The sequence below is a fragment of the Streptomyces sp. NPDC006476 genome (assembly GCF_040612015.1).
GTDB lineage: Bacteria > Actinomycetota > Actinomycetes > Streptomycetales > Streptomycetaceae > Streptomyces > Streptomyces griseorubiginosus_B.
Window position 1 is genome coordinate 1 of record NZ_JBEXPK010000040.1, and the last position, 57671, is coordinate 57671.

Genomic DNA, 57671 nt, shown 5'->3' on the forward strand with positions numbered 1-57671 from the left:
CCGTCTTCCAGTTCCTGCTCAACTCCTCCGGCGCGATCGCCCTGTTCGTGTGGCTGGTGATCTGCTTCTCGCAGCTGCGGATGCGCAGGATCATCCAGCGGGAGTCGCCGGAGAAGCTCGTTGTGCGGATGTGGCTCTACCCCTACCTGACCTGGGCCACGATCGCCCTGATCACCTTCGTGCTGGGCTACATGCTGACCGACACGGCGGATGGCGGCGGACGCGACCAGGTGGTCCTGTCCACGCTGGTGGCGCTCGGCGTGGTGGCCTTCGCACTGGTCCGCCAGCGGGCGAGCCGCAAGCGGGACAAGCTGGTCACGTCGCCCTAGCAACCCTCTGCGCGATGGCCCCGGGTACGGCGGCACCGTACCCGGGGCCGACGCTGCTGTCAGGCGCTCGGCAGTCCGTAGACGCGGTCGTAGTGGTGAGCCACCAGATGGCCGGCTCGGTCGCAGGAGATCTGCCAGCCGTTGATGCCGGTGTCCCGGCCGTCCGTGAAGTTCCACCGCAGGCGGCCGGTGGCGGCGTCGATGGCGAAGAAACCTTTCTTGTTCTCCAGGGCGGCGGCGTAGACGGCCGGCTGTCCGACGGCGATGGAATGGTCGCCGTCGAGTGGGGGAGTCGCGCAGAACCAGCGCCGTGAGCCGTTCGCCGCGTTGAACGCGTAGACGCCGTGGGGGTCGTTGCCGATGACGTAGACGGTGTTGCCGCCCGTTCCGAGGGAGGTGAACAAGCCCCGCTCGGGTTTCGCGCGCCAGCGGAGCCTGCCGGTACCGAGCTCCAGGGCGATGAGCTCGGAGCCGATGGCGAAGACGGTCTGGCCGAGTACGGCGATACCTGGCCGCAGGTCGTAGCCGACCGGGTGCCGCCACCGCAGCGAGCCGGCGTCGCGGGTGCTGCGGACGGAGACGTTGCGCAGGCCGTCGGCGTAGACGAAGTAGTCGGAGGTGACGACCGGTTGAAGGGGGATGCCGACGTCTTCCGGGCTGATCGGTATGACTTCCGCCTGGCGGGCCTGGAGGTCGACGGCGAAGACCGCGTCGGTGGAGGTCGCGACGCCCTGTTCCGTCGACTGGCGCTCCAGCCGAGCGCCGAGTACGGAGAGGGTGGAGCCTTCGTAGGTGCCCAGCAGTTGGTCGAACTGGAAGTCCGTGCCGAAGTCGAGGGTGAACCGCTCGGTCCCGTTGGTCGGATCGACGCCGATCACGGTGGCGCCCGTGCCGAGCGCGACGGCGGCGCCGTCGGTCAGCAGGACGGGAGTGGGCGAGAGGCTGATGCCCTGGTAGATCCACTTGGGGTGGGAGCCGTCGTGGAGGTCGAGGCAGATCACGGCGCCCGGGCGGGCCTTGAGCAGGGCGGTGCCGTCGTTGAAGACCGCCGGGGTCTGCAGCAACGGGGCGCTGGCGTAGACCCAGTTCGGCTCGGGCGCGGAGACGATGGAAGACGCGGAGCGGGTGCGGGGCTTCCTCCGCACGGCGACGAGTGCGGTGGCCCCTCCGGCCACCGCCAGGCCGGCGGCGGCAGCGAGCATCGAGCGCCGGGAGAGACCGGAGTGCGTGCGGGAGCGACGGTGCGCACGCGAGGGCGGGGCCTCCGGGGCCGGCTTCTCGGACGGGTCGGACTGCTCCGGTGTCGTCAGGCCGACGAAGTTCGCCTCTGCCCGGGGCGTCACGGCGACTTGGGACTCTGCGCTGTCCTGCGGTTCACCACTCCCGCAATCGGTCTCACCAGCTCGGCGGACGCCGTTCGCTCCGGTCCTGCTCCGGGCGAGGTCGGTGGTGATCGGCGCGGCGGCCGGTGTCGGCACGAGATCCATGGCGGCGGCCTGATAGCGAGCCACGGTCGCCGCCACCGCAGCGGGCAGCCAGGCCTCGGTCAGCAGTTGTTCGACGCCGCCCGGAGCGCACGCCGCGGAGAGTCGGTCGGGTGTGATGCGCAGGGCGGGATCCTTGGCCAGGCAGAGCCCGATGATCTTCTCGAGCGGTTCCGGCACGCCGGTCAGGTCGGGCCAGCCGTGGACCACCTGGTAAAGGAGAGTCGCTGCAGCGGCGCCGCTGAACGGTGGGCGCCCGCACGCGGCGAAGGCCAGTACCGAGCCGAGACAGAAGACGTCGCCCTCCGCTCCCATCGGATCTCCGGTCGCCTGTTCCGGGCACATGTACTCCAGGGAGCCGAACACGCCTCCGGTGGCCGTGAGTTGGTAGCCGTCGCGGGCGCGGACGATGCCGAAGTCGATGACGCGTGGTCCGTCGGCGGCGAGCAGCACGTTGGAGGGTTTGAGATCACGGTGCACCAGGCCCTGGGCGTGCACCGCGCTGAGCGCCTCGGCCATGCCGGCGCCGAGGGCGAGAACCGTCTCCACCGGTAGCGGCCCGTGTTCGGCGATCGCCTCGGCCAAGGTGGGGCCGGGGATGTAGGTGGTGGCGAGCCACGGCGTTTCCGCGTCCGGAGCGGCGTCCACCACGGATGCGGTGTAGGTGCCGCCGACAGCCGCCGCGGCCGCCACCTCGCGCCGGAAACGGATGCGGAAGTTCTTGTCCTCCGCCATCTCGGGGCGGATGACCTTGACCGCGACGGCGTGGCCGGCCGGCGACGTGGCCAGGTAGACGCGGCCCATTCCGCCCGCTCCGAGCCGGGCCACGAGGCGGTAGGGGCCCAGCTGTTCGGGATCTTCTGGGCGCAGTGGCTTCATACCCGCGGCTGCCTGTTCTTGGTGGTGGCAGACGGGAGTCCCGCCCGCTGGTGGGGGAGAGGCCCGGAAGGGTCTGGCAACACAGTAGACGCTGGAGTGACGGCTGAGGTTTATCTCGACAGCCGCTCTCCGCTACCCGGAAGTAGCTGACCAGCCCCTTCTCCCCTTCATACAGGCCTGTTTGACGAGACGTCATGTCGCTGGTGACACGTGCCTGTACTGCGGGAACAGTGCGCGATACGCAACAGCGATGCTGTGTGATGCCTGTATACGACAAAGACCTCCGATGTGTTGAAGCTCACCTGTTCCGTCCGGGGCGTGGCTTTTCAGTGCACCGTCAGAGTGGTGTCGTCAAGGGCGAAGTCGGTTGCCGCGGCCTTGGAGGTGACCGTGTAGGCGAGGGTCACGGTTCTTCCGGCGTAGGCCGACAGGTCGTGGGTGTGCTGTTGATAGGTCTGGGTGGCGTCTTTGTTGGAGTACGTGGCCAGGGTGGCGAGGACGGTCCCGGTCTGGTTCAGGACGCGGACCTGCAGGGTGTCTTTGGCGGCGTCGGTCGGGGCGAGCTCGGTGACGGGCCGAAGCCAGTAGCTGAGCGTGACGGTCGGGCAGTCGCGGGGGACAGCGATGGTCTGACGCAGGGTGCGGGCGTTCTGGGAGGCGGCCAGGTGGTCGTACAGGCTGACGTAGTGACCCGAGTGGGCGGGGAGGTCGCTGGTGGTGTCGGTGAGGAACCAGGGTGACTGCCCGGTCCAGGGCGGGTAGTCGGGCAGTTCGAAGCCGGGATTGCCGACTATCTGGCCCGGGTAGCACCCTTCGGCGGTGGTGATCCGCCAGGTGAAGGAGGCGGCGCCGAACGCTCCGGCGGAGTCCTGCGCCGTGACGGTGACGCCCCAGGTGCCCCAGGTGGTGGGTGTGCCGGAGATCAGGCCGGTCGTGGGGTTGAGTGACACTCCGGGGGGCAGTCCCGAGGCGGTGTAGGTGAGGGTGCGCCCAGAGACGGAGTCGCTGCCCTGTGCCTGGAGGGACACGGGACTGCCGGTGCGGGTGTTCTGGTCGGGGGGCACGGTCACGGTGACGATGGTGCCGTCGGTGGTCACCGCGCCGGAGAGGGCGGACACACCGGCCGGCGTGCCGAGCCCGGTGGGGCCGTCGTATCCCGTCGCCGCAGTGCAGAAGTACTCGGTGTCGTCGTCGCAGAAGCCGTTCTCGCCGGAGGTCACGTCGTTGAACGCGGCGGGGTGGGCGTAGGGGTAGGAGGCGGGCAGGGAGCCGGGGCGCGGGGGGCCGGCCAGCGCGTAGGCGGCGGCGACCAGGGGGGAGGAGGCGCTTGTGCCTCCGGCCACGAACCAGTTGCCGGATGGGTCGTCCTGGTAGCTGTCGTAGATGGCGACGCCGTTGTCGGGGTCGGCGACAGCGGAGACGTCGTTGAGCATCCGGCGTGGACAGCCGGGGTCGGACTGCCAGGAGGGCTTGGGCTCCTGGCTGGAGCAGCCCGAGCCGGTGCCGCTGGTGTAGTTGAGGAAGTCGCCCCAGACGGTTTCGGACCAGCCGCGGCTGCTGGAGTCCTTGAGAAGTGTGGTGCCGCCGACCGCAGTCACGAAGGGCGAGGCGGCGGGGTATTCGGTGCCGTAGTCGTCGTCGCCGGCGGCGGCGGTCACCACGACGCCGGGGTGGTGGAAGTAGGCGGTGTCGTCGGCGAGTTCGCTCTGGTCCTCGTCGCCGCCGTAGCTGTTGGACACGTAGCCCGCACCCTTGTCGACGGCGGTGTTCACGGCCGCACCGAGGTCCTCGATGCTGTTGCTGTCCGACTCCACCAGCAGGATGCGGCACTTGGGGCAGGCGGCAGAGACCATGTCCAGGTCGAGGGAGATCTCCATGGCCCACTCGTCCTCGGCCTCGGGGAAAGCGTTTCCGCCTCGTTGGTCGACCTTGGTGAAGCAGCCGGACGCCTCGGTGCACGGCGGCAGCCCGTACTGGGCGCGGTAGGCGGAGAGGTCCTCGGCGGCGTTGGGGTCGTCGTAGGCGTCGACCACGGCCACCGTTCGGCCCGCGCCGGCCGTGGCCGAGGGCAGCTTGTAGGCGTTCTGCAGATCGGCGGGGCCGTAACCGAAGGGCGTGTCCTCGGCGGCCGCCGCCCGCGCTGTCGTGGCCCCGCCCGCCGCCCTCGTCCGGACGAACGCGAGACACGAGACGTGGCCGAGGTCAGGGTTCGGGCAAACCCGCATCGACCCGGAGGCCGGTAATCGGGTTGGTGATCCGGTATCCGATTCGGCCTGGTGCGGCGACAGCGCCGCCGTGACCAGCACCAGTACAAGGAACACGACACTGCGCAATCCGCGTGCCATGAGCCCCCCTCGGCCTGTCAGCATGGCATGGGCATTGCAACACAATGTCGTCGTCGACGAAACCCCGCCTCACACCCCCGGCACCACGAGGTCGCGGAGCGCGGCTCGTGGATGCCCGGCCGGGGACTCGCTGGGGCGGGTGCGCACCGCGGGTGCCGATCTCTGCCACACCCACCGTGGCAGTCCTGTCAGTCGGATGCGGTCCCGAGCAGCTGGGATCGGACCTCGTTCTTGAGGACCTTGCCCACTTTGGAGCGGGGAAGGTCGGGCCACACCTCGACCTGTTTGGGAGCCTTGACGCTCCCGATCCGGGCCCTGACGAAGTCGCGTATGCCGGCACTGGTCACGCTCGCCGCGTTCGCTTCGGTGTGGAGCTGGACGACGGCGGTCACACGCTCGCCCCACTTGTCGTCCGGCAGTCCGATGACCGCGCAGTCCTGGACGGCGGGGTGTTCCATCACCGCCTGTTCCACCTCGGCGGAGTAGATGTTGAAACCACCACTGATGATCATGTCCTTGGCGCGGTCGACGATGAACAGGTAGTTGTCGGCGTCGAGGTAGCCGATGTCCCCGGTGTGGTGCCAGCCGTGTCGGGACGCTTCCTGGGTGGCGGAGGGGTTCTTGTAGTAGCCCGCCATCACGAGTGAGCCACGCACGACGATCTCACCGCGTTCGCCGGGCGGCAGCAGTGTCCCCGCGGCGTCCATGATGGCGACGGTCACCAGCGGTGAGGGCCGGCCGGCTGAGGCGAAACGCTCCACGGCGAGGGAGCCGTCGGAGCGGAGGTGGTCCTCCGGGGCCATGGTCGAGATCATCATGGGTGCCTCGGATTGGCCGAAGAGCTGTGCCATGACCGGGCCGATCCGTTCGATGGCCTCCTCCAGCCGGGCCGCCGACATCGGGGCGGCGCCGTACCAGAGGCAGCGCAGTGAGGTCAGGTCGGTGGCGGGCAGGTTCGCATGGGCGAGGAGCATGTAGATGAGCGTCGGCGGCAGGAATGTGTGCGTGACACGGTGCCGTTCGAGGAGTACGAGGAACTCGGCGAGGTCCGGCGTGGGCATGATGACGATCTCGCCGCCCAGCGTCATGACGGGGAAGCACAGGACCCCGGCGGCATGGGTCAGTGGGGCCAGCGCCAGGTAGACCGGCCGGGGGTCGAAGGGGTAACTCATCAGCGTCAGCGCCGACATGGTCTCGATGTTCCGGTCGGTCAGCATCACACCCTTGGGTCGACCCGTGGTGCCGCCCGTGCCGACGAGCATGACGGTGTCGCCGGCCGGTGCCGCCTCCCACGGACCGCCGGGCAGGCCGTCCAGCCAGGCAAGGAGGGAGGTCGCGAAGGCCGGGGAGCCGTCGAGGCAGACCAGCGTGGTCAGCTTCGGCAGGTCGGGCAGGATCTTCGCGACCAGAGGGGCGTACGCCTCCTGGAAGATCAGGCAGACGCAGTCGAAGAGATCCAGCAACTCCCGGTTCTCGGCGGCCTCGTTGCGCGGGTTGACGGGGCACCACACCGCGCCCGCCCTGGAGATGCCGAACACACAGGAGAAGGCGGTGGGGTCGTTGGCAGACAGCACCGCCACCTTGTCCCCGGGCCGTACGCCCGACCGGTCCAGTGCCCGGGCCACCTGCCAGGACAGTTCCTGCACCTCGCCATAGGTGAGGGTGTGGCCCCCCGTGGTGAGACAGGGGGCGTCGGGTCCCAGGGAGGTGCCCTTGTCCAGATAGTCGGTCAGACGCACGGCGTCATCCCCGTTTCTCCGAGTCCATTGCGGGGTCCGGGAATCAGCTGTGGACGGTGAGGACCGGGTCGAGCACGAGCCCGAACGCCTTGAGCACACCAAGCAGTTCACGGTGGCCGAACGCCTGGCAGGCCGAGGCCAGGCCGACCCGCCGCGGCGGCTGCTGCAGCAACGAATGGGCGGCGTACGCTTGCAGGAGCCCGGTCTGCTTGTAGTTGCTGTTGCCGTGGATCACACAGTGGGCACGTCCCAGCGGGCCCGAGGCGTGGACGGAGTCCACGGAGGTGTTGATGCGCGGGTTCTCCCGGGGCGGCATGCCCGCCTGCACCGAGGCGGCCACCTCGGCGAGGGCGGCGTCCTGCTGGTCAGCGGGCAGGGTCTTGATCTGCGACTCGACCATCTTGACCGTCTCCACCACGCCCTGCATGACGGCGCGGTCCGTGACTCCGCCGAGGACCTTGCAGGTCGAGACCCTGGGGTCGTTCTTGAACCACACGGGGTGGAGGGTGCCGCCCCATGGCAGGGCGAGAGCCGTCTCATGCTGCCCGGGGACGGCGACCTCGAGGGCGGTGAGCGGGTCCCACTGGCGGTACTGGTTCTCCTCCAGGTAGTACCAGTCGGCCTTGAGGATGGTGAAGATCGTCTGGGTCGAGGCGTAGGTGGGGAAGCCCTTCCAGAGCACCAGGATGTCGAGGGTGTCCAGGCCGGGGGTCTCCAGGCAGATGTTGGCGGCGATCTCGCCGGTGGTGTACATCTGCGCGACGCCGGGGGACAGGAGCAGTCCCTTCTCGGCGTAGTCGTCGGCCCATCGTGTCTGGGCGTCGATGACCCAGTCCTGTTCGCCCGTGGTGTCGAGATAGTGGCAGCCGGCGGCGAGGGCGGCCTCGACGACCTCCGGCCCGTACTTGATGAACGGGCCGACCATGTTGCTCACCACCTTGGCGCCGCGGAAGAGCTCCGTCAGCGGTCCGACCGCGTGCTCGACCTCGACGACCTCGTGCTCGACGGTGTCGATGCCGGGGACCTTGTCGAGGACTTCCTGGATACGGGCCTTGTCGCGTCCGGCGGCGATGAAGGGGATGTTGTACTCGCGGAGGTATTCGCAGACCAGACGGCCGGTGTAGCCGGAGGCGCCGTAGACGACGACGGGCTTGCTGTTGCTCATGAGGGATCGGCCTTTCGTACGTGGAGGTGCTGGGGGAAGCCCGTCACATGCCCATGCCGCCGTCGACCGGCAGACCGGCTCCGGTGATGAAGCGGGCGCCGTCGGAGGCGAGGAAGACCACGGCGTCGGCCATGTCGGCCACCTCGCCGAGCCGGCCCAGCGGGGTCTGACCGATCACTTCGCCGACCGCCGCCTCGGCGCTGGGGAAGAGCCCGAGAGTCTCCATGTCCGCGGCGAGCCGGGCGCCCATCTCGGTCGGTACCAGGCCGGGATAGACGCAGTTCACGCGCACGCCGTAACCGAGCTTGCCCGACTCCAGCGCGGCGACCCGGGTCAGCCGGTCCACGGCCGACTTCGTCGCGGAGTAGCCCGAGATGCCGGGAAAGGCGATGGTCGCCGCGACCGAAGCGATGTTGACCACCGCGCCGCCGGCGCCGGCCGGACCGCCGGGGCGCATCGCCCGGAAGGCGTGCTTGATGCCGAGGGCCGTCCCGAGGACGTTCACCTCCAGCATGCGGCGGACGTCGGCCGGATCCAGGTCGACGACCAGGGCGGAGATCTCGATCCCGGCGTTGTTGACGACGATGTCCAGGCCGCCGAGTTCGCCGACCGTCTGTGAGACCGCCGATTCCCAGCTCGCGTCCTCGGTCACGTCGAGGTGGACGAAACCGGCGGTGGCGCCGGACGCCCGGAGGGAGTCGGCTGTCGCCTTGCCGGTCTCCTCCTGGATGTCGCCGATGACCACGGCGGCGCCGGCCCGGGCCAGTGCCTCCGCCATCCCCGCACCCAGTCCTCGGGCTCCGCCGGTCACCAGCGCCCTGCGCCCGGTCAGGTCGTACACGCTCATGGAACATCTCCTCATCGAGATGGCTGTGTGCCGGCTGCGTGCCGTGCACCGTCAGCGTCGAACACGTCTTGACACTCGTCAAGACTTTCTTGGACGACTGTCAAGATTTTTCTGGACGAGTGTCCAGGGGAGCACTGGGTGCGGGCCGTCCGCCGCGGTAGCCTGGGGCCGAGTCCGCAGGGTGCGGGCCATCGGAAGGGCGGACGGAAGGCTCACCGTGACCCAGACCCTGGGCAAGAACCAGGACCGGATCTCCCGGCGCCAGGTCGACAAGTTCGCCCAACGGCGGGCGCAGCTGGCGGCATCCGCGCTGCAGACCCTGTCCGAACTCGGCTATGCCCGCACGAGCATGCGCGAGATCGCGCAGAACTCCGAGTTCTCCCATGGCGTCCTGCACTACTACTTCCGCGACAAGGTGGAACTGATCACCTTCTGCGTGCGGCAGTACAAGGCCGAGTGCGTCACCCGCTATGACCAGATCGTCGTCACCGCGGGCACGGCCGAGGAGCTCAAAGAGGGCTTCGCCGAGGCGATGGCCGGCACCCTGCGCGAGGACGCGCCGATGCACCGGCTCTGGTACGACCTGCGCAACCAGAGCCTGTTCGAGGAGTCGTTCCGGGAGGACGTACTCGCCATAGACCAGAGCCTGGAGCGCATGATCTGGCGCATCGTCGGCCTCTATGCGGAGTTGGCCGGTGGGGCGCCGGCGGTGCCGTCTCCCACGGCGTACGCCGTGTTCGACGGCGTGTTCCAACAGGCGCTGCTGGGACATCTGGGCGGCCGCGAGAGCGCCGCGGACGACCTGAGGACGAGCGTCACGCTGCTTCTGGAGCAGCTGGTGCCGTCGGCCTGAGCGCGTCGGGTCGGCCGACTTCGGCAACACGCGTCGTGCGCCGCCTGCCTCGGTGTCGTGCTGGAGGGCCGACGTGACGGAGCCCGGTGGAGGGGCGACCGACTGCGCGCAGGATGGGAGCCGGGGTCGGACGGTCCGGTCTGACCTCGGGCACCCGTCCTCGCCGTAGCGGCACGCGGGGGGCGCGGCCGAAAACCGGCGTCGTCCCTTCCGATTTGCCAGATCTCCATGACCATTTCCAGCCGTTTGCTTGACCGGCGCATGACAGTATCGGGTCTGCGGTGTCAGCCTTCTGCAGGACGTTCACCGTTCCTTGACAGATTCACCACGCGGTGAACCCGCAGCACCACTCCCACCCCCCACCTCCTTCCACCCGCATGCCGTGCAGCCTCCAGACCGGCGTCCTCTGCCGCTCCGTGCCGCCCGCGGCCCACCACGGGCCGTCATATCGAAGGAGAACCCGTTGTCCCCGCAAGATCGCAGCTTTGCCCGGCGCAGACGCGCCGCCCTCGCTCTCACCTCCCTGGGGTCCCTGCTCGCCCTGGCCCTGCCCGGCCTCGCCACCGCCGCCCCGGCCGATCCGGGCCCCGCGAAGATCACCGCCAAGCCCCGCGCCGGTGCCCAGCCGGCATCCCTGACGCCTGCCCGCCGCGCCGCTCTGCTGAAGACCGCCCAGTCCGCGGCAGTCGACACGGCACGGCACATAGGCCTCGGCGTCAAGGAGAAGCTCCTCGTCAAGGACGTCGTCAAGGACGCCGACGGCACCACGCACACCCGTTACGAGCGCACCTACGCCGGCCTGCCCGTCCTCGGCGGCGATCTCGTCGTCCACGACAGCAGCGGTCGTATCACCGTCACCAAGGCGAGCCGGGCGGCCCTCACTGTGCCCTCGCTGAGCCCGACGATCCGTTCGGCCGTCGCCGCCGACAAGGCCGAAGCGGCTTCCCAGCACGCCCGGGTCAAGGGCTCCAAGGTGGAGCGCAAGCCCCGCCTGGTGATCTGGGCAGGCTCCGGAAAGCCCGTCCTGGCCTGGGAGAGCGTCGTCGCCGGCGTGCAACGGGACGGCACCCCCAGCGAGTTGCAGGTCGTCACCGACGCCACCACCGGAAAACAGCTCCTGGCCGACGAGAAGGTGGACACCGGCACCGGCACCGGCGAGTACGTCGGCACGGTCCCGTTGGGCACGACCCAGTCGGGATCGACGTACCAGCTCGTCGACCCCGACCGCGCGGGGCACAAGACGTATGACCTCAACCAGGGCACATCGGGCACCGGCACCCTCTTCACGGACGACAACGATGTCTGGGGCAATGGACTGCCCTCGAACCGTCAGACCGCAGGCGTCGACGTGGCGTTCGGCGCCGCGGCCACCTGGGACTACTACAAGGAGACGTACGGCCGCAACGGCATCCGCAACGACGGTGTCGCCGCCTACAGCCGTGCCCACTACGGAAGCAACTACGTCAACGCCTTCTGGCAGGACTCCTGCTTCTGCATGACCTACGGCGACGGAGAGGGCAACACCCACCCGCTGACTGCCCTGGACGTCGCGGCCCACGAGATGAGCCACGGTGTCACCGCCGCCACCGCGGGCCTGAACTACTCCGGCGAGTCCGGCGGCCTCAACGAGGCGACCTCCGACATCTTCGCCGCCGCCGTGGAGTTCTACGAGAACCTCCCGGCCGACCCCGGCGACTACCTGGTGGGCGAGAAGATCGACATCAACGGCGACGGCACCCCGCTGCGGTACATGGACAAGCCCTCCAAGGACGGTGCCTCCGCCGACATTTGGAGCCCCTCACTCGGCGGCCTCGACGTCCACTACTCCTCGGGCCCCGCCAACCACTTCTTCTACCTGCTCTCCGAGGGCAGCGGCGCCAAGACCGTCAACGGCGTCTCCTACGACAGTCCGACCTACGACGGTCAGCCGGTCACCGGCATCGGCATCCAGAACGCCGCCGCCATCTGGTATCGCGCCCTGACGACGTACATGACCTCGACCACCGACTACGCCGGCGCCCGCACCGCCACCCTGTCAGCCGCCGCCGACCTCTACGGCGCCTACAGCCCGACCTACCTCGCCGTCGCCGACGCCTGGGCGGCGATCAACGTCGGCAACCGCATCGCCCTCGGAGTCAACCTCGCCCCGGTCGCCGACCAGACCAGCGGTATCGGCCAGGCGGTCAGCCTCCAGCTGGACGCCTACACCACCAACTCCGGAGCCTCTCTGACCTATGAGGCCACCGGGCTGCCCGACGGCCTGAGCATCAGCCCGAGCGGTCTCATCACCGGCACGCCGACCACCCTCGGCACCGGCGATGTCACCGTCAAGGTCACGGACAGCACGGGTGCGTCCGTCTCGAAGACCTTCAGCTGGCGGATCGCCTACGTCTACGCCAACTCCACCCGCGTGGACATCCCGGACAACGGACCCGCCGTGGAGTCACCGGTGACCATCACCGGCCGCGACGGCAACGCCTCCGCGACCACCTCCGTCTACGTCAACATCGTCCACACCTACCGCGGTGACCTGACCGTCGACCTGGTCGGTCCGAACGGCACCGTCTACTCCCTGCTCAACCGCAGCGGCGGCTCCGCCGACAACGTCGACCAGACCTTCACCGTCGACGCCTCCGCGCAGCCGCTCAACGGCACGTGGAAGCTGCGCGTGCAGGACCGGGCATCCATCGACGTCGGATACATCGCCCGCTGGCAACTGACGCCCTGACCCCCCTGACCCACGACCGACACACCGCTGCCCGGACCGCTGGTCCGGGCAGCGGCACGAAGACATGTCCCGGGCGATGCGCTGCGCGTTTGGGCCCCGTCGAGATCGGGTTTCGTCGGCTGGGCAGGTCCCCGAGCCGCGGTGGCAACAAGAGGCACCGGCGTCAGGCAGGCTGCTCTGTCTCGGCTTCGTCCGTCGGGGCGGGCCGGGTGGCCTCAGGGGTGGTGTAGAAGACCGAGCGACCCTGCTTGGTGCGCTGCGCCTGGTTCTTGGCCACGAGCCCCTCGAGGGTGAGGCGCACGATCTTGGTCTTGATCTCCCGGTCGGGGTGCTGTTGTTCGAGTTCGGTGGAGATCTCGGCGGCGGAGCGGGGCTCGCTCTGTCCGGCCAGGTGTTCGCGGACGAGGTCGACGAGTTTGGGCACGGCCCGCGGCCCGGCCGATGACGCGGCGGTGCTCCGCTTACGGGCCTGCTTTTCGGCCGGTGCGGCCGACTTGCCAGCTGACTTGTCGGCTGACTTGTCGGTCCGCCTCTGCTTGCCCGAGCGCGATGCGGGCGCGGGTGCCCTCTTGCGGGGCGCGGGCACTGCTGTGGCTGTCTCGGGCTCCGGTCGTGCGGGAGCGCTGGGAAGTCCGAGGGCCTGCTGGACGTTCACCAGGATGGTCTGGTCGTGCTGGAGGGCGGTCAACTGCTCCTGAAGTGCCTCGATCTCCTCGCGGACGCGGTCTTGCTCCTTGAGGTTGCGCTCCAGGTCACTGGCTACCTGTGCTCCGTACTGTGTCGTCAACTCGGTTGTCACAACGTTGGTTTCGGACATGGTCCTCACTCCTTTTCCCGGTTGCCTCGGCCGCCGATCGGCAGACGGCAGCATGTGCGGTGTCCCATGCGTACGCTGCACGGCCTGGTGACGCTTGATTCGCCGTGGTTGCTGCCGCACAGCTGTGTCCTAGCGATGGTACGGAAGGAATGAGCATTGTTCTCCATCACATGTCTGAAAGCCAGCAGAGCGGAAGCCTGAGCGACCTGGTTGCCACCGGTCGAGTCGGTTACTCGGCCCGTATGACTGACATACGACCCCTCGCCCTGGTCACGGGCGCATCCAGTGGAATCGGCATGGAGCTGGCACGGCAGTTCGCACTGCACGGCTACGACCTCGTGGTGAACGCCGAGGACGAACGGCTGGAGTCCGCGGCGCGGGCTCTGCGGGAGACAGGTGCGGAAGTCCGCGCGGTGCGTGCCGATCTCAGGGCCGCCGAGGGCCGGTACTTGCTGCTGGACGCGCTGGACGGGCTGACGGTGGACGTCGTCGTCCTCAATGCGGGGGTCGGCCAGGGCGGCGCCTTCGTGGACACCGATCTCACCGACGACCAGGAGGTCATCGATCTCAACGTCACCGCCACCGTGCGGCTGGCCAAGCCACTGCTTCGGGCCATGGTGAAGCGCGGCGCGGGACGGATCGCGTTCACCTCGTCCGTCGCGTCGACGATGCCCGGTGCCTTCCAGCCGGTGTACAACGCGTCCAAGTCGTTCGTGCAGTCCTTCGCCCAGGCGCTGGCGGAGGAGGTGAAGGACACCGGTGTGACGGTCACGGCGTTCATGCCGGGCCCGACGGACACGGACTTCTTTCGCAGGGCGGGCATGGCGGACGACACCCGGATCGGCACCATGAAGAAGGATGATCCCGCCACGGTGGCCGAGCGGGCGTTCGAGGCGATCGTGAAGGGCGAGAAGTAGACCGTGGTCGGCTCGCTGAAGACCAAGGCACAGGAGCTGGCGGGGAAGGTGCTGCCCGACGGGGTCAAGGCCACGGCGCACCGGCGGATCGCAGAACCGGGAACCGGCAAGGGCCCCGAGCAGCCGACGGAATGACGTGAGGGCGGCCGTCGTCGCGCACGACCGGAGTGCGGACACTCCGGTCGCCGGGCTCTCGGTGCGGGGTGTCACACGGGCGTCAGTGTGTGCGTGCTCGGCACCCTCACGTCCCGTACGACGACGCCACTGTGCACGCGCGCCGGGATGCGCCGCAGGGAGATCCTCAGGTCCTGGTCCGGGACGGTGAATTCAAGATCGGCCAGGCGGAGCGCGAGCGCTTCGAGCAGCCCGATGGTAAGGCCCTCCCCGGGGCAGCGGTGACCGTTACGCGGTTCGCCACCGCCCTGAGGGATCAGTTCGTCACGCTCGACCGCGTGCTCGATGAACCGCTCCGGGCGGAAGACGTACGGGTCGTCCCACAGCTTCTCGTCGTGGTTCTGTCCGAAGACATCGAGCACAACCATCCCGCCGGCCGGCACCGAGACGTCCCGCCAGGACAGGTCACGGACGGCGAGGCCGCCGAGGTAGGGCACGAACGGGTAGAAGCGGCGCACCTCGTGCACGAACGCGGCGGTGTAGGCGCTGTCGCCGGCGCGCAGCCGTTCGCGTTGGTTCGGCTGCAGGTGCAGCGCATGCGCCGTGTAGGCGACGAACCAGCAGACGGCGACACTGGGGCGGATGACGTTCAGCAGTTCGACGGCGGCCGTGTGCGGGTGGAGAGGCTCGCCGTCGGCCTCACGGTGCTCGCACACCGCGGCGAGCACCGACCCGTCAGGGGCGGCGACCCTGCCGGCGCGCACGTCGTCGACCAGTCGGGCGAAACGCTGCTCCTGACGGCTCCGTGCCCGCCGCGCCCACCAGTGCCGGGGCCCTGCGGTGGCGAAGCCGTCGACCATGGCGACCAGGTCGCGCGCGAGATGCTCTATGTCTTCCGTGGTGCCCTCGTCGAGCGGAACGCCCGCCCAGCGGCACACACCGCGCGTGAGCACCACGCTCGCGGCGTCGAACAACACGGTCTGTTCGGCCCCGCTCCATTCACGTACGGCCTCGTCCCACGCGGCGGTCACATGTTCCACAAGGCCGGCGATCCGGTCGGGGTGGAGCAGCGGCAGGAAGAAGCGCGGGTTTGCCCGTGACCCGGGTGCGGGTCACGCCGTCGGGGCGGTCGCGCAGCAGGCTGGGCAGCCACGTGTAGCCCTTGGCGAGAGCGGGCAGCGAACGGTCGATCAAGGGTGAGGTCGGCATCTCCATGACCGCCGGGTGCCCATGCCCGGGGCCGGGACACGTGCGGCCGGCGTGGACGCCCTGCCCTGAGGAGCCGACGTTGATCGCTGATCAGGACTCGGCGCCTGCCTCCCACTCGCTACGGGCGTCCAGGACTGCCTGGTGCGGCACCGAGGGCATCGAGGGGCGGTGCACGGTGAGGGTCTCGACGCGGAAGGACAGCTCGGTGGCTGTCGGGTCGGGAGGCGGATGGTAACGGCCCGCGCAGACGGAGAGGTTGACGATCAGGTAGGCGTGCCAGCGAGCGCCTACGCCCCGTCCGTCGGCGAAGACCTCCGTCCCGTCGAGCGACCACACCACATCGTGGCGGCCGAATGTGACCTGCAGATCGATGGTCGCGCCAGGACGTACCGCCGGACTTCGGAGATACTTCTGCCCCTGCCGGACGTGGTTGGAGAGTTCCAGGAGGTCCGGGTTGTCGGGGTGGTACTCGAAGACGTCGACCTCGTTGCCTCCGTCCCGCCAGGTCCAGATCGCCGGCCACGCGCCCAGCCCGGTGGGCAGGCGCACCCTGGTCCTGAGCTGGTCGCCGGTGCGTACGGTGAAGCCTTCCTCGCTTCCTTCGGTGGTGAGCAGACCGGTGTTCCACCAGCCGTCCGTTCGGCGGGTGGCGCGGAACGTTCCCGTGCGGGAGTAGGCAGGGTCCGAGGTGAGGTAGTCCAGCTTGTTGTCGCCCGGGTTGGTCGGGCCGCCGTCGGGATAGGCCCAGGAACGCCCAGCGACCCACTGGCGTTCAGAGGTGAAATCGGCAGTGAAGACAACATCGCTCACGAGCGTGCTCCGTGGTGGTCGAAAGCGGTGCGAGATCGTCCGAGTGCTGCCCGTGCGGGCCCCTGGGCATTCGGGCGTCACCGGACCGGGCTTCCGCTTCGTCCTCCTGGGGGAAAGGCGTGTGCGGTGGGGGCGAACGCGTGGATGAGACGCGAATGCAGGAACCCTTCTTGTGCCTGGTTGCAGGTGTCAGGTCACCTTGAAGCCGTCGAAGTTGGCCATGCCCCGTGTGCCGGTCCAGCCGTTGGCGGCGGTCATGAAGATTCCGATGTCCTGTGCGGTGGCCGTACCCGAAGGCGTGGCGGTGCCCACCTTTGTCCAGGTGACGCCGTCCGTGCTGGCCTCCCCGAGGTACGAGGCGCCGGATCTGGTCAGCCGCAGCCGCACCGGCGCGGTGAAGGACCCCGACAGTTCGATCGAGTCGAAATGGCCGTCGCCGTCGGCGTCCCAGCTCAGCGCGCACCCGTTGGACGGAGTGACCGCCAGGTTCACATAGCCGGCGCTTCCCTGCGCAGCCAGGTCGTTGCGGACGACGATGCCCGCCCGCGCCCAGCCCCCGGTCGGATCCTGAGCGGTGACCCTGACCTCGGCGACGGTCTTGTCGAGACAGGCGCCCGCCCGGTACACGGCCCCGAATTCGTTGGTGGCGCCCCACAGGTCCGCCCCGGCGCCCTCGATGGCGATCTCGTCGCCCGACTGGCCGAACACCGCGTCGTTGTAGGAGACCGTGCGGTACGGGTCCTCGACTCCGGTCGCGGCCAGCAGCCGTACCGGCGCCACCGCCTTCCCGCCGCCCGCGTACACCGCCGCCGCGACGACTTGGCCGACCAGTTCCGTGGGCTCGCCCGCCAGAGAGATCTCGAAGCGGGTGGTGAACGTGCCGCCGGACGTCACCGAGGGCGTGCGCACCGGATCGAGCGGTTTCGCCGTCATGCCCTTGGGGACGGCGACGGAAAGGGTCACATCGCGTGCGGGCGTGAACCCGTTTCTGTTGGTGAAGGTGACCGTCACCGTCGCGGGCGTGCCCTCGGCCACCGCCGCCCGGTCGGCCGCCGCGGTGAGGGCCGCCTGATGGGGAGTGGCGGCGAGCAGGTCGCGCACGCGGCGGGCCAGGACGTACGCGGAACCGTGGGGTTCGGTCGGATGAGTCTCGTGTGCGTGCGCCCAGCGGTCCTCCAGGGCGAACCAGTCGATCGTCGCCGGGTCCTTCCCCGTGGCGAGCGCGTCGAAGAACGTCTTCCAGCGGGTGCGGTAGAGGCCGCCGACCAGCCCGGACCACTCCCTGTTCGCGTAGTCGTGCAGGCCTTCTTCGCTGCTGGCGCGTCCGCCCCACGTGGTGAGGAGGGAGCGGACGTCGTACTCGAGGCGGTCCTTCTCTGCCCGGTCGCTGCCCCAGGAGCGGGCGTCGGCGAGCCACCGTCCGAGCAGGTGCGGGCCGGAGGTGGCCAGCAAATCGTCGAGGAGGTCCATCCAGGTCAGCCAGGTCCTGGTCAGGCGGCCGAAGAGGGCTTTGTCCCCTGCCGCGTGCGCGGCTTTGATCTGCGGGAGCAGTACCCGGCTGCGGTTGGACAGGACCTGCCGGGCCACGTCCACGACGTCGTACCGGTAAGCCGAGGTGTCCCGCAACTCGGGGCGTACGGCGAGGAGTTCGGTGAGCGCGGTGTCGAAGGCCGTGGTGTCGTAGCGGTCCTTCTCCGGGCCCCAGGCGGCGGCTTTGTTCGCCGTCAGGCTCGGACGGGCGCCGAACAGGCCGTCGGGGGCCTCGCTCCAGGAGTCCGCGCGTGACATGTCGTACGCGGTGTCGCGGATCGTCTGCCAGGCGGCGGCCGCGTGCCGGTCCGGGCCGCCGTAGCGGGAGAGGGCGTAGGCGGCGAACCAGTCGTCCAGGTCGACCGTTCCCGGTGTCCACGCGAGGTCCGTCAACAGAGCCAGAGCGGGTGCGTTGTTGTCGGCTGCCTCCGGCATCGCCGCGATGCCCGCGAGTGAACTGCCGTCCCTGTCGCGCCACTTGGGGTACTGCTCCACCCAGTCCGGTGCGTTGGCGCCGATCGGGGTGTGGCCACCGAAGTTCCAGATGCTGCCGAAGGCGTACGGGGTGCCGCCCCAGTCGCTCTCCCGGTCAGTGACGGTGGTGTACCGGTCCGACAGACCGTCCACGATCAGCATCCGGCTCTTGTCGACGCCGTCGAGCAGTGCCTTTGACGGGTTGGTCTGCCAGCCGAGGATCGCCCACACGGCCCCCGGGTGGGCCCTCTGCAGCGCCGTCTCGACGGCCTTGGCGGCCTCGCCCACCGGTACGTCACCGGGGTTTCCGCCTTCGTGCAGCAGGTCCATCTTGTACATCGTGCTGTCACCGAACCGCTCCGTCTGGGCCCGGTAGAAGGCGGCGGCCACCTCGCGGAAGGCCGTGGTGCGCGGGTCGAGCCAGTCGGGCCGTTTGAAGGCGCCCCAGGTGCCCTGCGCCACCACCGCCGCGTCGCCGCCGTGCCTGGCGGGGAAGTCGTCCGGGACGGTGCCGTAGTAGCCGGGGAGGACCGGCGTCATGCCCAGTTCGCGGGTCCGGTCGATGATCTTCTCGGCGAGCGCGGCCCGCCGCTCGATGAGCTGTCGGGAGACCGGTCCGCCGAAGCCGGACATGTTCTGGAGCAGCCACCAGGGCTGGTGGGCGGGGGCGGGGATCCAGGCGCGCAGCGCCGCGTCGGAGTAGCCGAAGCGGCGGAAGGTGTCGTAGTACACCGCGTCGCCGCCGATGTAGACGAGGACCCGGTTGACTCCGTGCAGGGCCAGCACGTCCAGCTCGTGCTGCCAGGCGTCCCAGGTGCGGTAGGCGCCGGTGTAGCCCTCGTTGGTGTCGTTGAAGGCGAAGCGGTGCGGCACGTTGGCCGCTCCCGTGATCTCCTTGGCCGGCGCGGGGAGGGTGCGCGGCAGGTTCAGCTGCTCGCCGGTCCAGGAGACGGAGGCGTGCGCGGTCCGCCGCAGGTAGGTGTGCAGGCCGGCGAGCAGCACCCCGGTACTGGTGCCCTCCACCGTGATGTGCCCGGCCCGGCCGGTGACCCGGAAGCGGTCGGTGTCGTCGGCGACGGCCCGCAGGGTGATCTGCCGATGGTGGTCGGGCAGCAGACGCTTCAGCGCTGCCGCGGCCGGAGTGGTGTCGAACAGGGGGCCGTCGGCCGCGTACGCGTCCTGCGGCCGGGCCAGAAGTGCGGCGCCGCCCAGCGCGACCGCGCCCGTGAGGACTCGTCTGCGGGTGACACCTGCGATGCCGAGGTCGCCTCGATTGGTGTGCATGAACGTCCTTCCGGCTGAGCTCAGTTGACCGTCATGGCGAAGATGTGCAGGGCGGGGACGCCCGACTGGAGGCCGTCGCTGACCTTGGGCAGGACCAGGGAGCGCAGCTCCTTGCCGGTCGCCAGGTCGACGCCGAAGGTGAACAGGCTGACGGGGGTGTCGTCCCGGCCGGTGGCGATGTGGCGGTAGGGGACCACCACCGCGGCGGAGGAGTTTGCCCCGTACCAGTCCTGGACGGCGACCGAGAAGGGTTGTTCGGTGCCGTCGGCGTAGACGATCCTGCCGTCGCCCCTGCCCGTGCCCCAGGTGCTGGTGCCCAGGAAGGACAGGCGGGAGCCGGAGCCCGACAGCAGCAGGGTCTGGCCGGCACTGACGACGTTGTCGAGGTTGCCGGGCGCGGTGTCCGGCCAGGTGAAGGTCACGCCGTCGTACGCGACCTCGGCGCCCGGCGTCAGCCCCACCGACGCCAGCGCCTCGGCGGACAGGCTGGAGTGCGAGCCGTCGATGTCGGCGACCGTGAGGGCGTCGCCGGAGGCGATCCCCGCGTTGTCGAAGGCTCCGGACAGCGAGCGGTACGGCAGCAGGACGGAGGACGTCGCGCGCGTGCAGTCGGAGCCGTGGCGGTGCACGTCGAACAGGGCGTGCGCGGTGAAGGAGACCCGGCCCTCGGCGTCGTCGGCGAGACGGGTCCGCCAGGTGCGGGTCACCGACCGGCCGGGCGCGAGGCCGCCCAGGCTGTCCGGTTCCCCGGTGCCGTTCACGGCGAGATAGAGCACGGTGCCGCGCAGCGCGATCCTGGTGGTGTTGGTGAGCGTGGCGGTCAGGGTCACGGCCCTGCCCGGCTCGGGGGCGGCCGGGGTGACGGTGAGCGAGACGGGCGGCGGGAGGAAGTCCTCCTCCGGGCGGAGGAGGTCCTCGGGGCGGTAGGCGGTCACGACTCCTCCACGGTGAAGTGGTCGAACACGGCCCGGACCGTCGTGCCGGGATGGTTGAGGTTCACCGCGCTGGCCACCACACCGGCGTCCAGGGCGCCGTTCGCGGAGGGCACGGTCGCGCTGGCGATCTCGTTCCAGGCGAGGCCGTTGGTGGTGGAGTACGCGGTGTAGGTGGTGCCGGAGCGGATCAGGCGCAGCCAGGCGGGATGGGTGGAAGCGCCGCCGCCCGCCCAGGTGTCGAGGTGGCCGTCGCCGTCGCTGTCGGTCATGAACTCCACGCCGTAGGACTGCGACATGGTCAGCACCGCGTAGCCGCCCTTCTCCGGAGCGGTCAGGTCGTTGGCCACGGCGATCCCGTACTTGGCGCTGGGGTTGTCGCTCCCGGTGAGACTGACCGTCTTGGCCTGAACCACGCTGGATGCGGCAACGGCGCCGGGAAGGCGGATGCCGCCCTTCTCGTCACGGCCGCCGGACAGGTCGGCGCCGCCCGCCCAGATCACGAGCTGGCTGCCGTACTGGCCGAACCGGGCGTCGTCCGTGGTGGCGAACGTCTGGTACGGGTCCCGTACGCCGTTCGGCTCGTAGGGCACGCTGACGGTCTTCGCGGCCCGCGCGCAGTCGGAGCTGCGTCCGTCCACGTCGAAGACGAGGTGCGCGGTGAAGGCGATGTCCCCGGCGGCATCGGTCGGCATCGACGTGCGCCAACTGCGGGTGATCTTCGCGCCGTGGCGCAGGTCACCGAGTGGGATGGTGCGCGCGGCGGTCGTCGCGCCCGGGTCCATCAGGTACAGGACGGCGCCGCGCAGCGGGAACGGGCAGCCGTTGACGAGGACCGCGGTGGCGGTGACGGCGTCGCCGACGGCCGGTTCGGCCGGTTCGGTGGTGACGGCGAGGGCGGGACCGAGGGTGTCCGTACGTGTGCTCACGCCGTTCACCGTCGTTCCCAGTCGACGGTGAAGGTGTTGGCGATCTCGCTGGGCAGCGTCTCCGGGACGCTGATGTGGATCTTGCCGTCCGAACGGGTCCATTTGAGCGGCCCGTTGTGGCCGAGCAGCCGGATCCGTGAGGTCGCGGAATGGGGGATGTCCGCGGGTACGGAGAGGGTGCCGCTGGGAGCGCCGAGGACGATGATGTTGAACTTGCCGGGGCTGACGGTGTACCGGATGCCGAGCGGGCTGCCCTCCTCCTCGGCCCGCAGCCAGGGCGTCGAGCCGTAGACCGCGGGGCCGTTGACCTTCAGCCAGGCGCCGATGTCCCGCAGCCGCCGCTGCATGACGTCGGGGATGGTGCCGTCCGGCTTCGGTCCGATGTTCAGCAGCAGGTTGCCGTTCTTGCTGGTGACGTCGGCGAGCAGATGGACGAGGAACTCGGAGGTCTTGTAGTCCTCCTCGATCTCGAACTTGTTGTAACCCCAGGAGTAGCCCATCGTGATGCAGCACTCCCACTTCTGGGCGTCCATCGTGGGGTTGGTGCGCTGCTCGTAGGTGGCGTAGTCGAAATGCGTGTCGAAGCGGTCGTTGACCACGACACCCTTGGGGCGGCTGCGGTTCTTGGCCTTGTTGTAGTAGTGGGCGAGGGGCTCCTCGCTGCGCCACGGCGGTTCGCCGGCCGGCCGGAACCACTGGCCGTCCGCCCACAGCAGTTCAGGGTCGTAGCGGTCGATGATCTCGTACAGCTGCTTGAGTTCGTAGTCGCCGATGTAGTCCTCGACGGGCCGGTAGCCGGTCATCGGGACCTCTGCGCCCGTGTAGAAGTTCTTCATCGGCCGGCCCAGCGCCGGGTTGAAGAACTCGCCGAGCGAGTAGTACAGGCCGGGCCGTACCGTGCCGCGTCTGCGGGCGGCCGCCATCAGCTCGCCGACCAGGTCCCGTTTCGGTCCGTACTTCCCCGCGTGACGGTCCGTCACCTTGCTGGGCCACAGGGCGAAGCCGTCGTGGTGCTTGCTGGTCAGCGCGAAGTACTCGGCACCCGCCTGCTCGAACAGCCGTACCCAGGCGTCCGGGTCGTAGTTCTCGGCCTTGAACTGCGGGATGAAGTCGTCGTAGAGGAAGTCCTGCCCGTAGGTGTCGCGGTGGTATTTCCAGGTGGGGTCGGTGTCGAAGCTCTGGTACCAGAGGTACCACTCGGCGGCCATCTGCCGGGCGGAGCCGGCGGGGACCGAGTAGACGCCCCAGTGGACGAAGATGCCGAACTTGGCGTCCTTGTACCAGCGCGGTACGGGGTGGGTATCGAGGGAAGCCTTCGTGGGCCGGTAGTCGGTGATGCCGCCGCCGATCGCCTGGGCGGCGCCGGGCGGGGCGAGGAGCACCGCTGAGCCGAGAGCGGTGGCCGTGGTCAGGAAGCGTCTACGGCTGACGTTCACAGGAGGCCTCTCAGTGGGTGGTCGAGAAGGAGTCGAAGACGGCTGTGGTGGTCTGGCCGGGGTGGTCGAGGTTGACGGCGCTCGCGACCATCCCGGCGTCGAGGCCGCCGCCGGCCGCGGACGGCACGGTCGCGGTTGCGATCCGCTGCCAGGTGGTGCCGTCGCTACTGGCGTACGCGGTGTAGGCGGTGGCGTCGCGGGTGAGCCGGAGCCAGGCCGGGTGGTACGAGGAGCCGCCGCCCGCCCAGGTGTCGAGCTTCCCGTCGCCGTCGCTGTCGGTCATGAACTCCACGCCGTAGCTCCTCGACATGGTGAGCACGGCGTAGCCGCCCTTCTCCGGGGCCGTCAGGTCGTTGGCGACGGCGATGCCGGCCTTGGCGGCGGGGCCGCTGCCGGTCTGCTCGACGAGGCGGGCGGTGACGCTGCCGGAGGCGGGTACGGCGTCCGGCACATGGATGGCGGCCTTCTCGTCCTTCCAGCCGGCCAGGTCCTGACCGCCCGCCCAGATCGCGAACTGCTCGCCGTTCTGGGCGTATTGGGCGTCCTCGGCGGTGGCGAACGTCCGGTACGGGGGTCTGACCGCGGACGGCACGGGGGTGACGTCGGCGGTCACCGTGTCGGTGTCGTGGCGTGTCCGGCCGCTCTGCCGGAAGGAGGTGCTTACGCCGATGTCGTACGGCCCCCAAGCCGTGCCGGCGGACGGGGTGACCCGCCAGGTGACGGTGGAACTCCCGCCGGGAGGGAGGGAGTTGGTGCCTGTTGGCCCTTCCGCTTCGGCGGTCCAACCATGCGGCAGGCGCAGCCCGGTGGCGACCCGGGTGACCGCCCTGTGACCGGAGTTGGTGACGGTCGCGGTGATCTCCGTGGCGCGGCCGGCCGGCAGACTCGGACGGGACGGGCTGAACCGGACGCGGGCCGAAGGGCAGTCGCGGGCCACCCGGAGGCCGGCGAGGTCGACGGCGTCGGCGAACGCCTTCATCCCGTTGTCGTCGGGGTGGAGGTGGTCGCCCGAGTCGAACGCGGCGGCGTAGCGGGTGGGGTCGTCCGGATCACGGACCGCCTTGTCGAAGTCGGCGTATCCGTCGAAGACGCCGCCGTCCCGTACGAACGCGTTGACCTTCTGCCGGTCGGCCTCCTTGGCCTCGGTCCAGTAGTCGCCCCAGCCCCGGTACGGAACCACGGTCGCGCCGATCACCCGCAGCCCGCGGGCGTGGGCCCGGCGGGCGATCTCCTTCATGCCGTCGATCACCTGATCGCCGGTGGCACCGCCCCAGCTGAGGTCGTTGACGCCTTCGAAGAGGAGCACCGTCCGGGCGCCCGGCTGGGACAGCACATCGCGCGCCAGGCGGTCCAGCGCCGAGGGATTGCCGTCGGTGCCGGCCGTGATGCGGTTCCCGCTGATGCCCTCGTTCAGCACCCCGGCAGTGGAGGTGCAGGCCGACAGCCGAGCCGCGAGGTAGTCGGGCCAGCGCCGGTTCGCGTCCGAGGTGGAGGCGGCACCGTCGGTGATGGAGTCACCGAGTGCGACGACGGAGCCCCGTGCCCGACCGCCCCGCACGTCGACTCCGGTGAGGAAGGGGAAGGTGGAATCGGTCCTGGTGAACGCGCCCCCACCGGCGTCTCCGGCGTGGTCGCCGCCGCCGTCGGGTGTCCAGTAGACGGTCTGCAGCCCCATCCAGTGCTGGCTGACGTGGGTGAGCCTACCGGGGAAGTACAGGCTGACCACCAGATCACTACGGGCCGCGACGGGAATCCGTAACCCGTCGCTCGCAGCCTGCCCGTGGGCCGGGATCGTCACGGCCGCCTTCCCACCGAACGTCAGATCGCGCGGAGCCGACACGGACGAGCCACCCGCCCGCCGGCCCACGGTCGCGTGGCCGATCGTCACCGGCTGGTCGGTGAACTCGTTGGTCAACCGGATCCGCACACTCGTCCCGCCCGCGCTGACGTGCACCGGGATCCGCACGGTCACCTCGGAGGTGCCGGGGTCGTACGAGGCGTGCTGCGCGGTCGCCCACGTCCCTGTCCACGCCTGCGGCCGGGTCCCGGCCTCGGCCGAGGCCGCCGGCAGCAGGGCCGCCAGTACGGCTCCCACGGCCGCGACCGAGGCCACGAAAAGTCGGCGCCCTCGCCGGTGTCCCAACAGTCCGACCATGCGTCGCTTCCTTCGTCCGGCGTTCTCGGGATGCGGTCCCACCGCTTGTCCGCGTTCGGGCATCACGCGCCACCCCCGCAACTCAGCCTGGCGTCGGCCCAGTCCGCGTGGTCGAGGGCGTTGCCGTCCCCGCCGTCGGAGACGACGAGTTCGAGTCGCCGGGCCCCGGTGACGTCCACGTCGATCGCCTTGGTCACCGTGTCGCGGTCGACGGTTCCGCTCTCGTAGACGGTCACTCCGTCGGCGAGGACGCTGTAGGCGACCGTGGCCGGGCCGTCCGGCCGTCCGTACGTCTCCTTGTCCAGGCCGAGTGCCGCTGTGAACCTCGTGCAGGTGCCGCCGAGCCAGACCCGCACCGAGCCGGCCGCGTGCATGCCGAGCCCCTTGGCGTAGGTGACGTCGTGCAGCCGCAGCGGCAGTCCGTCGCCCTGCGCGTTCTCGCCGTTGGACTGGTCGCGTTCGACTGGTCCCCAGCCGTTGCTTGACGACTGGAAAGGCAGATCGCTGATGTAGTGCTCGCCTGCGGTGAGCGGTGGGGGCTGGGCCGCGAATATCTTCTCGCCGGTTACCGAGCCCGTGACCTGGCCCGTTACCGGGCCTGTTGACGAGCTGCGGGTGAAGTACGCGGTGGCGCGCAGGACGGCGACGGTGCCGGTCCTCTGGTCGTCGGGCACGGTGACCGTCCAGGTCGCCTCGGCCGACCGGCCGGGCCTCACGGCGCCCAGCCCGACCTGGGAGTCCGGGCTCGCGCTCCAGCCCTCGGGCAGGCCGAGCGACAGGGACGCGCCGCGCAGGGTGCGGCCGTCGCGCGGTACCGAGACCGCGGCCGTGACCCGGTAGTGGCCGCCGGGCTCGACGGTGTCCGGGGCGTCGACACCCACCCGGGCCGGGACCGTCGGATCGGCGTACCGGCCGGGGGCGTAGGCCGGGGAGGCCACGTCGGCGACCCGAAGGGAGGAGGTGACGTTACCCAGGGTCGTCAGGCTCACCCTGCCGAGGCCGCCGCTCTTCGCGTCCTCGCTCCAGGAGGCGATGGCGATGGTGTTCCTGCCGTCGGTGCGCAGGATGCCATGGGGGATGGGGAAGGTGTGCTGCGGTCCGGTGTCGTTGACGTACTGGCCCATCAGCCAGCCGTTGACGTAGATCAGCGCACGGTAGTCGCGCTGCGGGTCGTCCGCGATGGTGACGCCGACGGAGACGTCCTGGCCCTTGGGCAGTCGGGGGTCGAAGGTGGTGCGGTACCAGGCGAGCCCGGGGGCGGTGTCGGCGGCCGGCAGTGTGGCACGGTCCCACGAGCGGTCCGGGTAGCCGGGCAGGGTCCAGCCCGAACGTTCCCCGTACAGGCCGCCGTTGTTCATCTGTCCGCGTACGGTGTCGACCGGCCGCTCACCGCCCCTGGCGCCCTGGACGCGCCAGGTGATCTGCGCGTCGGAGCCGGAGAGGTATGCCTCGGTCAGGCCGCGTGGTTGCTTGTGGTCGTCGCTGTTCCAGGTGAAGTCCTCGTTGTGGCCCATCGTGCCGACGAGGACGGAGACCACGTTGTCCGCTCCCTTCTTCAGCAGGCCGGCGGGGAGGGCGAAGGTGTGGCGTCCGGTCTGGCTGGTTCCGGCGAACTGGCCGTTGATCCACACCGAGTAGATGCCGACCGCCTTCGAGGCGGTGTCCGGGTTGGTGGCGAGAGCGGTGAGGGAGAGCGACGTCTCGGTGCCGGTGGCCTTGAAGTGGCCGCGGTACCAGACGTAGCCGTAGTGGTAGCCGTATTCGTCCTGGTAGAGGACGGGCAGGGTGCCCGGCTGGGTCGGGTTGTCCGTGGTCAGTTTGTCGGCGTAGGTCCAGGCGGAGTCGTCGAAGTCCGGAGCGGTTTCCGGGTTTTCGGAGGATGTCCTCCAGTCGGTCAGTTCGGGCAGGGTGACCGTCCGGGGGCCGGGAATCCTGCCGAGCAGACTGCCGGAGGAGGTGCGTTCGGTGGTCACCGGGGTGCCGTTCCAGGTGACCGTGCGGACGCCGGGGGCCGCGAACACCTCCAGCGGGCCGGTTTTCGCCGCGTCGCCGGTGAGGGCGAGGGTGGAGCCGTGGACGGTGGACGTTCGGACCAGCTCGGCGCCGCGGACCAGGGTGGTGCCGTCCGGCCGCCAGAAGCCGGCGGCCTCGGCGTCGGTGCCGATGAGCAGCAGCAGGTCGGGGCGGCCACCGCCGTGGACGAGGATCCGGGTCAGGCCCTTGTGGTCGTAGTCGAGCCGGAGATCGCCGTGTCGGGCGTCCCAGGTGCTCTTGGCGGTCCCGTCGAGCACGGTGACGTCCGGCTTCGAGGAGTATCGCAGCATCGTCTGCCCGGGGTCGCCCTCGGCGCCGTACAGGACCGCCACGTCCCTGCTCCCGGCCTTCGTGCCGGTCATCAGTTCGCTGGTGGAGTAGACGAGCCGTTGGCCGCCGAGGTCGTAGCCGGCGACGAGGATCTTGCCGGTCTGCCCGTTCAGCCGCACGCTCACCGGATAGGTGCCGTCCGGGGTCTTCCAGTCGAAGCTGGTGGTCGCGTCGGAGCCGGCCATGGGGTCGGTGTGGCGGACGTACAGGAACTGCGTCTTCGTGCCGGGGTTGGCGCGCGCCTCGACGTGGACGGCGTCGTCGGACGGTGTGGGCGCGTCCGCCGGTTCGGTGGCCGTGAGCGGGGCGGTGGTGGTGTAGAAGAGGCCCTGCCGCTTCAGCTCGTCGTAGTCGGCGCCGGTCTGCCGGGCCTCCGTGATCGGGGCACCGTAGTCGTACGACGTGTAGACCTGGCGCGGGTCGGCGACCCAGCCCCAGTTGGTGCCGCCGTAGGTCATGTACAGGTTCTGGACCGTGGTGCCCTGCATGATCTCGTGCTTGTCGACGATCTTCTCGTAGGCGGGGCCCATCTTCTCGCGGCACTCGTCGTAGCCGGTGTCGCCCCAGGTCTGGAACCAGCCGGTGCCCGCCTCGAAGACGGCGAGGGGCTTGGTCTCGTCCTGCCGTTGGAGCGTGGGCAGCCACCACTGGCCCTTGCAGAAGGAGTTGTACTGGTCGAGTTCGCCGACGAAGTCGAGCCCGTCGCCGCCCGCGTACTGAGCGTTCGGCTCGTTGCCGACGAGCGGGACGGTGATGCCGTCGGAGCGCACCTGCTTGCTCAGATCGGCGATGTACGGCCGGCCGTCGGGGTCGTAGAGCTCGTTCTCCACCTGGTAGAGCAGGACCGGTCCGGTGCCGTTGCTGACCTGGTGGCGGGCGAGGATCCGGTCGATGTGCCGCAGCCACTCGTGTGCCGCGGCCAGGTAGTCGGGGGCCGTGGAGCGGGCGCGGCCCTTCTGTGTCATCAGCCAGCCGGGGAAACCGCCGCCGTCCGTCTCGGCGTTGATGTACGGGCCGGGGCGCGCGATGACGTACAGCCCCGCTTCCTGGGCCATGTCGAGCAGCTTGTCGACGTCACGGATGCCGGAGAAGTCGTACTGTCCGGGCGCGGGGGAGTGGTAGGCCCAGTCGAAGTAGATGGAGACGGCGTTCATCCCGCCGGCCTTCATCTTCTGCAGCACGTCACGCCACAGGCCGGGGCTGGGCAGCCGCCAGTAGTGGAACTCGCCGGACCAGAGCAGGACGCGTTTGCCGTCGATGGTGACGGAGTACCGGTCGTAGGTGATGGCGTGGGGTGAGGCGGGGGCGGAGGATGCGGCGGCGGTCGTCCGGTCCGGAAGTTCGGTGGCTCCGCCGGCCGGGGCCGTGGACACGAGCGCGGTCAGCAGCAGGGCGGACGCGAGGCATGCCAGAGCGGCACGCCATCGCCTGGCGAGGCTCATTCGGTGCCTCCCGTGCAGGTGAGGTGGGCGGCGGCCCAGTCGGCGTGGTCCGTGGATACGTCCCCGCCGCTGTCCACCGACAGGTCCAGCCAGCGGGCGCCGGTGATGTCCACGTCGATGGGCGTGCCGGGGTCGGAGCCGAGGAGGGTCGGGCTCGTGAAGAGGTCGCGCCCGTCCGCGGTGACCTTGAAGGAGACGCTGCCGCTGTCCCCGACCTCGTCGTCCACTCCGGCGGTGGCCGTGAACCGGGTGCAGACACCGCCGAGATAGACCCGGACCTGGCTGTCTGCGTGCACACCCAGGCCCTTGGCGTAGGTGGTGCCGCCGATGGACAGGGTGTGTCCGTCACCGGCCGCGTTCTCACCGTTGGAGGTGTCCTTCTCGACCGGGCCCCAGCCGTTGACGGCCCGCACGAGCGGCAGATCGCTCACGTACACGTCCCCGGCGGGTGCGGGTGGCGGCACCTGCACGGCCCGTTCCCCGGTGGTCGTCGCGGCGCGACCGTCCTGCCGGTAGGAGGCGGTCGCCGACAGCAGGGCGTACGGGACCGTGTCGGCGGGCGGAGTGACGGTGTACGCGGCGGTGACCGTGGCACCGGGGGCGACCCGGGCGAAGTGTGTCGGGCCGTCCGCCTTGGCCGTCCAGCCGTCGGGGGCCTTCAGCGACAGGTCCACGTCGCTCGCCGCCTTCTCGGGGACGTGGAAGGAGACGGTCGCCCGGCCCGCCTCACCCGCGCTGAGGAAGGGCTCGGCGCCCACGGCCAGTTGGGCACCTGCCGGCGGGTCCGCGTACCTCTTCGCGTCGTACGACGGTGCCCTCACGGTCCCGATGGGGATGCCGCCCGCGCTCGCGCCGAGGTCGACGAGACGTGCGGAACCGGGTCCGGAGCCGTCGTGCGTGGACCAGACCGCGAGGGCGATGGTGTTGGTGCCGTGCTCGTCGAGCAGACCGCTCGGGATGACGAAACGGGACTGCGGACCGGTGTCGGCGAGATAGCGGCCGATGAGCCAGCCGTTCACGAAGATCTGGGCCTGGTAGTCCTTGCCGCCGTTCCCGTCGGCGAGTTCGAGGGCGAGGGGCGTGTCCTGGCCGCGGGGCAGGTCGAGGCGGGCCGTGGTGCGGTACCAGCGCACGCCCGGGCCGGACTTCGCGGACTGCGCGGCGAGGGCCGTACGGGTCCAGGAGCTGTCCGGGTATCCGGGCAGCGACCAGCCTGAACGCTCGCCGTACAGACCGCCGTTGTTGTATCCGCCGCGTGCCGTGTCGACCGGGTGTTCGCCACCTCGGGTGCCCTGGATCTTCCAGGTGATGGTGGAGTCGGCGCCGATGAGGCCGGCGGAGAGCAGCCCGCGCGGTTCCTTGGAGTAGTCGTGACCCCATTCCTCGTTGTGGCCGGCGTTCTCGACGAGGACGGAGAGGACGTTGTCGCCGCCGTCCGTGAGGGCCCCGTCGGGGATGTCGAAGGTGTGCGTGCCGTCGCCGGAATGGCCGAGGCAGTGGCCGTTCAGCCAGACCGCGTAGAGGCCGTGCGGGCCGGTGTTGGCGTTCAAGGTCACCGCGCTCGTGCGGCCCGTGGTGCGGAAGCGGCCCCGGTACCAGACGTCGCCCTGATGGAAGCCGTATTCGTCCATGGCGAGGACGGGGGTGTAGCCGGCGAGGTCGGGGTTGTTGGCGGTGAGATGGTCGGCGGCAGTCCATGCGGAGTCGTCGAAGTCGGGTGCGGACTCGGGGTTTTCGCCGTGTGTGCGCCAGTCGGTGAGGGCGGGGAGTTGCACCGGGCGGGGTGCGGGGGTGACCGCGGTGCGGTGCCCGTTCCACGTCACGTGTGGGGCGTCGGCGATGACCTCGATCTTCGCGACCTTGGTCGAGTCGCCCGTCAACTTCAGCGTCCCGTGGTCGACTTGGGCGGTACGGAGGAGAGACGGGCCGCGCACGAGCACCGGCCCGGCGCCGGTGTCCTGCCGCCACCAGTGCGTGGTCTCCTGATCGTCGGCGATGAGGAGGACCAAGTCGCCCACGCGGACCCGGATGAGGCCCTGATGGGTGTAGTTCAGCCGCAGGTCACCGCGTTCGGCGTTCCAGGTGACATCGGCCTTTCCGTCCAGGACGGTGACCTTGGGCCGGGACCTGTATCGCAGTACGGTCTCTCCCGCCTCGCCCCTCCTGCCGTACAGCAGTGCCACGTCGTCGGCGCCGATCCGGGTGTGGGTCATGATCTCGGAGGTGGAGTAGACGAGCCGCTGCCGTTCGAGGTCATAGCCGGCGACCAGGATCTTGGCGTCCCGGCCGGCGACCGTGACGGTGCCCTGCTGCGGGACGCGCGGGTAGTCGCCGTCCCGGCCGGACAGGGCGAAGGTGGTGCTGTCGGTGTCCTTCACCCGGGTGTCGGCGTGCCGGACGGTGAAGAACTGGGTGCCGTCGTCCGGGTTCACCCGCCGGTCGATGTGCAGGGCGTCGTCGCTCGGCGCGGGCGCCTCGGCCCGGTCGGTGCGGGCGAGCGACCGCACCGCGTTGACGAAGTAGCCGAGCCGCTTGAACTCCTGGTACTTGTCCGTCAGTTGTCGTGCCTCGGTGATCGGCGCGCCATAGTCGTACGACGTGTAGACGGCGTTGGGGTCGGCGAGCCAGCCCCAGTTGGTGCCGCCGTAGGTCATGTAGAAGGACTGGCCGGTGACGCCCGCGGCGATGTTCATCTTGCTGAACACGCGGGTGAAGTCGGTGCCGGTGAGCTGGCGGCAGGCGTTGTAGCCGGATCCGCCCCAGGGGTCGAAGGCGCCGCCCTGTGCCTCGGGGATGATCAGCGGGGACTCGGGCTTGAAGTCGTTGACGTAGGAATAGTCGGGCAGGTCCTTCCAGGCGTCGGGAGCGGAGCAGTCGAAGCCCTGCGGGTAGGCGTCGAAGCCGTAGATGTCCGGCGCGCCCTTGCCGCTGACCCAGTTCCTGTTGGGTCCGCCGTCGTTGACGAAGGTCGGGACGTCGATGCCGTCCTCGCGCGCCCAGTCGATGAGGGTCTGCATGTAGTCGGGGGACAGGCCGCCGCCCTGGTACTCGTTCTCGACCTGGTACAGGATCACCGACCCAGTACCGCGGGTGAGTTGGTGCCGGGCGATGATCGGGTTGATCCGGCTCATCCACTCCCGGGCGTCCTTCATGTACCCCTCGTCGGAGGTGCGGTTCACGCCCGCGTGCGTCTTGCGCCAGGCAGGTAAGCCGCCGCCGGAGACCTCGGCGTTGATGTACGGGCCGGGGCGGGCGATGACGTACAGGCCCGCTCGTTCGGCCTCGTCGAGGAGTCGCTCGACGTCGCGGACGCCGGTGAAGTCGTAGGAGCCGGGGGCGGTGGAGTGGTAGCCCCAGTCGAAGTACAGGGACACGGAGTTGAATCCGGCGGCTTTGATCTTCTGCAGCACGTCGCGCCAGGCGTCGGGGCTCGGCAGCCGGAAGTAGTGCAGTTCGGCGCCCCACAGGTACACCGGTTTTCCGTCGATCCGCACGGAGTACTGGTCGTAGGTGACGGTGTGCGCCTGTGGCGCGGCAGCCGGCGCTGTCCGGGGGGTGGCGGCCTCGACGGCGGGCGCGGCCAGGCAGCAGGCGGCCAGCAGTGCCGAGGTGAGGAGGGCGAGCCAGGTTCTTCTCATGATCATGATGTCAGCGCCTTCACTACCGCGGCCCGCGCGGTCTCGACATCGGTGACGTCCTTCGTACGGCCGTCGAGGTCGCGTGTCGCCGTGGTGAGGGCCTGGGTCAGTGCGTCGCTGTCGCTGGTGCCGCCGTTCTTGTTGCGGAGTTCGTCGATCAGCTCGAAGTCCTCGATGCCCTCCTTGAGTTGCTCCCAGCGGACACTGGACATCGGACCGTTCTCGCCGGGGTAGACCAGGTACTCGTCGCCCTGCGTGAAGATGTAGACCGGCTGGCTGAAGGGGTCGGACGTCCAGCTGTTGTACGACCAGCGCAGGAAGCCGTCCAGGTGGCGTTGTGCCGCGATCCACGGCAGCATCCGGGCCTCTACGGCGGGGGAGTAGGAGAGTGTGTTGGGGTGGGCCGGGGTGCCGTACACGTAGAAGGTGGTGACCTTGCCCTCGGCCCGGCGCTCCTCGGCCTTCTTGGCCGTCATCTGGTCGATGGTGTCCCAGCTGACGGACAGGTCGGAGGCGAGGTCGGCGGTGCCGGCCGAGCCGGCGACGGAGATTCGCCGGTCGAATTCCGGTGCGACCTCGTGGACGAAGTCCCGGACGACCGTCATGGATTCGACCGGCCGCTCGTCGAACGACAGATAGGTGTGGTCCAGCCAGCCCTTGGCCCGCAGGTGTTTGACGAAGGCGGGCAGGAAGGTTCCCCACGCCTCGCGCCAGCGGTCGCCGCCGAGGTCGACGTTCTGGTAGACGCTCTTGCCGGTCCGGGTGTCGGTGTAGGTGAGGTGCTCGCCGTCCTGGAACGCCAGCATGGAGAACGCCCCGATGTCGGGCCCGACGCCTGCCTTGAGCGCTGTTTTGACGTACCTGTCCCAGCGGGAGAAGTCGAAGGAGAACCGGGTGCCGTCCCACTTCCAGGGGACCATGCTGGAGTAGGGCGTGGCTGTCTGCGACTGGCGGGTGCCCAGCGACCACTGGTGGTGCCACGGGTTGTCGACGATGGTGGTGTTGACGACTTTCTGGCCGTGGCCCGCCAGGTCCTTGTCGTACGCCTCGATCAGCTTCCAGTGCCGGTCCGACCAGGGCTCGACACCGCTGTTCAGCGCCATCGTCTCGGGTTGGGCCCACACGTCGAGGAAGAAACCGTAGTCCTTCGCGTCCGGCACGGCGGCGGTCGCCACCTGGACGGTGAGCGGGTAGGTGACCTTGGTGCCGTCGTCGGCGGTCACCCTGACCGTGCCGGTGTAGGTGCCCGCGGCCGCGGTCTTCGGAATGTGGAAGGTGAACCACAGCGGCTGCGCCGCGTAGGCGGGCACGTCGACCGAGGAGCCCTCCTGCAGCGCGTCGCCGACGACGTCCGGGTTCCGGTCGCCGGAGACCTCGGTCGGGGAGCTGACCTGGTCGATGGTGGCCGACCAGTCCATCTCGGTCTTGGAGCGCTGCACGGGCACGTACTTCACGAACCGGACCTGTGTCCCGGCGCCGGAGATCCTCGCCCCGCCGGGCCCGGTGAGGTCGCCGACGCTCGCCCGCACGCGGTGCAGGTCGTGGCCGGAGGCGATGGCCAGTTGGGCGGAGACCTGCTCGTTGCGGACGGCGGACAGGGACAGGTCCCTGGTGTCCTTGCCCTGGATGGCCTTGGTCGGGTAGCGGGGGACGCGGATTTCGGCGGAGGAGGCGAAGGAGCCGGTCGGGACCCAGGTGATCGTGTCCCTGGTGCCCATGGCGTCGGCGACCTTGACGGTCAGCCAGGTGGTCGTCGCCCTCTCGTTGACGTCCTTGGTGGATGTGCCGGTGCCGGCGATCGCCGTGGTTGTCGCGGCTATGACAATCCCGGCGACGAAGGCGGCGACGGCCGTCGGAACGCGTGACATGGTCCGGGCCCCTCTCAGGCTCGTACTGGACAGGGTCGAAGGCCGGGCAGGGTTCAGGAAGTGAGGAGGTTCAGGAAGGGACGGGGTTTAGGAAGTGGGGGTTCAGGACGTGACGGAGAAGGCCTTGAAGACGGCCTCGCTGGCATTGCCGGGGTAGTTGGCGTTGACGGCACTGGCGACCAGTCCCGCGTCCTCACTCCCGGCGGCCGACGGCACCTGCGCGGTGCCCACCGTCGTCCAGGTCTCGCCGTCCTTGCTGGCGTACGCGGTGTAGGTGGTGCCGTCGCGGACCAGCCGCAGGTGGGCCGGATAGTACGTCGAACCGCCGCCGGCCCAGGTGTCGAGGACGCCGTCGCCGTTGCTGTCGGTCATGAACTCCAGCCCGTAGCTCCTGGTCATGGCCAGGACCGCGTAGCCGCCCTTCGCCGGGTCGGTGAGGTCGTTGGCGATCGCCAGCCCGGACTTGGCAGCCGGGCTGGCACCGCTCTGCGAGACCAGTTGCGCCTGGACGGTGGAGTGTTCGCCGGCCGCGCCGTCCAGGTAGACGGTGCCCTTCTCGTCCTTCCAGCCGGACAGGTCCTGCCCGCCCGCCCAGATGGCGAACTGGTCGCCGGCCTGCGCGTATTGGGCGTCGGTGGTCTGCGTCGTGCGGTAGGGGTCGTGGACGGCGCCGGGGGCGGCTTCCACCGTGGCCCGCACGGTGTCGTCGACGGCGACGGTCCTCCCGGCGGCGGTCCTGTAGGTCACCGTGCCGGTGAGGTCGTGGCCGCCCCATGCGGCGTCGGCGGCCGGGGTGACCGTCCAGGTGGTGGTGTACGCGGCGCCGGGCGCCAGGGAGCGCGCGGTCGCGGCGTCGGTGGGCCGTGCGGTCCAGCCGGCGGGCACGGTCAGGGAGGCGCGGACGGCGTTGATGGCCGTGGTGCCCCAGTTGGTGGCCGTGGTGGTGACCTCGAAGGGCTTGCCCGACCCGGTGCTGGGCGCGTCCGGTCCGATCAGGACGGACGCGGCCGGGACATCGTCGCGCTTCAGGGCCCGGATCGCCTTCGTGGCGCCCTTGGCGCCGAGCTTGACGAAGGTGGGCGTCACCCCGAGGGGCGCCGCGTACCCCTTGAGGGTCGCGGGGCCGTGGATGACGGTGCCGTGGTTGGCGTCGAACCAGGCGCCGGACGGGAGGTACACCGTGCGGGTGGCGCCGGAGCCGAGCTTGGGCGCGGCCAGCACGGCGGGGCCCAGCATCCACTCGTCGGCGACCGTGTAACTCGGTTGGTCCTTGGGGAAGTCGAAGAACAGCGGACGCATGATCGGGTCACCCGTCCGCAGTGTCGCCTGCACCTGGTCCCAGATGTAGGGGGCCAGCCGCTCGTGCGCCTTGATGGCCGCTCTGTACAGGTCGATGGTCTGCTGGTCGTACGTCACCTTCTGGCCGGTGGTGACGTCGTTGGTCTCCACCGGTGAGGTGGAGGCGTACATCAGGGGCATCAGCGATGCCGACTGCGCCCATCGGATCAGGACGTCCTTGCCGGGAGCGGCCTGCCCGCCGGAGCCTCCGATCATGTCGGACTCGACGAACGGGTAGCCGATCGTGGAGATCGCCAGGTTCTGGCTGACCGATGCCTTCAGGGAGTCCCAGCCGGTGCCCTTGTCGACCTGGCGGGTGACGAAGCCCGCCTGGTGGGCGGTGGAGTTCCAGTGGACTCGGATGCCGGCGCCCTGGAGGTCGTAGGTGTCGGCCAGTTCGGTGCCGAGCTTCTGGTAGTCCGTGGCCTGGTGGCCCTGGCGTGGGGCGCACTTCTCGTCGAAGAAGCGGGTGTCGAACTTCAGCCCGTCGATGCGGTACTTGTCCATCAGGGTCTTGAGGTTGCCCTCGTACCAGGCCTTGGCGTCGGGGTTGGCCAGATCGATGATCCCGGCCTGGCCGTTCCACCAGGTCACTTCGCACGGCTTGCTGGTGTCCTTGGCGTCCATGAGCAGATAGCCGTGGTCGGCCGCGTACTGGTAGTTGGCGGAGTCGAGGTTGATCCACAGGGTGACCCAGAGGCCGAAGTCGAACCCCATGGCGTGGATCTTGTCGGACAGCCCCTTGGGATCGGGGAAGGTCTTGGGATCCCAGGTCAGATTGCCGTAGTTCGACTCCCACTTGTCGTCGAGCTGGATGGTGTGCCCGCCCAGGCCGTTGTCGTGGAGCTCGGTGGCGTAGGCGAGCAGTTTCTGCTGGTCGACCTTGGTGTAGAACTGCGCCCAGGAGTTCCACAGCGGCTTGGCGTACTGCTCGTACGTGGCATCGCTCTTGGCCGGTCTGCCGACGATGCCGATGTAGTCGCGGTAGACCGCGAGCGGGGTCGACTCGACGAAGACGGTGGCCTTGTAGGTGCCGGCCGCGTCGACGGTGAAGCGGCCGAGGCCGTCCTTGCCGCCGTTGACGGAGACGTCCATGGTGTCGCCGGTGTCGACGCGCAGTCCGGTCGAGGCCGAGGTGTACCAGAACGGATCGATCATGTTGTACGAGGCGGGGCCGAAGCCGGTGTGCTCCACCTGGCCGCTGTCCAGCGGCCAGGGCTGGTCGACTCCCGGTCCGCCCTGCGGCGTCTGCGCCTCGCCGTGGCCGTACCAGTGGCCGGCCGAGGACAGGTCGTAGACGAGGCCGAGTTGCTTGGGTCCGCCGCCGTGGACGTCCCAGTCGAGCTGGTAGCGGTCGGCGCGGGGCGTGATGCGGGCCTCCACCGTGGCGCCGGCGAGTGTGCTGGCGGCGGTGACGGTCAGGACACCGTTCTTCCAGGCCCAGTCGGTGACGGTGGTCGCGTGCTGCCAGCTGCCGTCGGCCGCGGTGAAACGCAGGGCGCCGGAGTCACCTGAGGCGGTGGCGAGGACCGTCTTCCGGGCCCGGCGCGTGGTCAGGGCGAGTTCGTCGGTGGCCACGTCGAGGCTGTAGCCGGGAGCGTCGGCCGAGGCCGGCACGGAAACCGTGACGGCGTGCGCGGAACGGGTGACCTGGGGCCCACCGGTGGAGGCTGCGGCGGGGCGGGCGGAGGCTGCTGCCGCTGCGGTGGATCCGGTGACGGGCGCCACCAGCAGCGCGCAGCTCAGGATGGCAGCGATCAACAGGCCGCCGGTGCTGCTCAGTCGGGGGTGCACTCGTGTCCTCCTGTCGGACAGGACGGGGCTCGGAAGCGGCGGTGCGAGGTGCGGGTCGACGTGCGGAGTGCACGGCCACGACGAAGCGCGGTGCCGGGCAGGGCGTGCGAAGTGCTTGATGTTGCGTGCGCATGCAAGATTTCAAGCGATTTCGCACATGCTCTTGCTGTAGGCGCCACCTGTCAACATGTCAGGCACGCGGCCTCCCGAGCCTCCCGGCGACTGTCCTCGACCCGCTGTCGTCCCTGGTGGCGGTCGGTTCCGGGCCTTGCTGAGAGGTCTCGCCGGGCCCAGAAACCGCTTGTAACGGAGGGGTAAATTCTGCTCCCCCGCCGAGATCCGCCCCGCCTCGCCGAGATCCGCCCCGGGGCGCCGCCGGGTCAGGCCAGGATCACGGAGCGGGTCAGATGGCGCGGATTGTCCGGGTCCAGTCCGCGCGCCGCGGCGAGGGCCGCGGCCAGCCGGTGCACCACGACGAGGTCGGCCAGTGGGTCCCGGCCCAGCGCCACCAACTGCCCGCCGGTGCGCGCGATGTCGTCGGCGAGACCGGACGGCAGGGCCGCCGGGTCCCCGAACCACCACGTCACACGGCCGGGACCGGTGACACTGATCGGACCGTGCCGGTACTCCATCACCGGGTATGCCTCCGTCCAGGCGCCCGCCGCCTCGCGCATCTTCAGGGCCGCCTCCTGGGCGATCCCGTACGCCCAGCCCTGACCCAGGAACGTGAACTGCTCGGCCTCCAAGACCGCGTTCGGCAGAGGTTCGCTCAGCGCCGAGTGCCCCTGCAGCGGCAGATGCCCGAGGTTCTCGCCCAACAGCGCCCGCAGCAGCACCAGTTCGGTGCTGGCGAACCGGGTCTGGACGACCGAGATCTCGTCGGCGAAGTCCAGCAGGACGACCGCGTCGGCCACTTCCGTCACCGGCGATTGCGGTACCGCGGTCACCGCGGTCGTGGCAATGTGCCCGCCAAGCCGGCGCAGCAGTTCCAGCACCTCGGTCGTGGTGCCGGACCGGGTCAGCGCGACCACCCGGTCGTAGGCGCGCCCCGTCGGCATCTCGGAGGCGGGAAAGGCGTCGGTCTCGCCGTGGCCGCCCGACTCCCGCAGGGCCGCGTACGCCTGGGCGATGAACCAGGACGTCCCGCAGCCGACGACGGCCACCCGCTCGCCGGGCCGAGGCAGCGAGGCGGAGAGGGTGTCCTCGGGGTGCCGGGCCAGTGCCACGGCCCGCCGCCAGCAGTCGGGCTGGGTGGCGATCTCGATCTCGGTCTGACTCATCGGGAGAACTCCCCTCTCGGGCGCGCGGCGTGACCGATGTGTGATGTGACGGCCCTTGACACCGTGCGCAATTGATTGAGCATCATGTCGTTCGATGATTGATAGCACCGCTAAGCGAGCATAAACAAGCATGAGCGCGAGCTTGCAATCAGGCGGGCCCGCGTCAGTCGAAGCACGCGATGCGTGCGGAGAGGCAGTCCGTGAAACGGCACCTCGCAGGTCTCGCCGGGGGACTCACCCTGGTACTGGCCATCACCGGATGCGGCAAGGGCAGCTCCTCGGACAGCGGCGGATCCGACGGCAGGACGATCCGGTTCGTCGCGGCGAAGTACGACGACGACACCCAGGCCTACTGGACGGCACTGATCAAGGACTTCGAAGCCGCGAACCCCGGTTACCGGGTGAATCTCGAAGTCGTCGACTGGGAGCAGATGGACTCCAAGGTCAAGACGTACGTCCAGACAAAGCAGGAACCCGACGTCCTCAACTACAACAAGTTCTCCGACTTCGCCCGCGACGGCCTGGTCTACAAGGCGCAAGACGTCGTCGACCGCAGGGTGCTGACCGACTTCCTCCCGCTGTTCCGGGACAAGGCGCAGTACGAGGGAGTCCAGTACGGCCTGCCCCTGCTGTCCAGCGCACGCCTGTTCTTCTACAACAAGGACATCTTCGCCAAGGCGGGTATCGCCCGGCCGCCGTCCACCTGGGCCGAGGTCGAGGCCGACGCCAAGAAGATCAAGAGGGCCGGTTACATCGGCCTCGGGCTGCCGCTGGGGGCCGAGGAGGCCCAGGCGGAGTTCCAGATCTGGGCGATGAACAACGGCGGCGGCTGGACCGACGGCTCGGGCAAGTGGGCGATCGACCAGCAGGCCAACGTCGACACGCTCACCTATCTGCGCAAACTGACCAAGGAGAAGGTCACCCAGCCCAACCCGGAGGCCACCAACCGCAAGGACGTCTTCAACGAGTTCGCCCAGGGCAAGATCGGCATGCTCAACGGCGCGGTCTTCATGCGCAAGGGCTTCATCGACCCCGTCAACCCGAAACTCAACTACGGCGTCGCGGCCCTGCCGAGCAAGGACGGCAGCACACACAAGACGCTCGGCGTGCAGGACTACCTCGTCGCGTTCAAGAAGAGCGGCGGGTCGAACAAGGCCACGGTGAAGAAGTTCCTCGACTTCCTCTACCAGAAGGAGAACGCCGCCAGGTTCCTCTCCACCGAGGGATTCCTGTCGGTCACCAAGTCGGCCGGTGACGCGCTCAGTTCCGACAGCGCGAACGCCGCCTACTACAAACCGTTCGTTGACGCCCTCGCCGACGCGGAGTTCGCCCCCGCCGACGACCCCGCCTGGGCCGCGGTCGACGGCGCCGTGAAACAGCGCATCGGCACGGCGGTCGCCGGCGGCGACCCGGCGAAGGTCCTGGGCGAGATCCAGAAGACCGCGCAGAAGGGCGAGTGACGTCGGTGGCCGTACATGATGTCACCGTGAGCGCCGCCGGGACCGGACAACCGGCCCCGGCGGCGCCACCCCCCACGCCGCACCGCCGGCGCAGGTCATGGCGCGTGCTGGAGCCGCTGCTGTGGCTCGGTCCCGCGATCCTCCTGATCCTGGCCATGGTCGTCTGGCCGGTCTTCGAGATGGCCCGTACGTCCCTGACCCGGGTGAGTTCCACCGGACTGTCACAAGGGTTCGCCGGCCTGCGCAACTACTCCGACCTGTTCGCCGAGGACGACCTGCCCGGAGTGCTGCTGCGCACCCTCGTCTGGGTCATCGGCGTCGTCACCGTCACGATCCTGCTCTCTCTCGGCCTGGCCCAACTCCTCAACTCCCGTTTTCCCGGGCGCCGGTTGGTGCGGTGGGCGCTGATCGTGCCTTGGGCCTCGTCCGTGCTGATGACGGCGCTCATCTGGCGGTGGATGCTCAACGACTTCTACGGCGTGGTCAACCGGCTGCTCATGGACCTCGGCGTACTGGACGCCCCCGTCAACTGGCTGGCCCGCCCCGGGCAGGCCCTGGTCGCGATGATGGGCGTGGCGGTGTTCGTCTCGCTGCCGTTCACCTCGTTCGTCCTGCTGGCCGGAGTGCAGAGCATCCCCGCAGAGGTGTACGAGGCGGCGCGGGTGGACGGCGCGGGGCCGGTCCGCGGCTACCTGGCCATCACCCTGCCGCTGCTGCGTCCCTCGCTGGTGGTAGCCGCGATCATCAATGTCATCAACGTGTTCAACTCGTTCCCCATCATCTGGGCCATGACGCGCGGCGGCCCCGGTTTCGCCACCGACACGACGACCACCTACCTGTACAAGCTCGCCTTCGACAACCAGTCGGTGGGGGAGTCGGCCGCCATGGCCGTCGTCAATTTCGGGCTGGTCCTCGCCGTGGTGCTGGTCTATCTCCGCGTCGTCCGCCGACAGGAGGACACCGCGTGAGCAGGACCGCCGTCACGCCTCGTGAGGCCGCGCCGCGCAGGGGGCGGCCCCGGCCGATGAAACTGCGCACCGTCCTGCTCACCGCCGCGGGATGGCTGGTGGCGCTGGCGTTTCTCGCGCCCTACGCGGAGATGCTGCTGACGGCGCTCAAACCGACCCCCGAACTGATGAAGTCCCCGCCGTCCTATCTGCCCTCCCGCTGGCAGTGGTCGAACTTCACGCACATCTGGTCGCTCACCGACCCGCAGGTGAGTGACGCGATGCTGTTCTCGCTGTACGTCGCCGGGGCAGCGACGCTGCTCACCCTGGCCGTCGGCCTGCCCGCCGCGTACTACACCGCCCGGCACCGCTTCCGCGGGCGCGGCGCCTTCCTGCTGCTCGTACTCGTCACGCAGATGTTCGCGCCGACCGCGCTGCTGGTCGGCATCTACCGGGAGATGGTCAGCCTCGACCTGACCGACACCGCCGAGGGCCTCATCCTCGTGAACGCGGCGTTCAACCTGCCATTTTGCGTGTGGATCCTCAACGCGTACTTCACGAGCATCCCCCGGGAACTGGAGGAGGCCGCCTGGCTCGACGGCACCGGACGGTTCGGCGCGCTCACCCGTGTCGTCCTGCCGCTCGCGATGCCCGGTGTGGTCACCGCGCTCGTCTACACCTTCATCGGCGCGTGGAACGAGTACGTGGTGGCGCTCACCGTCACCTCCTCCAGTAACCGGATGACCTTGACCAGGGCGATTCCCGGGTTCGTCACCTCGTACCACGAGCAGTGGCAGTACCTGTTCGCCACCTCGCTCGTCTCGATCGTGCCCGTGGTGGCGCTGTTCGTCTTCGTGGAGCGTCACCTCGTCGCCGGGCTGACCGCGGGCGGTGTCCGCGGATGACGCCGGAATACACACCGCGGTCAGGGCAGCGGCATGTGGTGTCAGGCGCGGATGACCTCGACGCCGGCCGCCGTGAACGACTCGGTCAGCTGGTCCGAGGCGGCCCTGTCGGTCACCAGGACGTCGATGTCCTCCACCGGACAGATGCGGGCGAAGGCCCGCCGGTCCAGCTTGGAGGCGTCGGCGACCGCGACGACCTGCTGCGCCCGGCGGGCCAGCGCCCGGTTGATGCTGGCCTCGCCCTCATGGTGGGCGGTCGCCCCGTGGGCCACGTCGATGGCATCCACCCCGATGAAGACCTGATCCAGCGCGATCTCCGCGAGCAGTTCGGTGGCCAGCGGCCCGATCAGCTCATAGGACGCCGGCCGGGCCACCCCGCCGGTCACCACGAGCTTCACGTGGCGGCGTACGACCAACTCGTTCGCGATGTTCAACGCGTTGGTCACCACGGTGACCGCCGTCTCCGCACCGCCGGAACTCAGGTCGGCGCGGGTGGCCAGCGCCCGCGCCACCTCGGTGGTCGTGGTGCCGCCGTTCAACCCCACCACGGCGCCGGCCTTCACCAGCCCTGCGGCCGCGTGTGCGATCCGCTCCTTCTCCGGAGCGTTGCGCGCGGCCTTGTAGCGCAGCGGCAAGTCGTAGGCGATCGCGTTGATCACGGCCCCGCCGTGCGTGCGGGTGACCATCTGCTGGCGGGCCAGCTCGTCGAGGTCGCGCCTGATCGTTGCGGCGGAGACCTGCAACTCCTCGGCAGCTGCCTCGACTTCGATCCGCCCGTCGCGGGTCAGCATCTCGAGCAGTGCGCTCCACCGGGCCTGCGGTGCCGCCATGTCTCACAACTCTCTGTCGCTGGTGTGCGCAGCGATGTGCGCATGTCCATGAAACCACTGTGCGTGATTGGGTATTTTATGGCCTTCAAGCGAGCAAAATACTGCACATGTGCCAAACTTTTCTCGCGACCGGGCTCCCCGAAGTCCGCGACCGGAGGTCGGCAGTGGTACTGACTCCCACCGCCGCCGTGGTGAGCGCCGCCTGCCGCGACGGGCGGGCCGTCGGTGCCTTCAACGTGATCACCCTGGAACACGCGGAAGCCGTGATCACCGGGGCGGAAACCGCAGACCGCCCGGTCATCTGTCAGATCAGCGAGAACGCCGTACGGTTCCACGGCGGTCGGCTCGCCCCGATAGCCCGCGCCACCGCCGCGCTCGCCGAAGCGGCAGCCGTCCCCGTCGCGCTGCACCTCGACCACGTCACCGACGAAGCGCTGCTGCGCCGCGCCGCGGACTGCGGCTTCGGATCCGTCATGTTCGACGCGTCCGCGCTGCCGCACGCGGAGAACGTCGCCGCCACACGCGCCGCGACGCGGTGGGCACACTCGCGGGGCCTGTGGGTGGAGGCGGAACTCGGCGAGATCGGCGGCAAGGACGGAGCGCACGCACCCGGGGTACGCACCGATCCCGAACAGGCACGCGCCTTCGTCTCCGCCACCGGGGTCGACGCGCTGGCCGTCGCTGTCGGCAGCTCGCATGCGATGGCCACGCGCACCGCCCGGCTGGATCAGAAACTCATCGCCCGCCTCGCGGAGGCGGTCCCCGTGCCGCTGGTCCTGCACGGCTCGACGGGAGTGCCCGACGCGGAGCTTCGACGGGCGATGGCAGGCGGCATGGTCAAGGTCAACATCGGCACGGCGCTGAACGTCGCCTTCACGGGCGCGATACGCGAGGCACTCGCCACCGCGCCCACGGCTGTCGACCCCCGGCCGGCCCTCACCGCGGCGCGCCGGGCCATGGCCGACGCGGTCGCGTCGGCACTGCGGACCCTGTCGAAGGGCCGCTAGGACGGACGGACCGTCAGCCCTGCTTCTCCGGCGTCCCGTTCTCTTGTGCGGAACCGCCCGCACGCAGGTGTTCCCGCAGCCAGTGCTCGGTGTTGCTGACGTGGAGCAGGGCCGCTGCCTGGCTCACCGCGGCGTCGCGGGTGAGGAGGGCCTTGTAGATCGCCTCGTGTTCGGCGAGGGTCCGCCCGGAGGACTGGTCGTCCAGCTGGCCCCGCCAGATGCGGGCGCGCAGGGTGCGACCCGAGATGCCTTCGAGCAGGGTCAGCAGGCTTTCGTTGCCGGTGGCGGCCACGACGGCGCGGTGGAAGGCCGCGTCGTGGGCGTTGAGCCGCTCGACGTCGTCGCTCGCCTCCCGCATCGCGTCCAAGTGGCCCTTGACCTCCGCCAGTTGCTCATCGGTGATCCTGGCGGCGGCCAGTCCGGTGGCAAGTGGTTCGAGCAGCCGGCGGACCTCCATGAGATCCAGCAGGGCACCCGTGTCGCTCTGCAGCAGCTCCACCGCGCCGCCGAGTCCCTCCAGCAGCAGGCTGGGCTGGAGGCTGGTCACGTACGTGCCGTCGCCTCGCCGCACCTCGAGGACCCGGGCCACGGCCAGCGCCTTGACCGCCTCGCGGGCGAGGTTGCGGGAGAGGCCCAGCTGCGCGGCGAGCTCCGGCTCCGGGGGAAGCTTCGCGCCCGGCGGCAGTGCGCCGGAGCGGATGAGCTCACGGATCTGGTCGATGGCCCTGTCTGTCAGGGACAACGTGAGCTCCTTCCATGAGTGCGAACTGCGGTCCGGTACGCGGGTGACCGCGGCGGCGCCTCAGGTGTGGCGCTGATGATACCGGGAGGCGGTGGGGGGTCCGTCGTCGTAGCTCCAGACTGCCCAGACATTGTATGTTTGCTAGTGGACATAAGGGATCGAAAGGTAATTTTCGGGAGAAAATCGCAGGTGAGAAGCTGTTTTCATCCCTGCACGCCCGTTGACATGGTGGCGACATATGGCGGACCTTCTTCCGTAACAACCGGCGCAGCGCGTGGTGACTGTCGCGCCGGTCCCGCCTCTTCCGTCTGCCTCCGTCCGACACAGGGATGCCCCCATGTCCAGTTCGATCAACAGACGTCAGTTCCTCGCCGGCGCCACCTTCGTGGCCGCGGCGGCCGTCGCGGGGGGAGTGTTCGGCGCCGGCACCGCGCAGGCCGCTCCCAGCACCTACACCCCCTCGTGGGGTTCGGTGAACCAGCACCCGCCCGCCCCGGAGTGGTTCCAGGACGCCAAGTTCGGCATCTACTTCCATTGGGGCGTCTTCAGCGTCCCCGCGTACGACAGCGAGTGGTATCCCCGCAACATGTACATCGGCGGCAGCAACGCCAACACGCACCACATCGCGACCTACGGCGACCCCTCGGTATGGCCGTACCACAACTTCATCAACGGAGCGAACGACAAGGCGGGCCACTTCACCCAGTTCGCACCCAAACTCAAGTCCGCCGGAGGGAACTTCGACCCCGACGAATGGGCCCAGCTCTTCGTCGACGCCGGAGCGAAGTTCGCGGGACCCGTCGCGGAGCACCACGACGGATTCTCCATGTGGGACTCGCAGGTCAACGAGTGGAACTCGGTCGCCAAGGGCCCCAAGCTCGACCTGCTGAAGCTGTTCACCACGGCGATCCGCGCCAAGAACCTCAAGCTGCTGGTGGCGATGCACCACGCCTACAACTTCAACGGCTACTACGACCACGTGCCCGCCCAGACCGACCCCAGCCTGAAGAAGCTCTACGGACAGCTGGGCTCCACCGCCGAGAACCAGCTCTGGTACGACAAGCTCAAGGAAGTCGTCGACCGCGCCCAACCGGACATCCTCTGGGAGGACTTCGACCTGAACAAGGTAGACGAGACACAGCGCCTGAACTTCCTGTCGTACTACTACAACCAGGCCAATTCCTGGGGCAAAGAGGTCGTCGCCACCTACAAGGACGGCTTCAACGGCCACGGCGAGGTCTTCGACTATGAGCGCGGCGGCCCCGCCGACCGGACCGCGCCCTACTGGCTCACCGACGACAGCATCTCCAGCTCCAGTTGGTGCTACACGCAGGGGATCGGTTACTACAGCACCCAGCAGATGCTGCACTCCCTGATCGACCGGGTCAGCAAGAACGGCAACATGCTGCTGAACATCGCGCCGATGGCCGACGGCACGATCCCCCAGGGGCAGAAGGACGTGCTGCTCGGCATCGGTGACTACCTGAAGCGCTTCGGGGAGTCGATGTACGCGACCCGCGCCTGGACGCAGTACGGCGAGGGCCCGACCCGGATGGGCGGCGGCGCGTTCACCGCCCCGCTCGTCGGCACGGCACAGGACATCCGCTTCACCCGCAGCAAGGGCAACACGGTGCTGTACGCCACCGTCCTCGGCTGGCCCGGCAGTTCACTGAAGATCAAGACCCTGAGCTCGGACCGCATCAGCCTCTCCTCGCTCACCTCGGTGAAGCTGCTCGACTCGACGGCCGGCACCTACATCAACCTGGCCGCCCCGACGCAGGACTCCTCCGGGCTGACCGTGACGCTGCCCTCCTCGGCGCCGTACACCGCGGGCGCCTACGTCCTCAAGCTCAGCTTCTCCGGCCCGATCCCCCCGCTGAGGCCGGCGGTCGGGGCCGTGGTCTACCAGGACGTCAACTACTCCGCGAACTACGCGGTGCTCGACCCCGGCACCTACACGGCAGACCAGCTGCAGCTGGCCGGGGTGGATGCCCAGAGCATCTCCTCCCTGAAGCTGGCGGCCGGGAACCAGATCATCGCCTACAGCGGCGACAACTTCACCGGCACCTCCTGGACCTTCACCGCCGACAACCCCGACCTCAGGGTCACCGGCCAGAACGACCAGATCACCTCCCTGAAGGTGCAGTTCAATCCGGCCACCTACTTCCGCATCACCAACGTCACCGACGGCCTGGCCCTGGACAGCGGCGGGAACGTCGCGTCGGGGTCCAACCTGAAGCAGTACACGTGGGACGGCAGCCCCAACCTTCAGTGGCAGCTCGTCGAGGTCGGAGGCGGCTACTACAAGCTGGTCAACCGCACCAACGGCATGGTCGCCGACGGCTGGGGCGCCACGTCCAACGGTTCCCCGGCCCAGCAAGCGGCGTGGAACGGCAGCAACAACCAGCAGTGGACGGTCACCCACCGCGGTGAGGGCATGTGCACCATCGCCAACCGGGCCACCGGCCTCGTCCTGGACGGCGGCGGGAACGTGGCCTCCGGGTCGGTCACCAAGCAATGGGGCTACGGCAGCAGCACCAACCTGCTGTGGACCTTCACCGCCCAGTGAGACGGGCGTGAAGGCGGCGAACTGAGGGGATGCCCGGACGCAGAACCGTCCGGGCATCCCCTCGCTCTCCGTCGCCGCGGCGCGGACGCCTTCGTCTCACTCATGGGATCCCGTCATCGACAAGGCCTCCGTGGACTCCAGGTGCTGCCGCAGCCACTGCTCGGTGTTGTTGACGTGCACCAGGGCCGCGGCATGGCACAGCACGGCGTCACGTGCGGCCAGGGCAGCGTAGATCGCCTCGTGCTCCGCGAGCGTACGGGCCGCGGCGCGGGTGTCCACCAGACCACGCCAGATCCGGGCACGCAGCGTGCGGCCCGAGATGCCCTCCAGCAGGGTGATCAGCGTTTCGTTGCCGGTGACGTCCACGATGGCGCGGTGGAACGCCACATCGTGCGCGTTGAGCCGCTCGACGTCGTCGCGCGCCTCGCGCATGGCGTCCAGATGCCGCTTCACCTCCGCCAGCCCGTCGTCCGTCAGTCGGGCGACTGCCAGGGCGGTGGCGGCGGGCTCGAGCAGCCGCCGCACCTCCATGAGGTCCAGTACCGCACCGGGGTCGCCCTGGAGCAGTTCCACCGCTCCGCCCAGGCCCTCGAGCAGCAGGCTCGGCTGCAGGCTGGTGACGTACGTGCCGTCGCCCCGTCTGATCTCCAGCACGCGCGCCACGGACAGTGCCTTCACCGCCTCGCGTGCGAGATTGCGGGAGAGCCCGAGCTGGGCGGCCAGCTCGGGCTCCGGAGGCAGTTTCGCACCCGGAGGCAGAGCCCCGGAGGCGATGAGTTGGCGGATCTGGGTGATCGCCTTGTCGGTCAGGGACACGGTCAGCTCCTCTCGCCGGGCGCGAAGGGGGTCTCGGGGCGGAGGAGCCCTTGGTCGCGCAGGTCGTGCCAGAGCTCCCGGGGAATCCGCTGTTGGTGCAGCCGCGCGTTGCGTCGGACCTGTCCGGGGTCGCGCATGCCGAGGGTGACGTTGATGACGCTGGGATGAGTGAGGGGGAAGGCGATCGCGGCGGCGGGCAGGGTGGTGCCATGAGCCTCGCAGACGTCGGCGATGGCACGGGCACGGTCGACGAGTGCGGGCGGGGCGGCCTGGTAGTCGTACTTCATGCCTTCGGCGGGCCGGTCCTTGGAGAGCAGGCCGGAGTTGAAGACGCCGACGGCGACAACGCTCTTGCCGTGCTCCTGTGCGGCGGGCAGGACGTCATCGAGGGCCGACTGGTCGAGGAGGGTGTAGCGCCCGGCGAGCATCACCACGTCGGCGGCGGTCTCGCGCAGGAAGCGAGCGAGCATGGCGGACTGGTTCATGCCGGCGCCGATGGCTCCGATCACGCCCTGGTCGCGCAGTTCGGCCAGGGCGGGCATGGCTTCGTCGGCGGCCTGGGGCCAATGGTCGTCGGGGTCGTGGAGGTAGACGATGTCGAGGCGGTCCAGGCCGGTGCGCTTCAGTGTCTCCTCGAGGGAGCGCAGGACGCCGTCCCGGCTGAAGTCCCAGTGGCGGCGCAGGTCGTCGCGGACGACGAAGCCCTCGGTGTCGACGCCTGTCGGGTGTTCGTTGGGGACGAGGAGGCGGCCGACCTTGGAGGAGATGACGTACTGATCGCGAGAGTGGCTGCGCAGGGCGGCGCCGAGCCGGTGTTCGGAGAGGCCGAGGCCGTAGTGGGGGGCGGTGTCGTAGTAGCGGATGCCCGCGTCCCAGGCGGTGTCGAGGGCGGCGGCGGCCTCCTCGGCGGTGGTGGTGCGGTAGAGGTTGCCGATGACGGAGGCACCGAAGCCGAGTTCGGTGACCTCGACGGCGGTGCTGGGGATCTTACGGCGGCGCAAGGGGTGCTCCTGACGGGGTCGTTCAGCGTCGGACGTGGGCCGCGGCGCCTGCGAGGAGGGCCTCGACCTCGGCAAGGGTGGCCATGGAGACATCACCGGGCGTGGTCATGGTCAGGGCGCCGTGAGCGGTGCCGTAGGCGAGTGCGCGTTCCAGGCCGGTACCGGTGAGCAGCCCGTAGATGAGGCCCGCGGCGAAGCCGTCACCGGAGCCGATCCGGTCCAGGACGTGCAGACCGCGCATGCGGGGGCCGCTGACCAGGCCGGTCTCGGGTGACCAGGCCAGCGAGGACCAGTCGTTGACCCCGGCCGAGGGCACTTCGCGCAGAGTCGTCGCCAACACTCTCGCCTGTGGCAGCAAAGACGCGACCGCGGCGAGCGCCTCGGGTACCTCGTCGTCGGTCAACCGCACGGCGCCCGGATGCGGGCCCGCGAGTCCGAGGGCACCCACGACGACGTCGGCGTGCCGGGCCAGACGCAGGTCGGTCTCGCGGGCCCGCTCGGCGCCACCCCGGCCGTCCCACAGGCTGGGCCGGAAGTTGGGGTCGTAGGAGACGGTGACGCCGTGCCGACGGGCGGCCGCCATGGCCTCGTCGGCGACGTCGACGGTGGTGTCGGACAGTCCTGCGAAGATCCCGCCCGTGTGGAACCAGCGCACCCCGGCCGAGAACACCGCGTCCCAGTCGATGTCTCCCTTGCGCAGTTGGGAGACGGCGGTGTTCGCGCGGTCGCTGACGCCCAGCGCCCCGCGGACGCCGAAGCCGCGCTCGACGAAGTTCAGGCCGTTGCGGGCCGTGCGCCCCATGCCGTCCGCCCCGACCCAGCGAAGGTGCGAGGTGTCGACGCCGCCCTGGAGGATCAGGTCCTCCACGAGTCGGCCGACCGCGTTGTCGGCGAGGGCGGTGACCACGGCGGTGCGCAGTCCGAAGCAGCGGCGCAGTCCGCGAACGACGTTGTACTCGCCGCCGCCCTCCCAGACCTGGAAGCTGCGGGCGGTACGGATCCGGCCCTCACCGGGGTCGAACCGCAGCATCACCTCGCCCAGGGCGATCACATCGGTCACGGTGCCGTCCTCTCCACTGCCTCGGCGGTCAACCGGCGGATCTCGTCGTACGCGCCGCGTTCGAGATGGCCGGACGTGGCGATCCAGCTGCCGCCCACGGCGAGGACCGAGGGGTGGCCGAGGTAGGCGGGCAGCTGGTCGGGGCCGATGCCGCCGGTCGGGACGAAGCGCGCCTGGGGGAAGGGTGCGGCCAAGGCGCGGAGCATTGCGGTGCCGCCGAGCGGTTCGGCGGGGAACAGCTTGACCGTGTCGAGGCCCGCCTGCAACGCGCGCATCAACTCGGTCGCCGTCGCCACGCCCGGCGCGACCGGGACTCCCAACTCGCGTGCTTTGGTGATGACTTCCTCGTCGAGGCCGGGCGAGACGAGGAAGCGGGCTCCGGCCGCCACGGCCCGTTCCGCCTGCTCGGCGTTGAGCACGGTCCCGGCGCCGACGGTCAGAGCGCCGTGCGCTGCCATCGCCTTGACGACCTGTTCGGCGTCGGGTGTGCGGAAGGTGACCTCCGCACAGCGGGCGCCGCCCGCCGCGAGCGCGTCGGCCAGGGGGCCGGCACTCGCGACGGACGGCACGGTGAGCACGGGCAGGAGACGCGACCCCGCCAGTACGGCGGCCAGGTCGGTGGTCATCGTCCGAGCCATCCGCCGTCGACGGGCAGGATCGTGCCGTGGATGTAGTCGGCGGCGGGGGAGGCGAGGAAGACGGTGGCGCCGGCGAGGTCGTCGGCGCTGCCCCAGCGTCCGGCGGGGATGCGCTCCAGGATGGCCTTGCTGCGGGACGGGTCGTCCTGGAGGGCCTGGGTGTTGTCGGTGGCGATGTAGCCGGGGGCGATGGCGTTGACGTTGACGCCGTGCGGCGCCCACTCGTTGGCCAGTGCCTTGGTGAGCCCTGCGATGCCGTGCTTGGCGGCGGTGTAGCCGGGGACGGTGATGCCGCCCTGGTAGCTGAGCAGGGAGGCGGTGAAGACGACCTTGCCCTGTCCGCGGGCCACCATCGTGGCGCCCACGGCCCGGGTGAGTGCGAACTGCGCGGTGAGATTGACCTGCAGGACCAACTCCCAGTCGGCATCGCTGTGTTGGGCGGCGGGGGTGCGGCGGATGGTGCCGGCGTTGTTGATGAGGATGTCCACCGGGCGTTCGCGTCCGGCGAGGTTCTCGCCCAGGGCGCGTACGGCGGCGGGGTCGGCGAAGTCGGTGCGGATCGCCTCGAACGAACGCCCGGCGGCGACGACGTCCTTCTCCACCTGGCTCCCGGACTGTTCCAGGTTGGCGCTGACGCCGATCACGTCCGCTCCGGCCTGGGCGAGCGCGCGGGCCATCGCCCGGCCGATGCCGCGTCGGGCGCCGGTGACGACGGCGAGCTTCCCCGTGAGGTCGAAGCTGCTCATACGGCGGCTCCCTGGGTGTCGTCGGTGCAGTCCACGAGGATCTTCATCACGTCTCCGCCGCTCTCCAGCGCCTCGAAGGCGGCCGGTGCCTCGGTCATCGGCACGATCTTGGTGATGAGGCGCTGAGCGGGGATGGTGCCGTCGGCGACCAGGGCGACGGCCCGTTCGAAGTCGCCGCGGTCGTACAACCGCGCGCCCACGAGGGTGAGTTCGCGCCAGAAGAAGCGGTGCAGGTTGATCTCGCGGGGCCTTGGGTGGATGGCGACCAGGCACAACCGGCCCCGCACGCCGAGGGCGTCGACGGCGGTGTCCACACCACCCGCCGCGCCGGAGACCTCGAAGGCGACGTCCGCACCTGCCTCGCCCGTCCACTGCTGGACGAGTTCGGTGATGTCGGCGGCGGCCGGGTCCCAGGTGCTCAGGCCCAACTCCTCGGCCAGCAGCCTGCGGTGAGCGTTCAGTTCGACCACGCGTACCTCGGCGCCGGCCGCACGGGCGACCAGGGCGATGAGGATGCCGACGGGTCCGCCGCCGACCACGACGACCTTCTCGCCGTCCTTCACCGCCGCCCGACCCACGTCGTGTACCGCGACCGCGGTCGGTTCGACGAGCGCGGCCCGGTCCAGGGGCAGGGTGGCGGGCAGCCGTACGAGGGTGGAGGCGGGCACCGTCCAGCGCTGCTGCATGGCGCCGGGGGAGTCGATGCCGATGAAGTCCAGGTGCTGGCAGATGTGTTGGTGGCCGGCGCGGCAGGCCGGGCAGGTGTCGTCCCAGCGCAGCGGCATCACGGTCACCGCGTCCCCGGGCCGCCAGCCCTCGACGCCGGGTCCGACGCGGACGATCCTGCCCGCCATCTCGTGTCCCAGTACGGCGGGCGTGGCGACCCGGGCATCCATGTCGCCGTGGAAGATGTGCAGGTCGGTGCCGCAGATGCCGACGTAGGCGGGGGCGAGTTCCACCTCGCCGGGGCCGGGCTCGGAGCCGGCGGCGGGCGCGGTGTCCAGGGTGCGGGCGGAGGTGTAGCGGACGGCGAGAGTCATCGTGGGGTCAGGGTCCCTTCCGCGCGGACGCCGATGGTCAGCAGCAGGTTGGCGTAGGTACGGGTGTCGCCGGTGACGACGGCGAGGGCCAGGTCGGGGGAGCGGGCGGCGTCGTAGAACGCGAAGCGGCCGCGGGTGTCGACGGGGACCGGTGCCAGTCGGGAGCGGTACTCGGCGATGGCCGGCGGCTCCGGCTCGTCTTCGGGCGGTACCATCACCTGCGCGGACTCCACGGGCAGGGCGCGCAACAGCACGTCCAGGACGGTGGTGACGTCGAGGGTGCCGGGTGCCAGGTTGAGGTGGACGGTTCTGGCTCGTTCGCCGACGGCGGTGCTGGCGGGGTAGTGGCCGTCGGCGAGCAGGACGCGGGCACCGTGCCCTGCTCCGGCCAGTGCTTCGAGGATGCCGGGGTGCAGTAGTTCGGTCAGCAGCACGCGGTCCTCTCCTTACTTCTGGTTCTCGTGGTCGGACAGGCGGTAGAAGGCTGTCGCCGTGTCGCAGAGCACCGCCTGCTTCTCATGCGGCGAGCAGTCGTCCAGCAGTTGTTCGACGGTGGCCGCCCAGCGGGTCCAGCCTCCGGCGAGGACACAGACGGGCCAGTCGGAGCCGAACATCAGCCGCTCGGGGCCGAAGGCGGTCAGCAGCACGTCCCAGACCGGGCGGATGTCGTCGATCCTCCAGGTGCGGTGGTCGGCCTCGGTGATCAGTCCGGAGACCTTGCACCGCACCTGGGGATGGCCCGCCAGCACGCGCACCTGGCGCGCCCAGTCGGACATAGAGGCGTGTCCGATGGGTGGTTTGCCCGCGTGGTCCAGGACGAGCGGGAGGTCGGGGAAGCGCTGGGCGAGGCGGATGGCCTGGGGGAACTGGTGACTGCGGATGAGCACGTCGTAGCCGAGGTCCCGGTCCTGTACGGCGCGCAGGCCCCGTTCGACGGACGGCTGCTGCAGCCACTCCGTGTCCGACTCGCCCTGCACCAGGTGGCGCAGGGCCCGCAAGTACCCGCCCCCTGGCTGGGCGCGCAGTTCGTCGAGTACGTCGCCGATCGCGGGGGACGTCAGGTCCGCCCAGCCGACCACCGCGCCGACCAGGGGATCCCGGCCGGCGAGGTCGAGCAGATCCGCCGTCTCCTCCACGGAGGTCACGCACTGCACGACCACCGTGCTGGTCAGCCGGCGCCCCGCGAGGGGCCGGTCGGCGGCCCGTCGCAGGTCCTCGATGCCGTGGCTGCGGCGGATCGGCTCGAGACCGGGCTCGTCCAGCCATGGCTGGGGCCGGCGGTCCAGGTCCCACATGTGGTGATGGGCGTCGACCAGGGGGAGGGGTTCAGACACGGGCGGACCAGACGGGGCCGTCGGGGTAGCTGTACTCCTTGAGGGAGGCGGGGTGCATCTGGGCGCTCAGTCCGGGCAGCGTCGGCGCGAGGTAGTGGCCGTCGACGATGCGGACCGGGTCCACGAAGTGCTCGTGCAGGTGGTCGACGTACTCGATGACCCGGTCCTCGGTGGTACCGGAGACGGCGATGTAGTCGAACATAGACAGGTGCTGCACCATCTCGCACAGGCCGACGCCGCCGGCGTGCGGGCAGACCGGTACGCCGAACTTCGCTGCCAGCAGCAGGATGGCGATGTTCTCGTTGACGCCGCCGACGCGGGCGGAGTCGATCTGCACGATGTCCACCGCGCCGGCCTGCAGCAGCTGCTTGAACACCACGCGGTTGGCGATGTGTTCGCCGGTGGCGACCTTGATGGGGGTGAGTGCCTTGCGGACGGCGGCGTGGCCGAGGATGTCGTCGGGGGAGGTGGGCTCCTCGATCCAGTACGGGTCGTAGGGGGCCAGGGCGCGCATCCAGTCGATGGCGGGCTGGACGTCCCACCTCTGGTTGGCGTCGACGGCGATGCGGATGTCCGGGCCGACGGCCTCGCGGGCGACGCGCAGGCGCCGTATGTCGTCCTGCAGGTCGGCGCCGACCTTCAGCTTGATCTGCGTGAAGCCGTCGGCGACGGCCTCGCGGGCGAGGCGGGCCAGCTTCTCGTCGGAGTAGCCGAGCCAGCCGGGGGTGGTCGTGTAGGCGGGGTAGCCCTGGTCGAGGAGGTGGCCGATGCGCTGCTCACGGCCGGGTTCGGCCCGGCGCAGGATGTCGAGCGCTTCTTCGGGAGTGAGGGCGTCGGACAGCCAGCGGAAGTCGACCTGGGCGACCAGGTCCTCCGGTGACATCTCGCCGAGGAAGCGCCACACGGGCTTGCCCGCGCGCTTGGCGGCCAGGTCCCAGGCGGCGTTGACGACCGCGCCGGTCGCCATGTGGATGGCGCCCTTCTCCGGTCCCAGCCAGCGCAGCTGCGGATCGTGGACGAGGGAGCGGGAGAAGGCGCCCAGGTCGGAGCAGACCTGCTCCACCGACAGGCCGACCACGTGCGGGGCGAGGGTGGCGATGGCGGCGGCCTGGGCGTCGTTGCCGCGTCCGGTGGTGAAGGCCAGGGCATGGCCCTCCAGTCCGTCGCCAGCGTCGGTGCGCAGGATCACGTAGGCGGCGGAGTAGTCGGGTTCGGGGTTCATGGCGTCCGAGCCGTCGAGGTGTTCGGAGGTGGGGAACCGCACGTCCAGGACGTCCAGGGCGATGATGCGGGCGGATGCGGGAACGGGGGAGGACATGGCGGCAACTCCTGTGAGGGGCAAGGGAGATGGGTCCCCTTGCGACGAGACGTGAACGCGGCGGAGGTCGGGCGGCCGAACGGGCCGCCCGGGTCACTCCTGGACCTTGCCGCCGGTGATGCGGGAGATGGCGAGGGCGACCAGGATGATCAGGCCGTTGAGGGCGCCGATCCACTGGGCCGGGACACCGGCCAGCGTCAGCACGTTCTGGATCATGAAGAGCAGCAGGATGCCGCAGAACGCGCCGAACATGGTGCCCTTGCCGCCGTTGAGGCTGATGCCTCCGATGACGGCGGCGGCGAAGACGGTGAAGATGTAGCCGTTGCCCTGCGCGGAGGCGACCGAGGCCAGACGTCCGGAGAGCAACAGCCCGGCGAGGGCGGCGAGCACGCTGCCGGTGACGATGACGATCCACAGCACCCGGTCGGTGCGGATGCCGGCCGCCTTCGCGGCGTCGACGTTGCCGCCGATGGCGTACAGCGAGCGGCCGAAGCTGGTCCAGCCGAGCACGACGATCGCGACGGCGAACAGGGCCAGGCAGATCCAGATGGAGGCGGGCATGCCGAACCATTCGGTGGTACCGGCGTAGAGCATCGACTGCGGCAGCTGGAAGAAGGTCTGGCCGCCGGAGATGCCGGTGAGGATGCCGCGCAGCACGATCAGCATGCCGAGCGTGACGATGAAGCCGTTGAGGCCGAAGCGGATGATCAGCAGCGAGTTGATCACGCCCACGAGCGCGCCCACGGCGAGGGTGATGGGGACCGCCCAGGCGCCGGGGAGCAGACCGAGTCCGTGTCCGGCGCCGGCCGGGACGACCAGCCAGGCCGCGACGCCGGGCGCCAGGCCCATCGTGGACTCCAGGGACAGGTCCATCTTCTTGACGATCAGGATCATCGTCTGGGCGAGGACCAGCAGGGCCATCTCGGACATGGTCTGCAGGACGTTGATGAGGTTGTCGGCCTGCAGGAAGACCGGGTTGACGATCTGGCCCACGATCGCGATGACGACGATCGCCGGGACGAGCGCCAGATCGCGAAGCCGAGCCAGGGGGATCCGGCCGCCGAGCAGCGCGGTGCGCTTCCGCCCGGGGTCGACGGACTGGGCGGCGGCGTCCGCGAGGACGGTGTCAGGCATCGAGGTCCACTCCTTCCATCGCGGCCACGAGGTCGTGGTCGTGCCAGCCGCGGGGTATCTCGGTCGTGACCCGGCCCTGGAACATCACCAGGATCCGGTCGCACATGCGCAGGTCATCGAGTTCGTCGGAGGCGATGAGCACTCCGGTGCCGGACTCGGCGGTCTCCTCGACCTTGCCGAGGAGGAACTCCTTGGAGCGCACGTCCACGCCGGCGGTCGGATTGATCAGGACGAGCAGTCGGGGGTCGTCGGCCAGGGCGCGCGCCATGACGACCTTCTGCTGGTTGCCGCCGGACAGGGCGGAGACGGGCAGCTCCGGTCCGGGGGTCTTGATCGCCAGGTTCTCGATCAGGCCCTCGGCGAGCCGGTCCCGGCGGCCGCGGCTGAGGAAGCCGTTCTTCCTGAGCCGCTTGGGCACGGACAGGGTCGCGTTGTCGGCGATCGACATGTCCGGCACGAAACCCTGGTGGTGCCGGTCCTGCGGGACGAACCCGGCGCCGGCCGCGAGCGCGGCGGGCACGCTTCCCGGCCGGGGCCGGCGCCCGGCGATCTCCAGCTCCCCGGTCGCCGCTGCCCGCAGTCCTACGACGGTCTCGGCGACCTCCGTCCGTCCGCTGGCGGCGGCACCCGCCAGGCCGACGATCTCACCGGCGCCCACCTGGAAGGTGACGTCGGTGTAGGTGACGTCGCTGCCCAGGGCGTGTACGGACAGCGCGGGTGCGGCACTCTCGTCCAGGCTGCCGGCGCGCTCCTGCCGCCGGTCGGCCGCGGCTTCACCGGTCATGGCCGCGACCAGCTCGGCGCGAGGCAGTTCGGCGACCGGCGCGGTCACGATGTGCCGGGCATCGCGGAACACCGTCACCATGTCGCAGATCTCGTAGACCTCCTGAAGGTGGTGACTGATGAACAGGAAGGTCACGCCCTGGCGTTGCAGGTCGCGGATGCGGTCGAAGAGCCGGTTGATGGCCGCCGCGTCGAGCTGTGCGGTGGGCTCGTCGAGGATGATGAACCGGGCCCCGAAGGACAGCGCCCGGGCGATCTCGACGAACTGTCGCTGCTCCACGCTGAGTTCGCCGGCCGGGGACTGCGGGTCGACGTCCACCGACCAGGCCGCCAGCAGCTCCCGCGCCCGGTGGCGGACGCCGGTCCAGCTGATCAGCCGGTTGCGGCCGTGGTGGTGACGGTTCAGGAAGAGATTCTCGGCGACGGTCAGCGTGGGGATGATCGTCGACTTCTGGTACACACAGGCCACGCGCCGGCGCCAGGCGTCGCGGTCGCTGAGCCGTGGTGCCGGGTCGCCGCCGAAAGTGACCGTGCCCTCGTCGGGGGCCTGCAGGCCCGTCAGGACGGACACCAGGGTCGACTTGCCGGCGCCGTTGCGGCCGACGAGCGCGTGGGTCTCGCCGGGCCTGATGGTGATCCGG

At 69.8% G+C, this 57671-nt stretch carries 38 protein-coding genes and 2 pseudogenes (1 of these 40 running past the window's edge); 9 read left to right on the forward strand and 31 right to left on the reverse strand.

Going from position 1 to position 57671, the window contains the following annotated elements; genetic code table 11:
- A pseudogene (locus ABZZ74_RS34785) lies at positions 1-329 on the forward strand (amino acid transporter); the annotation flags it as partial.
- A 59-nt stretch (positions 330-388) separates the two neighbouring features.
- On the opposite strand, the gene ABZZ74_RS34790 reads toward ABZZ74_RS34785, so the two are convergent.
- The 5 genes from ABZZ74_RS34790 to ABZZ74_RS34810 all read right to left on the reverse strand — a co-directional run bounded on the left by ABZZ74_RS34790 (position 389) and on the right by ABZZ74_RS34810 (position 8788).
- Positions 389-2692 (reverse strand): PQQ-binding-like beta-propeller repeat protein, encoded by a 2304-nt coding sequence (locus ABZZ74_RS34790; protein ID WP_356771878.1) that lies wholly within the window; start codon positions 2690-2692, stop codon positions 389-391.
- A 326-nt stretch (positions 2693-3018) separates the two neighbouring features.
- The gene (locus ABZZ74_RS34795) at positions 3019-5037 is read right to left on the reverse strand and encodes a putative Ig domain-containing protein (RefSeq protein ID WP_356771880.1); all 2019 of its coding nucleotides are present in this window, start codon (positions 5035-5037) and stop codon (positions 3019-3021) included.
- Between the two features lie 188 nt (positions 5038-5225).
- Positions 5226-6776: a long-chain fatty acid--CoA ligase gene (locus ABZZ74_RS34800; protein ID WP_356771882.1), complete on the reverse strand. Its 1551-nt coding sequence runs from the start codon at positions 6774-6776 to the stop codon at positions 5226-5228.
- Between the two features lie 43 nt (positions 6777-6819).
- Complete coding sequence (locus ABZZ74_RS34805) at positions 6820-7941, reverse strand: DUF5938 domain-containing protein (RefSeq protein WP_356771884.1); 1122 nt, start codon at positions 7939-7941, stop codon at positions 6820-6822.
- A 43-nt stretch (positions 7942-7984) separates the two neighbouring features.
- Positions 7985-8788, reverse strand: a complete 804-nt coding sequence (locus ABZZ74_RS34810) for an SDR family NAD(P)-dependent oxidoreductase (protein ID WP_356771886.1) — start codon at positions 8786-8788, stop codon at positions 7985-7987.
- Positions 8789-9005: 217 nt separating this feature from the next.
- Here ABZZ74_RS34810 and ABZZ74_RS34815 point away from each other — a divergent pair, with 217 nt between their 5' ends.
- Positions 9006-9641 (forward strand): TetR/AcrR family transcriptional regulator, encoded by a 636-nt coding sequence (locus ABZZ74_RS34815; RefSeq protein WP_356771888.1) that lies wholly within the window; start codon positions 9006-9008, stop codon positions 9639-9641.
- 463 nt (positions 9642-10104) lie between these two features.
- Complete coding sequence (locus ABZZ74_RS34820) at positions 10105-12369, forward strand: M4 family metallopeptidase (protein ID WP_356771890.1); 2265 nt, start codon at positions 10105-10107, stop codon at positions 12367-12369.
- 163 nt (positions 12370-12532) lie between these two features.
- Here the strand turns inward: ABZZ74_RS34820 and ABZZ74_RS34825 are convergent, their stop codons facing one another.
- A complete protein-coding gene (locus ABZZ74_RS34825; protein ID WP_356771892.1) occupies positions 12533-13186 on the reverse strand; it encodes a hypothetical protein in 654 nt (217 codons plus the stop codon).
- A gap of 242 nt (positions 13187-13428) precedes the next feature.
- Between ABZZ74_RS34825 and ABZZ74_RS34830 the strand changes: the two are divergent.
- A pseudogene (locus tag ABZZ74_RS34830) lies at positions 13429-14238 on the forward strand (SDR family NAD(P)-dependent oxidoreductase).
- Positions 14239-14309: 71 nt separating this feature from the next.
- Here the strand turns inward: ABZZ74_RS34830 and ABZZ74_RS34835 are convergent.
- The 12 genes from ABZZ74_RS34835 to ABZZ74_RS34890 form a co-directional block, all read right to left on the reverse strand.
- Positions 14310-15257 carry a cytochrome P450 gene (locus tag ABZZ74_RS34835; protein ID WP_356771894.1) on the reverse strand — a complete coding sequence of 316 codons (948 nt, stop codon included), beginning with the start codon at positions 15255-15257 and terminating at the stop codon, positions 14310-14312.
- A 259-nt stretch (positions 15258-15516) separates the two neighbouring features.
- A complete protein-coding gene (locus ABZZ74_RS34840; RefSeq protein WP_356771896.1) occupies positions 15517-16236 on the reverse strand; it encodes a beta-glucanase in 720 nt (239 codons plus the stop codon).
- A 189-nt stretch (positions 16237-16425) separates the two neighbouring features.
- On the reverse strand, positions 16426-19524 hold the full coding sequence (locus tag ABZZ74_RS34845) for an alpha-N-acetylglucosaminidase TIM-barrel domain-containing protein (protein ID WP_356771898.1): 3099 nt from the start codon (positions 19522-19524) through the stop codon (positions 16426-16428).
- 20 nt (positions 19525-19544) lie between these two features.
- Positions 19545-20459 (reverse strand): beta-glucosidase, encoded by a 915-nt coding sequence (locus ABZZ74_RS34850; RefSeq protein WP_356771900.1) that lies wholly within the window; start codon positions 20457-20459, stop codon positions 19545-19547.
- A complete protein-coding gene (locus ABZZ74_RS34855) occupies positions 20456-21385 on the reverse strand; it encodes a hypothetical protein (RefSeq protein ID WP_356771902.1) in 930 nt (309 codons plus the stop codon). The genes ABZZ74_RS34850 and ABZZ74_RS34855 overlap by 4 nt, the downstream gene beginning before the upstream one ends.
- 5 nt (positions 21386-21390) lie before the next feature.
- A complete protein-coding gene (locus tag ABZZ74_RS34860; protein WP_356771904.1) occupies positions 21391-22821 on the reverse strand; it encodes an alpha-L-fucosidase in 1431 nt (476 codons plus the stop codon).
- 10 nt (positions 22822-22831) lie between these two features.
- Positions 22832-24976: a GDSL-type esterase/lipase family protein gene (locus ABZZ74_RS34865; protein ID WP_356771906.1), complete on the reverse strand. Its 2145-nt coding sequence runs from the start codon at positions 24974-24976 to the stop codon at positions 22832-22834.
- A gap of 62 nt (positions 24977-25038) precedes the next feature.
- On the reverse strand, positions 25039-28782 hold the full coding sequence (locus ABZZ74_RS34870; protein ID WP_356771908.1) for a beta-galactosidase: 3744 nt from the start codon (positions 28780-28782) through the stop codon (positions 25039-25041).
- Positions 28779-32426, reverse strand: coding sequence for a beta-galactosidase (locus ABZZ74_RS34875; protein ID WP_356771910.1), 3648 nt, complete (start codon positions 32424-32426; stop codon positions 28779-28781). The genes ABZZ74_RS34870 and ABZZ74_RS34875 overlap by 4 nt, the downstream gene beginning before the upstream one ends.
- Positions 32423-34288, reverse strand: a complete 1866-nt coding sequence (locus tag ABZZ74_RS34880; RefSeq protein ID WP_356771912.1) for a glycoside hydrolase domain-containing protein — start codon at positions 34286-34288, stop codon at positions 32423-32425. Before ABZZ74_RS34880 ends, ABZZ74_RS34875 begins: the two co-directional genes overlap by 4 nt.
- 102 nt (positions 34289-34390) lie before the next feature.
- On the reverse strand, positions 34391-37420 hold the full coding sequence (locus ABZZ74_RS34885) for a TIM-barrel domain-containing protein (protein ID WP_356771914.1): 3030 nt from the start codon (positions 37418-37420) through the stop codon (positions 34391-34393).
- A gap of 380 nt (positions 37421-37800) precedes the next feature.
- On the reverse strand, positions 37801-38700 hold the full coding sequence (locus ABZZ74_RS34890; protein WP_356771916.1) for an SIS domain-containing protein: 900 nt from the start codon (positions 38698-38700) through the stop codon (positions 37801-37803).
- 200 nt (positions 38701-38900) lie between these two features.
- Here ABZZ74_RS34890 and ABZZ74_RS34895 point away from each other — a divergent pair, with 200 nt between their 5' ends.
- Genes ABZZ74_RS34895 through ABZZ74_RS34905 form a run of 3 tightly spaced genes read left to right on the forward strand, consistent with a single transcriptional unit; the run spans position 38901 to position 42012 of the window.
- Positions 38901-40160, forward strand: coding sequence for an extracellular solute-binding protein (locus ABZZ74_RS34895; protein WP_356771918.1), 1260 nt, complete (start codon positions 38901-38903; stop codon positions 40158-40160).
- A 26-nt stretch (positions 40161-40186) separates the two neighbouring features.
- Positions 40187-41128 (forward strand): sugar ABC transporter permease, encoded by a 942-nt coding sequence (locus ABZZ74_RS34900; RefSeq protein ID WP_356771920.1) that lies wholly within the window; start codon positions 40187-40189, stop codon positions 41126-41128.
- The gene (locus tag ABZZ74_RS34905) at positions 41125-42012 is read left to right on the forward strand and encodes a carbohydrate ABC transporter permease (protein ID WP_356771922.1); all 888 of its coding nucleotides are present in this window, start codon (positions 41125-41127) and stop codon (positions 42010-42012) included. The genes ABZZ74_RS34900 and ABZZ74_RS34905 overlap by 4 nt, the downstream gene beginning before the upstream one ends.
- 41 nt (positions 42013-42053) lie before the next feature.
- On the opposite strand, the gene ABZZ74_RS34910 is transcribed toward ABZZ74_RS34905, so the two are convergent.
- Positions 42054-42842: a DeoR/GlpR family DNA-binding transcription regulator gene (locus tag ABZZ74_RS34910; RefSeq protein WP_356771924.1), complete on the reverse strand. Its 789-nt coding sequence runs from the start codon at positions 42840-42842 to the stop codon at positions 42054-42056.
- A gap of 164 nt (positions 42843-43006) precedes the next feature.
- Between ABZZ74_RS34910 and ABZZ74_RS34915 the strand changes: the two genes are divergently transcribed.
- Positions 43007-43849 (forward strand): class II fructose-bisphosphate aldolase, encoded by an 843-nt coding sequence (locus ABZZ74_RS34915; protein WP_356771926.1) that lies wholly within the window; start codon positions 43007-43009, stop codon positions 43847-43849.
- A 13-nt stretch (positions 43850-43862) separates the two neighbouring features.
- On the opposite strand, the gene ABZZ74_RS34920 is transcribed toward ABZZ74_RS34915, so the two are convergent.
- The gene (locus ABZZ74_RS34920) at positions 43863-44591 is read right to left on the reverse strand and encodes a FadR/GntR family transcriptional regulator (protein WP_356771928.1); all 729 of its coding nucleotides are present in this window, start codon (positions 44589-44591) and stop codon (positions 43863-43865) included.
- 337 nt (positions 44592-44928) lie between these two features.
- Here ABZZ74_RS34920 and ABZZ74_RS34925 point away from each other — a divergent pair, with 337 nt between their 5' ends.
- Entirely contained in the window at positions 44929-47160 is a 2232-nt protein-coding gene (locus ABZZ74_RS34925; RefSeq protein ID WP_356771930.1) for an alpha-L-fucosidase, read from the forward strand.
- Between the two features lie 96 nt (positions 47161-47256).
- On the opposite strand, the gene ABZZ74_RS34930 is transcribed toward ABZZ74_RS34925, so the two are convergent.
- The 11 genes from ABZZ74_RS34930 to ABZZ74_RS34980 all read right to left on the reverse strand — a co-directional run.
- Entirely contained in the window at positions 47257-47976 is a 720-nt protein-coding gene (locus tag ABZZ74_RS34930; RefSeq protein WP_356771932.1) for a FadR/GntR family transcriptional regulator, read from the reverse strand.
- A gap of 2 nt (positions 47977-47978) precedes the next feature.
- Positions 47979-48977 carry an aldo/keto reductase gene (locus ABZZ74_RS34935; protein ID WP_356771934.1) on the reverse strand — a complete coding sequence of 333 codons (999 nt, stop codon included), beginning with the start codon at positions 48975-48977 and terminating at the stop codon, positions 47979-47981.
- A 22-nt stretch (positions 48978-48999) separates the two neighbouring features.
- Positions 49000-50037 (reverse strand): sugar kinase, encoded by a 1038-nt coding sequence (locus tag ABZZ74_RS34940; protein ID WP_356771937.1) that lies wholly within the window; start codon positions 50035-50037, stop codon positions 49000-49002.
- Positions 50034-50663, reverse strand: a complete 630-nt coding sequence (gene eda, locus ABZZ74_RS34945) for a bifunctional 4-hydroxy-2-oxoglutarate aldolase/2-dehydro-3-deoxy-phosphogluconate aldolase (protein WP_356771939.1) — start codon at positions 50661-50663, stop codon at positions 50034-50036. The genes ABZZ74_RS34940 and eda overlap by 4 nt, the downstream gene beginning before the upstream one ends.
- On the reverse strand, positions 50660-51421 hold the full coding sequence (locus ABZZ74_RS34950) for an SDR family oxidoreductase (protein WP_356771941.1): 762 nt from the start codon (positions 51419-51421) through the stop codon (positions 50660-50662). The genes eda and ABZZ74_RS34950 overlap by 4 nt, the downstream gene beginning before the upstream one ends.
- Positions 51418-52461, reverse strand: coding sequence for an alcohol dehydrogenase catalytic domain-containing protein (locus ABZZ74_RS34955; protein WP_356771943.1), 1044 nt, complete (start codon positions 52459-52461; stop codon positions 51418-51420). Before ABZZ74_RS34955 ends, ABZZ74_RS34950 begins: the two co-directional genes overlap by 4 nt.
- Entirely contained in the window at positions 52458-52895 is a 438-nt protein-coding gene (locus ABZZ74_RS34960) for an RbsD/FucU domain-containing protein (RefSeq protein ID WP_356771945.1), read from the reverse strand. Before ABZZ74_RS34960 ends, ABZZ74_RS34955 begins: the two co-directional genes overlap by 4 nt.
- A gap of 12 nt (positions 52896-52907) precedes the next feature.
- Positions 52908-53795 (reverse strand): amidohydrolase family protein, encoded by an 888-nt coding sequence (locus tag ABZZ74_RS34965; protein WP_356771947.1) that lies wholly within the window; start codon positions 53793-53795, stop codon positions 52908-52910.
- Positions 53788-55113 carry an L-fuconate dehydratase gene (locus tag ABZZ74_RS34970; RefSeq protein WP_356771949.1) on the reverse strand — a complete coding sequence of 442 codons (1326 nt, stop codon included), beginning with the start codon at positions 55111-55113 and terminating at the stop codon, positions 53788-53790. The genes ABZZ74_RS34965 and ABZZ74_RS34970 overlap by 8 nt, the downstream gene beginning before the upstream one ends.
- Positions 55114-55206: 93 nt before the next feature.
- Positions 55207-56247, reverse strand: coding sequence for an ABC transporter permease (locus ABZZ74_RS34975; protein ID WP_356771951.1), 1041 nt, complete (start codon positions 56245-56247; stop codon positions 55207-55209).
- Positions 56240-57671 carry the 3' portion of a sugar ABC transporter ATP-binding protein gene (locus ABZZ74_RS34980; RefSeq protein ID WP_356771953.1) on the reverse strand. The gene runs 134 nt beyond the window's last position, so 1432 of the gene's 1566 nt are visible here — the last part of the coding sequence; its start codon lies off the right edge, out of view — the gene reads right to left on this strand; it ends in the stop codon at positions 56240-56242. The genes ABZZ74_RS34975 and ABZZ74_RS34980 overlap by 8 nt, the downstream gene beginning before the upstream one ends.

Excerpts from the sequence above, each read along its gene's own strand:
- ABZZ74_RS34805 (WP_356771884.1), bottom strand. The coding sequence starts at position 7,941 with ATGAGCAACAGCAAGCCCGTCGTCGTCTACGGCGCCTCCGGCTACACC.
- eda (WP_356771939.1), bottom strand. The coding sequence starts at position 50,663 with ATGACCACCGACCTGGCCGCCGTACTGGCGGGGTCGCGTCTCCTGCCC.
- ABZZ74_RS34790 (WP_356771878.1), bottom strand. The coding sequence starts at position 2,692 with ATGAAGCCACTGCGCCCAGAAGATCCCGAACAGCTGGGCCCCTACCGC.
- ABZZ74_RS34890 (WP_356771916.1), bottom strand. The coding sequence starts at position 38,700 with ATGAGTCAGACCGAGATCGAGATCGCCACCCAGCCCGACTGCTGGCGG.
- ABZZ74_RS34845 (WP_356771898.1), bottom strand. The coding sequence starts at position 19,524 with ATGCACACCAATCGAGGCGACCTCGGCATCGCAGGTGTCACCCGCAGA.
- ABZZ74_RS34880 (WP_356771912.1), bottom strand. The coding sequence starts at position 34,288 with ATGTCACGCGTTCCGACGGCCGTCGCCGCCTTCGTCGCCGGGATTGTC.
- ABZZ74_RS34870 (WP_356771908.1), bottom strand. The coding sequence starts at position 28,782 with ATGAGCCTCGCCAGGCGATGGCGTGCCGCTCTGGCATGCCTCGCGTCC.
- ABZZ74_RS34875 (WP_356771910.1), bottom strand. The coding sequence starts at position 32,426 with ATGATCATGAGAAGAACCTGGCTCGCCCTCCTCACCTCGGCACTGCTG.
- ABZZ74_RS34810 (WP_356771886.1), bottom strand. The coding sequence starts at position 8,788 with ATGAGCGTGTACGACCTGACCGGGCGCAGGGCGCTGGTGACCGGCGGA.
- ABZZ74_RS34950 (WP_356771941.1), bottom strand. The coding sequence starts at position 51,421 with ATGAGCAGCTTCGACCTCACGGGGAAGCTCGCCGTCGTCACCGGCGCC.
- ABZZ74_RS34975 (WP_356771951.1), bottom strand. The coding sequence starts at position 56,247 with ATGCCTGACACCGTCCTCGCGGACGCCGCCGCCCAGTCCGTCGACCCC.
- ABZZ74_RS34865 (WP_356771906.1), bottom strand. The coding sequence starts at position 24,976 with ATGGTCGGACTGTTGGGACACCGGCGAGGGCGCCGACTTTTCGTGGCC.
- ABZZ74_RS34955 (WP_356771943.1), bottom strand. The coding sequence starts at position 52,461 with ATGACTCTCGCCGTCCGCTACACCTCCGCCCGCACCCTGGACACCGCG.
- ABZZ74_RS34795 (WP_356771880.1), bottom strand. The coding sequence starts at position 5,037 with ATGGCACGCGGATTGCGCAGTGTCGTGTTCCTTGTACTGGTGCTGGTC.
- ABZZ74_RS34825 (WP_356771892.1), bottom strand. The coding sequence starts at position 13,186 with ATGTCCGAAACCAACGTTGTGACAACCGAGTTGACGACACAGTACGGA.
- ABZZ74_RS34925 (WP_356771930.1), top strand. The coding sequence starts at position 44,929 with ATGTCCAGTTCGATCAACAGACGTCAGTTCCTCGCCGGCGCCACCTTC.
- ABZZ74_RS34910 (WP_356771924.1), bottom strand. The coding sequence starts at position 42,842 with ATGGCGGCACCGCAGGCCCGGTGGAGCGCACTGCTCGAGATGCTGACC.
- ABZZ74_RS34970 (WP_356771949.1), bottom strand. The coding sequence starts at position 55,113 with ATGTCCTCCCCCGTTCCCGCATCCGCCCGCATCATCGCCCTGGACGTC.